The organism is Protofrankia sp. Cas4 (genome assembly GCF_963555915.1).
Lineage (GTDB): Bacteria > Actinomycetota > Actinomycetes > Frankiales > Frankiaceae > Protofrankia.
The window spans coordinates 1-41,829 of sequence record NZ_CAUVXL010000138.1; the positions used below are offsets into that span (position 1 = coordinate 1).

Annotated in this window: 43 protein-coding genes and 1 pseudogene; 17 read left to right on the forward strand and 27 right to left on the reverse strand. The window is 69.2% G+C overall.

Annotation, left to right across the window (positions count from 1 at the left end; translation table 11 throughout):
• The 3 genes from U9979_RS12930 to U9979_RS12940 all read right to left on the reverse strand — a co-directional run.
• A partial coding sequence (locus tag U9979_RS12930; RefSeq protein ID WP_322779576.1) for an E3 binding domain-containing protein occupies nucleotides 1–609 on the reverse strand: 609 nt, incomplete at its 3' end.
• Nucleotides 610–798: 189 nt separating this feature from the next.
• The gene (locus tag U9979_RS12935; protein WP_322747069.1) at nucleotides 799–1,782 is read right to left on the reverse strand and encodes an alpha-ketoacid dehydrogenase subunit beta; all 984 of its coding nucleotides are present in this window, start codon (nucleotides 1,780–1,782) and stop codon (nucleotides 799–801) included.
• Between the two features lie 40 nt (nucleotides 1,783–1,822).
• A complete protein-coding gene (locus tag U9979_RS12940; RefSeq protein ID WP_322779577.1) occupies nucleotides 1,823–2,854 on the reverse strand; it encodes a thiamine pyrophosphate-dependent dehydrogenase E1 component subunit alpha in 1,032 nt (343 codons plus the stop codon).
• Nucleotides 2,855–3,023: 169 nt separating this feature from the next.
• Here U9979_RS12940 and U9979_RS12945 point away from each other — a divergent pair, with 169 nt between their 5' ends.
• From U9979_RS12945 to efeB, 6 genes are all read left to right on the forward strand, one after another.
• Complete coding sequence (locus U9979_RS12945; RefSeq protein ID WP_322747067.1) at nucleotides 3,024–3,860, forward strand: ThuA domain-containing protein; 837 nt, start codon at nucleotides 3,024–3,026, stop codon at nucleotides 3,858–3,860.
• 10 nt (nucleotides 3,861–3,870) lie between these two features.
• Nucleotides 3,871–4,092, forward strand: coding sequence for an SDR family NAD(P)-dependent oxidoreductase (locus U9979_RS12950; RefSeq protein WP_322779578.1), 222 nt, complete (start codon nucleotides 3,871–3,873; stop codon nucleotides 4,090–4,092).
• Nucleotides 4,093–4,201: 109 nt separating this feature from the next.
• The gene (locus tag U9979_RS12955; protein WP_322779579.1) at nucleotides 4,202–5,734 is read left to right on the forward strand and encodes an AMP-binding protein; all 1,533 of its coding nucleotides are present in this window, start codon (nucleotides 4,202–4,204) and stop codon (nucleotides 5,732–5,734) included.
• A gap of 89 nt (nucleotides 5,735–5,823) precedes the next feature.
• Entirely contained in the window at nucleotides 5,824–6,417 is a 594-nt protein-coding gene (locus tag U9979_RS12960; protein WP_322747064.1) for a histidine phosphatase family protein, read from the forward strand.
• A gap of 178 nt (nucleotides 6,418–6,595) precedes the next feature.
• On the forward strand, nucleotides 6,596–8,662 hold the full coding sequence (gene efeU, locus U9979_RS12965; protein WP_322779580.1) for an iron uptake transporter permease EfeU: 2,067 nt from the start codon (nucleotides 6,596–6,598) through the stop codon (nucleotides 8,660–8,662).
• 62 nt (nucleotides 8,663–8,724) lie between these two features.
• Nucleotides 8,725–10,071 carry an iron uptake transporter deferrochelatase/peroxidase subunit gene (efeB, locus tag U9979_RS12970; protein WP_416220108.1) on the forward strand — a complete coding sequence of 449 codons (1,347 nt, stop codon included), beginning with the start codon at nucleotides 8,725–8,727 and terminating at the stop codon, nucleotides 10,069–10,071.
• A gap of 70 nt (nucleotides 10,072–10,141) precedes the next feature.
• On the opposite strand, the gene U9979_RS12975 is transcribed toward efeB, so the two are convergent.
• Entirely contained in the window at nucleotides 10,142–10,918 is a 777-nt protein-coding gene (locus U9979_RS12975; RefSeq protein WP_322779582.1) for an SDR family NAD(P)-dependent oxidoreductase, read from the reverse strand.
• 193 nt (nucleotides 10,919–11,111) lie between these two features.
• Between U9979_RS12975 and U9979_RS12980 the strand changes: the two genes are divergently transcribed.
• The 5 genes from U9979_RS12980 (at nucleotide 11,112) to U9979_RS13000 (ending at nucleotide 16,012) form a co-directional block, all read left to right on the forward strand.
• Nucleotides 11,112–12,833 carry a PEP-utilizing enzyme gene (locus tag U9979_RS12980; protein WP_322779583.1) on the forward strand — a complete coding sequence of 574 codons (1,722 nt, stop codon included), beginning with the start codon at nucleotides 11,112–11,114 and terminating at the stop codon, nucleotides 12,831–12,833.
• A 149-nt stretch (nucleotides 12,834–12,982) separates the two neighbouring features.
• A complete protein-coding gene (locus tag U9979_RS12985; protein ID WP_322779584.1) occupies nucleotides 12,983–14,386 on the forward strand; it encodes an aromatic ring-hydroxylating dioxygenase subunit alpha in 1,404 nt (467 codons plus the stop codon).
• Nucleotides 14,371–14,706 carry a 2Fe-2S iron-sulfur cluster-binding protein gene (locus U9979_RS12990; RefSeq protein WP_322779585.1) on the forward strand — a complete coding sequence of 112 codons (336 nt, stop codon included), beginning with the start codon at nucleotides 14,371–14,373 and terminating at the stop codon, nucleotides 14,704–14,706. The genes U9979_RS12985 and U9979_RS12990 overlap by 16 nt, the downstream gene beginning before the upstream one ends.
• A gap of 35 nt (nucleotides 14,707–14,741) precedes the next feature.
• Nucleotides 14,742–14,963 (forward strand): hypothetical protein, encoded by a 222-nt coding sequence (locus U9979_RS12995; RefSeq protein WP_322779586.1) that lies wholly within the window; start codon nucleotides 14,742–14,744, stop codon nucleotides 14,961–14,963.
• Nucleotides 14,960–16,012 (forward strand): NADP-dependent oxidoreductase, encoded by a 1,053-nt coding sequence (locus tag U9979_RS13000; protein WP_322779587.1) that lies wholly within the window; start codon nucleotides 14,960–14,962, stop codon nucleotides 16,010–16,012. Before U9979_RS12995 ends, U9979_RS13000 begins: the two co-directional genes overlap by 4 nt.
• 50 nt (nucleotides 16,013–16,062) lie before the next feature.
• On the opposite strand, the gene U9979_RS13005 is transcribed toward U9979_RS13000, so the two are convergent.
• The 7 genes from U9979_RS13005 to U9979_RS13035 form a co-directional block, all read right to left on the reverse strand.
• Nucleotides 16,063–16,836 (reverse strand): ThuA domain-containing protein, encoded by a 774-nt coding sequence (locus U9979_RS13005; protein ID WP_322779588.1) that lies wholly within the window; start codon nucleotides 16,834–16,836, stop codon nucleotides 16,063–16,065.
• An 18-nt stretch (nucleotides 16,837–16,854) separates the two neighbouring features.
• Entirely contained in the window at nucleotides 16,855–17,616 is a 762-nt protein-coding gene (locus U9979_RS13010; RefSeq protein WP_322779589.1) for an SDR family NAD(P)-dependent oxidoreductase, read from the reverse strand.
• 124 nt (nucleotides 17,617–17,740) lie between these two features.
• Nucleotides 17,741–18,565, reverse strand: coding sequence for an SDR family oxidoreductase (locus U9979_RS13015; RefSeq protein ID WP_322747052.1), 825 nt, complete (start codon nucleotides 18,563–18,565; stop codon nucleotides 17,741–17,743).
• Between the two features lie 55 nt (nucleotides 18,566–18,620).
• Nucleotides 18,621–19,787, reverse strand: coding sequence for a sugar ABC transporter substrate-binding protein (locus tag U9979_RS13020; protein WP_322779590.1), 1,167 nt, complete (start codon nucleotides 19,785–19,787; stop codon nucleotides 18,621–18,623).
• Nucleotides 19,788–20,058: 271 nt separating this feature from the next.
• Nucleotides 20,059–21,126, reverse strand: a complete 1,068-nt coding sequence (locus U9979_RS13025; protein ID WP_322779591.1) for an ABC transporter permease — start codon at nucleotides 21,124–21,126, stop codon at nucleotides 20,059–20,061.
• Nucleotides 21,123–22,646, reverse strand: a complete 1,524-nt coding sequence (locus U9979_RS13030) for a sugar ABC transporter ATP-binding protein (protein ID WP_322779592.1) — start codon at nucleotides 22,644–22,646, stop codon at nucleotides 21,123–21,125. The genes U9979_RS13025 and U9979_RS13030 overlap by 4 nt, the downstream gene beginning before the upstream one ends.
• Before the next feature lie 163 nt (nucleotides 22,647–22,809).
• Nucleotides 22,810–23,454, reverse strand: coding sequence for a TetR/AcrR family transcriptional regulator (locus U9979_RS13035; RefSeq protein ID WP_322747047.1), 645 nt, complete (start codon nucleotides 23,452–23,454; stop codon nucleotides 22,810–22,812).
• Nucleotides 23,455–23,554: 100 nt separating this feature from the next.
• Here U9979_RS13035 and U9979_RS13040 point away from each other — a divergent pair, with 100 nt between their 5' ends.
• A complete protein-coding gene (locus tag U9979_RS13040) occupies nucleotides 23,555–24,199 on the forward strand; it encodes a helix-turn-helix domain-containing protein (RefSeq protein ID WP_322754711.1) in 645 nt (214 codons plus the stop codon).
• Nucleotides 24,200–24,364: 165 nt separating this feature from the next.
• Nucleotides 24,365–25,150 carry an SDR family oxidoreductase gene (locus tag U9979_RS13045; protein ID WP_322779593.1) on the forward strand — a complete coding sequence of 262 codons (786 nt, stop codon included), beginning with the start codon at nucleotides 24,365–24,367 and terminating at the stop codon, nucleotides 25,148–25,150.
• Between the two features lie 87 nt (nucleotides 25,151–25,237).
• Here U9979_RS13045 and U9979_RS13050 read toward each other — a convergent pair whose 3' ends face one another.
• Complete coding sequence (locus U9979_RS13050) at nucleotides 25,238–25,384, reverse strand: hypothetical protein (protein ID WP_322779594.1); 147 nt, start codon at nucleotides 25,382–25,384, stop codon at nucleotides 25,238–25,240.
• Between the two features lie 40 nt (nucleotides 25,385–25,424).
• Nucleotides 25,425–26,246: a mycofactocin-coupled SDR family oxidoreductase gene (locus U9979_RS13055; protein ID WP_322747044.1), complete on the reverse strand. Its 822-nt coding sequence runs from the start codon at nucleotides 26,244–26,246 to the stop codon at nucleotides 25,425–25,427.
• Nucleotides 26,247–26,492: 246 nt separating this feature from the next.
• Between U9979_RS13055 and U9979_RS13060 the strand changes: the two genes are divergently transcribed.
• Entirely contained in the window at nucleotides 26,493–27,323 is an 831-nt protein-coding gene (locus U9979_RS13060; protein WP_322779595.1) for a hypothetical protein, read from the forward strand.
• A 30-nt stretch (nucleotides 27,324–27,353) separates the two neighbouring features.
• Here U9979_RS13060 and U9979_RS25205 read toward each other — a convergent pair.
• The 9 genes and pseudogenes from U9979_RS25205 to U9979_RS13100 form a co-directional block, all read right to left on the reverse strand.
• Nucleotides 27,354–27,593 (reverse strand): annotated as a pseudogene (locus U9979_RS25205) (transposase family protein); the annotation flags it as partial.
• 180 nt (nucleotides 27,594–27,773) lie between these two features.
• The gene (locus U9979_RS13065; RefSeq protein WP_322779596.1) at nucleotides 27,774–29,255 is read right to left on the reverse strand and encodes an SPFH domain-containing protein; all 1,482 of its coding nucleotides are present in this window, start codon (nucleotides 29,253–29,255) and stop codon (nucleotides 27,774–27,776) included.
• Between the two features lie 96 nt (nucleotides 29,256–29,351).
• Entirely contained in the window at nucleotides 29,352–29,561 is a 210-nt protein-coding gene (locus U9979_RS13070) for a hypothetical protein (RefSeq protein ID WP_322747041.1), read from the reverse strand.
• 230 nt (nucleotides 29,562–29,791) lie between these two features.
• Nucleotides 29,792–30,100, reverse strand: coding sequence for a hypothetical protein (locus U9979_RS13075; protein WP_322779597.1), 309 nt, complete (start codon nucleotides 30,098–30,100; stop codon nucleotides 29,792–29,794).
• A 270-nt stretch (nucleotides 30,101–30,370) separates the two neighbouring features.
• Nucleotides 30,371–32,128, reverse strand: a complete 1,758-nt coding sequence (locus U9979_RS13080; RefSeq protein WP_322779598.1) for a PEP-utilizing enzyme — start codon at nucleotides 32,126–32,128, stop codon at nucleotides 30,371–30,373.
• A 202-nt stretch (nucleotides 32,129–32,330) separates the two neighbouring features.
• Nucleotides 32,331–32,792 carry a VOC family protein gene (locus U9979_RS13085; RefSeq protein ID WP_322779606.1) on the reverse strand — a complete coding sequence of 154 codons (462 nt, stop codon included), beginning with the start codon at nucleotides 32,790–32,792 and terminating at the stop codon, nucleotides 32,331–32,333.
• 5 nt (nucleotides 32,793–32,797) lie between these two features.
• Nucleotides 32,798–32,941 (reverse strand): hypothetical protein, encoded by a 144-nt coding sequence (locus U9979_RS13090; protein ID WP_322779599.1) that lies wholly within the window; start codon nucleotides 32,939–32,941, stop codon nucleotides 32,798–32,800.
• Between the two features lie 152 nt (nucleotides 32,942–33,093).
• On the reverse strand, nucleotides 33,094–33,951 hold the full coding sequence (locus tag U9979_RS13095) for a sugar phosphate isomerase/epimerase family protein (RefSeq protein ID WP_322779600.1): 858 nt from the start codon (nucleotides 33,949–33,951) through the stop codon (nucleotides 33,094–33,096).
• Entirely contained in the window at nucleotides 33,948–34,469 is a 522-nt protein-coding gene (locus U9979_RS13100) for a pyridoxamine 5'-phosphate oxidase family protein (protein WP_322779601.1), read from the reverse strand. Before U9979_RS13100 ends, U9979_RS13095 begins: the two co-directional genes overlap by 4 nt.
• Nucleotides 34,470–34,596: 127 nt before the next feature.
• Between U9979_RS13100 and U9979_RS13105 the strand changes: the two genes are divergently transcribed.
• Nucleotides 34,597–35,076: a nuclear transport factor 2 family protein gene (locus tag U9979_RS13105; protein ID WP_322751751.1), complete on the forward strand. Its 480-nt coding sequence runs from the start codon at nucleotides 34,597–34,599 to the stop codon at nucleotides 35,074–35,076.
• 25 nt (nucleotides 35,077–35,101) lie between these two features.
• Here U9979_RS13105 and U9979_RS13110 read toward each other — a convergent pair whose 3' ends face one another.
• The 5 genes from U9979_RS13110 to U9979_RS13130 form a co-directional block, all read right to left on the reverse strand.
• The gene (locus tag U9979_RS13110) at nucleotides 35,102–36,073 is read right to left on the reverse strand and encodes a TIGR03621 family F420-dependent LLM class oxidoreductase (protein ID WP_322751752.1); all 972 of its coding nucleotides are present in this window, start codon (nucleotides 36,071–36,073) and stop codon (nucleotides 35,102–35,104) included.
• Nucleotides 36,074–36,191: 118 nt separating this feature from the next.
• Nucleotides 36,192–37,475 (reverse strand): cytochrome P450, encoded by a 1,284-nt coding sequence (locus tag U9979_RS13115; protein ID WP_322751753.1) that lies wholly within the window; start codon nucleotides 37,473–37,475, stop codon nucleotides 36,192–36,194.
• On the reverse strand, nucleotides 37,472–38,263 hold the full coding sequence (locus U9979_RS13120) for an SDR family oxidoreductase (protein ID WP_322779602.1): 792 nt from the start codon (nucleotides 38,261–38,263) through the stop codon (nucleotides 37,472–37,474). Before U9979_RS13120 ends, U9979_RS13115 begins: the two co-directional genes overlap by 4 nt.
• Complete coding sequence (locus tag U9979_RS13125) at nucleotides 38,263–38,427, reverse strand: hypothetical protein (protein ID WP_322753549.1); 165 nt, start codon at nucleotides 38,425–38,427, stop codon at nucleotides 38,263–38,265. The genes U9979_RS13120 and U9979_RS13125 overlap by 1 nt, the downstream gene beginning before the upstream one ends.
• A complete protein-coding gene (locus U9979_RS13130) occupies nucleotides 38,424–39,878 on the reverse strand; it encodes an aldehyde dehydrogenase family protein (RefSeq protein WP_322779603.1) in 1,455 nt (484 codons plus the stop codon). The genes U9979_RS13125 and U9979_RS13130 overlap by 4 nt, the downstream gene beginning before the upstream one ends.
• Nucleotides 39,879–40,139: 261 nt before the next feature.
• On the opposite strand from U9979_RS13130, the gene U9979_RS13135 reads away from it, so the two are divergent.
• Entirely contained in the window at nucleotides 40,140–40,997 is an 858-nt protein-coding gene (locus U9979_RS13135) for a polysaccharide deacetylase family protein (protein WP_322779604.1), read from the forward strand.
• 165 nt (nucleotides 40,998–41,162) lie between these two features.
• Nucleotides 41,163–41,829 (forward strand): ABC transporter ATP-binding protein (locus U9979_RS13140; RefSeq protein WP_322779605.1); only part of this gene is annotated, 667 nt, incomplete at its 3' end.

Sequence of the window (41,829 nt, forward strand, 5' to 3'; positions counted from 1 at the left end):
CTCCACATCGGCCCGGCGGATGCGGCCTGCGGGTCCGCGCCCGGCAACCGTGGCGAGGTCCACACCGAGGGTCTCCGCGTACCGGCGCACCAGCGGCGCGGCGGGCGGCGGCGCGACGGGCAGCGGCGCGACGGGCAGCGGCGCGGCGACGTCCACCGCCTCTATGTCCTCGGAGACGATCCGGCCGCCCGGCCCGGTGCCACGGATGGTTACGAGATCGATGCCTCGCGCACGGGCGACGCGACGGGCGTTCGGGGACGCCAGCAGCCGACCGGCCGGCCCGGGTTGGGCCGCCAGATCACCAGACGCCACCGCGCCGGACACCACCGCGCCGGAGGGCCCAGCACCGGACACCGCACCCGGCAGAATCTCGCCGGCGGCGAGCAGCCAGCCCACCAGTGCGCCGGGAGGCAGGGTGGTTCCGGCCGGTACCACCGGATGGAAATGCCCCTCGCCCTCGGCCTCGACGTCCGTGTCGACCTTGTCGGTCGCGAGCCTCATGATCACATCGCCGGGTCGCACCGGGCCACCGGGCGGCACGAGCCATTCGGTGATCGTGCCTTCCTGCATCGTCAGCCCGAGCTTGGGCAGCAGCACCTCGACAGCCATCGCCGCAGTTCCTCTCTCCCCGGCCCTGGGGCCTGCCTGATGGATCTTCGATCGCGCGGACCGATGCCCAGAAGGCGCCCCGCCGCGTTGTCGTCGTCACCGATAGAACACCACTATCGGCTCCTCCTCCGCCTTGCGAGCCACCCCCTGGATCATCGCCCGCATCGACCAATATCCCTCAGACAGGCCCTAGCCCCGTGCGAGCAGGCGGCGGCAGCCGTCGGCTATCCGGGTGCGGTCAGGGATGTAGGCCCGCTCAAGCGCCGGGCTGAACGGCACCGGGGTGAAGGGTGCGCCCAGGCGCAGCACCGGGGCGTCCAGATAGTCGAAGGCGACTTCCTGGACCTGCGCGGCGATCTCGGCGCCGATGCCACCGAACCGAACAGCCTCGTGGACCACAAGCACCCGGTTGGTGCGCACAACCGACTCGACGATCGCCTGGCTGTCCAGCGGCTGCACGGTCCGGGGGTCGATGACCTCGACCGAGACGCCCTCAGCTGCGAGTTCATCGGCCGCGGCCATCGCCTCGACGGTCATCCGCCCCAGGGCCACAATCGTGACATCGTCGCCGGTGCGCAGCGTGGCGGCCTTCCCGATCGGGACCTCGTAGATCTCCTCGGGCACGTCTCCCTTGGCTCCGAGCAGGACCTTGTTGAGCATCACGATGACCGGATTGTCGTCACGCACCGCAGAGACGATCATCCCTTTGGCGTCCGCCGGGGTGGCGGGCATGACCACCTTGAGTCCCGGGGTGTGGGCGAGCCACGCCTCCAGGCTCTGGGAGTGCTGCGCGGCCGCGCCGAGCCCGGCACCCGCCGCGGTCGTGATGGTGAGCGGAACGTTGACCGACCCGCCGTACATGAACTTCATCTTGGCGGCCTGGTTGACCACCTGGTCCATGCAGACGCCGAGGAAGTCCATGAACATCAGATCACACACCGGCCGCAGGCCGCGGGCGGCGGCACCCACGCCGAGGCCGACGATCGCCGCCTCGGAGATGGGCGTGTCCACGACGCGGCGCGGCCCGAACTCCGAGAGCAACCCGTCGAACATGTGGAAGACCCCACCGTAGCCGGCGACATCCTCACCGACTACGAACACGTCGTCGTCGTCGCGCATGACCTGCGCGAGGCCCTCATTGAACGCCTTGACATAGGTCAGGGTGCGGGTCATCGACTGGGAGCTCCTTCGGCCGCTCGTCGCTGTACCGGGCTCATTCGCTGTAGACGTCACGGGCGATGTCCGCCGGATCCGGCTCGGGACTCGCCTCCGCGAAGGCGATCGCCGCGGCCACCTCGGTCCTGGTCTGCGCCCAGATCTCCTCGAACCGCTCCGGAGCGACGGTGCCGGCAGCGGTCGCCCCGCGCTCCAGCAGCTTGATCGCGTCGCGTTCCTTCCAGGCGTCGATCTCCTCCTGGGTGCGGTACTGGATGCGCAGACCCTTGACGCCCTGGTGATCGTAATAACGGTAGGTCTTGGCCTCGACCATGGTCGGGCCACCACCGGCCCGGGCCCGTTCCACCGCGCGCAGGGTGGCCGCACGGACGGCGACCGCGTCCATCCCGTCGCAGATCTCGCTCGGCATGCCGTAGGCGGCGGCGCGATCAGCGACATCGGTGAGCAGCATGTGCCGGGCCTGTGGCGTGAACTCGGCGTAGCCGTTGTTCTCGCAGACGAGCACGACCGGCAGGTGCAGCACGGCGGCGAGGTTGGCCGCCTCGTGGAAGGTGCCGATGTTCGACGCGCCGTCACCGAAGAACGCCATGGCAACCGTCCCGTCGGACCGGTAGGCGCCGGCGAAGGCCGCGCCCACCGCGATCGGGATGCCAGCGCCGACGATGCCGTTCGCGCCGAGCATGCCGATCGACAGGTCGTTGATGTGCATGCTCCCGCCCCGGCCGTGGCAGTAGCCGTCAACCCGGCCGAACAGTTCCGCGAACATCCGGGCGAAGTCCGCACCCTTGGCGACCGCGTGACCGTGCCCGCGGTGGGTGGAGGTGATCTGGTCCTCATCGCGCAGCGTGCTGATCGCGCCGGCGGCGACCGCCTCCTGCCCGACGTAGAGGTGCAGAAAACCAGGCAGCGTTCCGGCCTCCATCAGCCGACCCGCCTCGGTCTCGAACACCCGAATGCGCACCATCCGGCGGTGCAGGTCCAGGAGCACGGCCGCGTCGGCGGTGCCGGCGGTCTCGGCGGCCGGCGGCGCGGGCTGGGCGTCCTGGTCGGCCGTGGCGGCTCGCGTCATGATGCCTGCCCCTCTCTGCCGTGGCCCGGCTGCCATGCACAGCGAATCGCCGTGCCATCCGACATCCGGGAGTTTGTCGAAATGGACTCTAGTAAGGGATGACTCGACACGCCAGACTCGTATCCGATGTTTGTGGTGAGCAGCTGCAGTAAGTCAGGGAGATGAACCCATGCGGGTCCTGGTTCTCACCGGCGGTCACCGTGTCGACCTTGACGCCTTCCTCGGGATGGTGGCCGACATCTGTGCCGAGCGGGACTGGCTGTGGACGCATGCAATCCAGCCCTGCGCGCAGGCGTGGTTGCGGCCCGAGCATGCCGGGAGCTTCGAGGCACTGCTCTGCCACGACATCCCCGGCCTGAGCCTGCACCGGGGCTCGCCGCCCGTGCCCGAAGGCCCCGATCCGCAGGTGGCCCGTGCCCTCGTCGAGCTGCTTGAGATGGGCCAGGGGCTCGTCGTCACCCACCACTCGCTGGCCGGCTGGCCTGGTTGGGAGGGCTGGGCCGAGGCGCTGGGCGGTCGCTTCCACTACGCGTCAGCCCGGTTACGCGGCCGGATGTGGCCGTCGTCGGGCAGCTGGGTGGGCGAATATTCCGTGCGCGTGGCGGCGCCCACCCACCCGGTCTGCGCCGGCGTCGCCGAGTTCACCGTCACCGATGAGCTGTACTGCTGCCCGGTCTTCGAAGCCGACGTCGTCCCGTTGCTGCGGACCGACGCCGACCTGAACGGCAGCCGCTTCCGCTCGGCCTATGAACACGTCCTGCTCGGCGAGCGCCACGCGCCGGACTGCTCGGGGCACCCGCCCGCGAGCGACCTTCTGGCCTGGGCGAAGGTCGCCGGCCGCAGTCCACTGGTCTACCTGCTGCCCGGCGACTGCGCCCGCACGTTCGCGCTGGCGAACTACCGACAGCTGATCGCGAACGCACTGGCCTGGGTGGCCTCGTCCGAGGCACACGCATGGGCGCGTAGGAATCCGGTCCGGCTCGATCCCCGGGTCGGGCAGGTATGACGGCCACCGGGTGCTGCTGGGCCTGCGGGCCGCGATCGGGGCAATGCGCCGCGCCGGCGGCGGAGCGGTCGTGGTGACCTCGTCCGTCACCGGCCTGGGTGGTGAACCCCGGCGCTGGCCGTACGCGGCGGCCAAGGCCGGAGCGATCAACCTGGTCCGATCGGCCGCCATCGACCTCGCGCTGCCCCCACCCAGCCCGGTTTCGCCGACTGCGATCGACCCGGTTTCTTGACGCTGTCTACAGCTATGTGGCTACAGTCATCCGGGGTGGACGGGCAACAGGGGTCAGACCTTGAAAAGGGCGGTGAGGTCCGTTGCGGCTCGCTGGGATCGATGATCGGATGCGGCAGGACCCGACCGGCGTCGCCTTGGTGGACGACACCGGGCACCTGACGTGGGCGGAACTCGCCGCCCAGGTGCGTGGAGTCGCCGCGGAGATGCTGGCGGTGGCGGGTGGCGACGGGGAGCGGGTCGCGGTGACCGGGGAGAACTCCATCCCCACCCTGGTCGCACACGCCGCAGGCATCCTCGCCGGCGTCGGAACCGTGGCCGTCTCCCGCCAGCTCGCCGTCGGGGAGCTGACCGACCTACTCCTCGACGCCGGCGCGGTGGCAGCGGTCGCCGGGCCGGCCAGCCGCGACGGTGTGACCGCGGCCGCCGGACCCGCACGGTTACGCGTCGTCGTCGTCCACGGCACCGGCACCGGCACCGGCACCGGCACCGACGTTGGCAGCCAGACGGACTGGACGGACTGGACCGGTAGCGACCGGGCGATGCCCGATGTTGCCGGCCGGCCCGCCCGACCACCGCTGGTCTACACCTCTGGCACCACCGGCCGACCACGGGGCACCGAGGTCCGCTGGACCGCGCCGACACCGCCAAGGGCGGTGGCCTACGCCGAGGCGCTGGCCGCCCGCTCGGGCTTCCCCGCCGGACCACACCTGGTGGTCGGGCCGCTCCAGCACAACGCTCCCCTGACAAGCCTGCGCCACCTGCTGTCCGGACAGCCCGTGGTCGTCCTCGGACGGTTCGACGCCGAGCGCGTGTTGCGCCTCATCGAGGGCCACCGGGTGACCTCGACGGTGATGGTCCCGACGCACTTCTCCCGGCTGTTCGCCCTGCCCGCCGGCGTGCGCGCCCGCTATGACGTGACGAGCCTGCGCAGTCTCCCCCACACCGGGTCGGCCTGCCCGCCCGACGTCAAACGGGCGATGATCAACTGGTTCGGGCCGGTGCTGGTGGAGTCCTACGGCGGCAGCGAGGTGGGCACGCTCTGCCGGATCAGCAGCGAGGAGTGGCTGGTCCGACCCGGTTCGGTCGGCCGCTGCATGCCGCCGTTCGAGGCGGTGGTCCTCGACGCCGACAACGCCCCGATGCCCGCCGGCGAGGTCGGGGTACTGGGCTTCCGCGCCCCGGCCGACCGGGGCGTGCGGTACCACGACGATCCGGCCAAGACCGCCGCCGCATACCTCCTTCCGAACGTGTTCACTCTCGGCGACGTCGGCTATGTCGACGCGGACGGCTACGTCCATATCACCGATCGGATAGCTGACATGGTGGTCTCCGGCGGGGTGAACCTCTACCCGGCCGAGAGCGAGCGTGTCCTCGCGCACCACCCCCAGGTAGCGGATGTCGCCGTGATCGGCGTACCCGACACGGACATGGGTGAGGCGTTGCGGGCACTGATCGTGCCTGCGGGCCAGGCACCGGACAGCGGCGACCTCGACCAGTTCTGCCGGGCCTCACTCGCCGCATACAAATGCCCGAAATCATATGAAATCATCACGGAGCTACCTCGCAACGCCATGGGCAAGGTCGACAAGAAGGCGCTGCGGCGTCCCTACTGGGACACCGAACGCACCATCGCCGGATAAACAACCCTCACCCCCGCCCTCACCCTCACCGCCTTCGGCCGACACCCGCCCTTGACCGGCCTCCGGGCCGGGAGCTGGAAAGTGAACCCATGACTGAGGTGCTGTTCGTCCGCCACGGCCTGCCCGTCAACGGCGTCGCCGATCCCGGCCTGGCCGGGGACGGCATGATCCAGGCCAAACGGCTGGCTGCGTGGCTGGCCGCCGAGCAGGTGGACGCCCTGGCCACCAGCCCGCTGCGGCGGGCCCGCGAGACCGCGGCCGTACTCGCCGCGGAACTGGGATTCGTCCCGGTCGAGATCCCCGACCTGCGCGAGTGGGAACCCCACGAACCGAACGAGGTCTACACCCCGGTGGAACAGATGGCCGCGGACGACCCACGCGCCCGAGCAGCCGTCGAAGGCCGTTACAACGACTTCGTCCCGGAGCTCGACCAACCCGCCTTCATCGCCCGTGCCCACGACTGCCTGGAGCAGCTCTTCGAGCGCTGGCCGTCCGGCCGGGTGGTGGCCGTCGGCCACGGCGGGATCATCAACGCCATTCTGGCCGGGGTCATCGGTACCCGCGACCTTTTCTGGTTCAACGCCGGGTACACCTCGGTGTCCCGGGTCGAGAAGCTCTCCTCGGGCCGGATCGTCGTCCACTCCGCGAACGAAACCGGCCACCTGCTCGGCAGTCGTTCCTGACCTCAAGCCAGAAACGCAGCCTGCCCGAACCCGGTCCGTGGCTTCGGGGCCGAACGGTCCGCTTCCTCGCCGCCCCGGCATGACCGGCATCTCAGGTCGTCATTCGATTAGGTGAGCTTTACTTATATTTCTGGTACCTTCCCTTAAACCAACACCGGCGATCACGGAGGTACCGGACGTGTGGAGCGACGTTCTCCCGAACCTGCTCATCGGGCTGCGGGAGGGTCTCGAGGCAGGTCTGATCGTCTCGATCCTGGTCGCCACGCTCGTCCGTGCCGACGAGCGGGCCCGTCTGCCCCAGGTCTGGATAGGGGCGCTTGGGGCCGTCGCGCTCTCGGTGAGCTTCGGGGCGGTCCTGACCTTCGCCGCCGCCTCGATGTCGACCAAAGCGCAGGAGGCGTTCAGCGGCGTCCTGAGCCTGGTCGCGGTCGGGTTCGTCACCGCGATGATCTTCTGGATGCGGCGGTCGGCACGGGCGCTGTCCGGCGAGATCGCGGGCCGGGTGACGGCCGCGCTCACGCTCGGGCCCGGCGTGCTGGTCCTCACCGCGTTCCTCGCGGTGGCCCGGGAAGGCCTGGAGACCTCCCTGTTCGTCTGGACGACCACCCGCGGCGCGGGCGAATCGGCCGGCCCGCTGGTCGGGGCCGCCGCCGGTCTCACGCTCGCCGCTGCGTTGTGCGTCGGCATGTACCGCCGGGCCGTGAAGATCAATCTGGCCCGATTCTTCACGTTCACCGGCATCGGGCTGATTGTGATCGCGTCCGGCGTGGCCGGGTACGGCCTGCGTGATCTGCAGGAGAGCGCCATCCTGCCCGGCATCGGCACGGCCGCGTTCGACCTCGGCGCCACCATCGACCCGAGCTCCTGGTACGCCCGGCTCGTCGAGGGCATCTTCAACATCACACCCCGGCTGACCGTCCTCCAGCTCGTCGGCTACCTCGCCTATCTGATCCCGGTGATGGCCCTGTTCGTCCGGGGTATCCGCCCCGCCCGCGCGCCATCGCCCGCGGTACCGGCGACTGTCGCCGCCGCCGAGGTCGCGCCGGTCGAAGTCCAGCCGGCACCGGGCGGTTCGCGGCGGGTGCCCCGGTGGGTCCTTCCGGTGGCCATGGTCGCCGTACCCGCCATCGCCGCCGGCGCCGCCATCCTCGCGCTCGGCCCGGCCACCGGGACGGGTGACACGACGATCGAGGCGACCTCGGGTTCCTGTGTCACCGCCTGGGACGCGCCGCAGCCCGGCCGGGTGACCTTCACCGTCCGCAACACCGGCGGGCACACCATGGAGGTCCGCCTCATCGACCCGGCGAGCGGTGCGATCCACGCTGAGATCGAACTGCTCGCCCCGGGCACCAGCCGGCCGCTGGCCGCGACCATCGGAGGCGGCACCTACGCCTGGCAGTGCCTCCCCGACGGTGGAGATCCCGTCGTCTCGGCGAGCCGGCGGGTGGCCGGCCCGGGCAACGGCGGCCTGGCGATCATCCCGGTGACGGAAGAGACCATGCGCGCACCCGTGGACGCCTACCGCGCGTTCGTCACCGCGGGCCTGGCCACGCTGGCACGCGACACCGACACGCTGCGGGCGGACGTCGAGGCCGGCGACCTCGACGTGGCCCGTCGCGACTGGCTCACCGCGCATCTTGACTACGAACGACTCGGCGCCGCCTACGGCACGTTCGGCGACTTCGACGCGTCGATCAACGGACGGCCCGCGGGTCTGCCGGACGGCGTCGCCGACCCGGACTTCGCCGGATTCCACCGGGTCGAGCACGGGCTGTGGCACGGCGAGTCGGTGGACTCGTTGAAGGCGCCGGCGGCGACGCTCGCCGATTCCGTCGCCGGGCTCGTCAAGGCCTTCCCCACCCAGGAATTCGATTCCCACGACCTGGCGCTGCGCACCCACGAAATTCTTGAGAACACCATCGAGTTCCAGCTCACCGGTACCGCCGACCAGGGCAGCGGCACGGCGCTGGCGACCGCGGCGGCGAACGTGGACGGAACCCGCGAACTGTTGACCATCATCGCGCCGCTGCTGACGACACGGGCGCCGGCCACACTCGCGGCCTCCCAACGCCAGCTCGACGCGTTCGGGACGCTCCTACGGCAGGTCGCCGACCCGGCCGGAACCTGGATCGCCCCGGACACCCTCCCCCGTGCCGACCGGGCGCGGTTGAACGGCAGCCTCGGCGCGCTGCTGGAGACCCTCGCACCCATCCCCGACGTCCTGGAAATCAGGACCACCGGATGAGCGAGCCCGCCATTCCCGCCCGCGACACCACCTCACCTTCGCACCCTTCCGGAGCGCCGTCGATGACCGAATCCGCCGACCCGTCACTGCCACGGCAGCCGGCAGACACCCCCACCGCGGCCACCCCCACCGCCGCCGCCAGCTGCCCGGCGCCGCGACGGCGCGCCGGGTTCCCAGGCGTTGCGCTCGGGCGCCGGTCCTTTCTCGCCGGGGCGCTGGCCGCGGGTGCGGCCGTGGGCGCGGGCGTCGGTGCCGGCGGCGTGGCGCTGGCCGCAAGCGACCCGGGCGGCACCCACGACACGAGCTCGGACGAGGTGGTCGCCTTCTACGGGACCCATCAGGCCGGGATCGTCACACCGCCACCCACGGCGGCGATGTTCGCGTCCTTCGACGTGATCGCGCCGGACCGCGCCGGGCTGGTCGAACTGTTCAAGACGATCACTGACCGGGCACGTTTCCTGACCGCCGGCGGCACCCCGGTCGACCTCGGCAGCACCGCCCCACCGTCGGACAGCGGCATCGTCGGGCCCACCGTGCCCTCCGATTCGCTGACCGTCACCGTCGGGGTGGGCGCGTCGCTGTTCGACGGCCGGTTCGGCCTGGCCGACCGGCGGCCGCGCCATCTCACACCGATGCGCACGTTCCCCAACGACAACCTCGACGCGACCCAGTGTCACGGCGACCTCAGCCTGCAGCTGTGCGCACACAGCCGCGACACCGTGCTGCACGCGCTGCGTGACATCGCTCGCCACACCCGCGGCGGTATGCAGCTGCGCTGGCGCGTCGACGGCTTTCAGAACCCACCACGACCGGCCGGCGCCCAGCGCAACCTGCTCGGTTTCAAGGACGGCATCGCCAATCCGGACGTGACCAGCGCCGCCGAGATGGACCGGCTGGTCTGGGTACACGGCGGCGACGAGCCCGCCTGGACCGCGGGCGGCTCCTACCAGGTCATCCGCGTCATCCGGATGCTGGTGGAGTTCTGGGACCGGGTCTCTCTCAACGAACAGGAGATGATGATCGGCCGGCGACGGGATACCGGCGCCCCGCTGGACGGTACGGCCGAACGTGACATCCCGGACTACGCCGGTGACGCCGACGGTAAGATCATCCCGCTCGACGCGCACATCCGGCTGTCCAACCCCCGCAGCGCCGCCACCGCGGACTCCCGCATCCTGCGCCGGGGCTACAACTACGACCGGGGCATCGACGCCAACGGCAACCTCGACATGGGTCTGGCCTTCTGCTGCTACCAGCAGGACATCGCCCGCCAGTTCGAGGCGACCCAGACCAGGCTCATCGACGAGCCCCTGGTCGACTACATCAGCCCCACCGGCGGCGGCTACTTCTTCGTCCTGCCCGGCGCCCGGGACGCCGCCGACCACCTCGGCCGCACCCTGCTCGCCTGACCGTGGTCGGTGCACGGTTGGACGGCGGCGCACTCGCCGTCCAACCAGGACACTCGGCACGACGGGTACGTCAGTAGGACGCGGTGCCGCCGTCGACGCTGAGCAGCGCGCCGGTGATACCCGCGCCCGCGGGCGAGGCGAGCAGCACCGCCATGGCCGCGACCTCCTCGACCGTGTTGGGCCGCTTGATCGAGGACTCCTTGGCGAACAGCTCGACCATCTCGTCGAAGGTGATCCCCATGGCCGCGGCCGTGGCCGGCCCGTTGTCCCTGACGACGTCGGTGATGATCAGACCCGGGCAGATCGAGTTGACGGTGACCCCCTCGGCTCCGACCTCGCGAGCGATCGACTTGGTCATGCCGTTGATGGCGTGCTTGGCGGCCACATAGGGGGTCAGGACGGGCTTGCCGTGCTTGCCCTCCACCGAGGAGATGTTGATGATCCGCCCCCACTTGCGTTCGATCATGGGCGGCAGGGCGCGCCGGGTGGCCCAGAAGGTCGAGTACAGGTTCCACTTCATCGTCAGGTCCCACGTCTCATCGCTGAGCAGGACGGTCGGCTGAAGGTCGACGGCTCCACCGGCGTTGTTGACCAGGATGTCGACCCGTCCGAAGTGCTCGACGGTCGCGTCGACGAAGCCCTCGACGTCGGCCTGCTGGGTGACGTCACCGGCGCGGAAGATCGCCCGGTCGCCGGCACCCAGGGCCGCGAGGGTCTTCTCCCCCTTGTCCACGGACCGACCGTTGATCGCGACGGACGCCCCCTGGGCGAGAAACGCCTCGGCGATGGCGCGGCCGATCCCCGCCGTCCCTCCCGTGATGGCCGCGACCTTGCCTTCAAGCTGCATACGTCCTCCTGGGAGCGCGTGAGGTCGACAGGTGCGCGAGCAGAACCATGATCACGAACCTGGAGACCTACGAACCGAAACATCAGCCACTTAGTTTGCTTGCACTACAGTTTCTACCGTAGGAGTGTTGCACGTCACAGATACACCAGCCAACGTCGGTCCATGTCCGGACGGACCAGGAGGAGCGGGACGCATGACCAGCCAGCAGTGGATCATCGACACACAGCCGAGCCAACGATTTGCGATCTACACTCGGCTCAACGCCAACGACGTGTTGGCGGATCCGATCACCCCGCTGGGCGCAAGCCTTGGCTGGATCCCGTTCATCCTTCCCGGCTGGGACACGGGTGTGGCCGCCTTCGGGGCGTTCACCCTGGCCGAGCAATCGGTCGACGTCTCCCCGAACGCGGCCTTCTTCTACGGCCACCTGTACGTCAACATGACGTTGCCCCGGCTGACCGGTATCCGTTCCGGGATCAGCACCGACGCGGTGGACACCATGTGGTTCGCGGGCGGCGGTGAGCCGCCGGCGCACGTCATCCGACCGGACGACGTCAATGAGGAACGGTCCGCGGCCATCGCGGCGCGGGCGGGGTGGGTGCTGTCGACGACGACGTTCCCGGAACTCGACGAGGATCGCGCGATCGCCGACACGCTGCGGGAGCAGCGTCCGGACCTGGCGACGATGAGCGCGCTGGCCCTGGTTGCCAGGGCCCGGTCGGTGCTGTCGCTGGAACGGCTGGCGTGGCGCGGCGAGGTGATCGCCTCAAACAGCAGCGCGGTCGGTCCGGGCGTGCTCGGCCAGCTCCTCGGCGGCGACACCGCCCTCGTGGTCCGGCTCATCGGCAAGGCCGGGGACGTCGATTCAGCCGCCCCCTCCTTCGCGCTCTGGGATCTCTCCCGGGTCATCCGCGGCGACGCGGGGCTCGCAGCCGCGTTCGACGGTGGGGTGAACGGCCTGGTCACGCGCCTGGCCGACGTCCATCCCGCGTTCCACGTAGGGTTCGCGGCCTTCCTGCGGGACTTCGGCTACCGCGGCCCCAACGAGTGGGACCTGGGCTCGGAAACCTGGGAGACCAGGCCCGAGCTGCCGCTGGCGCTGCTCGACCGGCTGCGCCACCTCGACGACGACGCATCCCCGGTCCTGCGCGCGCGCAGCCAGGCAGTGGACACCGAGGCCGCGCTCACGCAGGCGCTCGCCCGCCTCGGTGGGGACGCCACCGCGCAGGCCACCTGCCACGGCGCGCTCGCCTCGGCGCGCCGCTTCGGTGCCTGGCGGGAACGCGCGAAGACCACCTGCATCAAGATCCTGCACGAGGCGCGGATGCCACTGGTGGAGCTCGGTAGACGCCTGCACGAGCACGGTCATCTGGACCACCCCGGACAGATCTTCATGGCGACCGACGCCGAACTGGAAACGCTCGCTCTGGACCCGGACTCGCTGAGCGCGACCCTCGCCGACCGGGAGCGGGAGTGGCGGGGGCTGTTCGGCCTCGACCTGCCGGTGTTCATCGACGGCACCAGGCCCCTGCCGCCCATCGCATCGCTGGGACGACGCGTCGACGCCGAGATCACTCCCGTCAAACCGGGTGAGGTACTGCGCGGTGTCGGTGCGGCCGCGGGCGTGGCCCGGGGCCGGGCGCGGGTGGTGACCGCCGTCGACGCGGCCGGCGACCTCGCACCCGGCGAGATTCTGGTAGCCCCGCAGACCGACCCGTCGTGGACACCGCTGTTCATGGTCGCGGCGGGCGCCGTCGTCGACGTCGGCGCGATGGGGAGCCACGCGATGATCGTCAGTCGCGAGCTCGGCATCCCGTGCGCGGCGGGCGTACCGGCCGCGAGCCGGCGCATCCCCACCGGGACGCTGCTGGAGGTCGACGGTTCAACCGGCACCGTGACGGTCCTGGCGCTGTAGCCACGGTCGACGTTGGCAGCCAAGCCGAGGTTGGCAGCCAAGCCGAGGTTGGCAGCCAAGCCGAGGTTGCACCGCGGACACCGCGACTTCACCCGTCACACCTGACGGCCGGTTACTATAGCCAGACACCAGAAACTTCGGGAGGCGCCATGGTCACGCAGGAGCCCGACACCCGTGCCCGTTGCCCCGGTCCCTCCGCGCAGGACTACCTCGCCGCGGACACCCGGCCCGTACCCGACGTCCTGCGGGTGAATGTCAACGAGTACCTCGGCAACGACGACATCGACGTCGAGCGCTACATCTCACCCGCCTGGCACCGCATGGAGGTCGAGAAGCTCTGGCGGCGGGTCTGGCAGTTCGCCTGCCGCGAGGAGAACATCCCCGAGGTCGGCGATCACGAGATCTACGACATAGCCGACGACTCGCTGCTGATCGTGCGGACCACCCCGACCGAGATCCGGGCCTTCGTGAACGCCTGCCTGCACCGCGGGCGCAAGCTGCGCACCGCAGGCGGGCACGTGCCGGAGTTCCGCTGCCCGTTCCACGGCTTCACCTGGAACATCAACGGCACTCTCAAGAGCATCCCGTGCGCCTGGGACTTCCCCCATGTCGACCCGGCGACGTTCAACCTTCCCGAGGCGAAGGTCGCCACCTGGGGTGGCTTCGTCTTCATCAACATGGATCCCGACTGCGAGCCGTTCGGGACCTTCGCCGGCGACCTGCCGGACCACTTCACCCGCTGGCCGCTTGACGACCGGTACACCTCATTGCACATCGCGAAAATCCTGCCCTGCAACTGGAAGATCGGGCAGGAGGCCTTCATGGAGGCCTTCCATGTGATCAGCACCCATCCGCAGCTGTTGGCCTGGATGGGCGATGCCAACTCGCAGTATGACGTCGTCGCCGGCGCCAACTGGGACCGCACGGTTACGCCGCAGGGCGTACCCAGCCCGCATCTGGCAGGCGGCGTCACCGAGGAGGAGGTCCTGGAGAGCTTCTACTTCTCGCGCGGTTTCTACGCCTCGACCCAGGGGCGGGACCTCGCGCTTTCCGGCGACAAGCTACCGGAGATCCCAGCGGGCAGCACGGCCCGAGCGGTACTCGCCGATCAGATGCGCAACCAACTGAGCGCACTGTCCGGCGAGAGCTACGCGGAAATCACCGACAGCGAACTGTTGGACGCGATCAACTACATTCTCTTTCCGAACTTCCACCCCTGGGCCGGGAAGAAGTCGAACATCATCTACCGGTTCCGGCCCTACGGTAACGACCCCGATCGCTGCATCTCCGAAATCTTCTTCCTGTCCGGATGGCCCAAGGGCACCCCGCGCCCGGCCCCGGCGAAGATCCGATGGGTAGCGGAGGGGGTGGACATGGCCGACGTTTCCGAACTCGGCCTGCTGGGCCCGGTTTTCGACCAGGACATCGCCAACCTGCCGTTCGTGCAGCAGGGCCTGAAGACGACCCGCAAGCCCGGCATCACCCTCGCGACCTACCAGGAAAGCCGCATCCGGCATTTCCACTATCTGCTCGACACGTGGCTGTCGCGCTGAGCGCACAGGTGACGGTCACGCCGTCGGGCATCGTGCTGGCGGTGGCCGAGGCCGAGACGGTCTTCGCCGCCGCTCGCCGGTGCGGCTACTGGTGGCCGACCGTCTGCGATGGCGTCGGTACCTGCCGCACCTGTGTCCTGCAGGTCAGCGCGGGCGCGGAGAACTGCGGTCCGATCGACGACCTTGAGGATGAGGGACTGAGAGCGATCGGTCCGGGAACGAACGGGCGCATCCGGCTGGCCTGTCAGCTGCGCGTGACCGGCCCAGTCGTGGTCGTCAAACGTGGTGTGCGCCGCGCGGAGGAGCTGCGCGGACTGTAGGGCCTCCGTGTCACTGAAGGAGCCGTGAGCGTGTAGTGAGCACAAAACCCTTGAGCGTGACTCATCCGATCAGCAAGCAGGTGTACACGCTGATGGACAACGGCCTGGTCGAGGTCTACGACCCGACGACCGGCCAGCGCGGCCTGTTCGACTCCGACGGCCGCTGGCAGTCGGGCGAAATCCGCCATGCCGACCTGCAGGTCGCCGGGTGGGTCGGCCGCCGGGCCCGGCTCTCAGACCGGAACACCCCGGCATGAGCGCGGCCGGCCGCCGCACCCGGGTGGTGACACTGGCCCGCCGTCCCGGTCCCGGCGGGCCGACCCTGGACGACTTCGCACTCTGCGAACGGCCCGTGCCCGCGCTGGGCGCGGGCCAGTTGCTCGTGCGCAACGCCTTCATGAGCGTCGACCCGTCGATGCGGGGTCGCCTCGAGGAGACCGAGAAGCACTACACGACCAACTTCGCCGTCGGCGAGCCGTTGGACGGGTCCGCTGTCGGACGGGTCCTGGAAAGCCGCGCTCCGGGTATCGAGGAAGGTGCGTGGGTACGCCACCGGTTGGGCTGGCGCGACGTCGCGGTGCTCGACGCGACCCCGGGTGACCCGGCCGCGTTCGCCGTCGTCGACGCCGACCGCGCCGCGCCCTCGACCTGGCTCGGCGTGCTCGGCCAGACCGGCTTCACCGCCTATACCGGACTACTGCGCGCGGGTGAGCTGGCCAAGGGGGACACCGTTTTCGTCTCCGCGGCCGGCGGTGCGGTCGGCAGCGCCGTCGGTCAGATCGCCCGGTTGCTCGGTGCCGCCCGGGTCATCGGTAGCGCGGGCGGTGCGGCCAAGTGCGGGCTGCTCACCACGGAACTCGGGTTCGACGCGGCCGTCGACTACCGCGCCGAACCGGTCGCGACAGGGCTGCGGCGGGCCGCGCCGGACGGCATCGACCTGTACTTCGACAACGTCGGCGGCGACCACCTGGTCGCCGCGCTCGACACGCTGCGGGTCGGCGGTCGGGTGGCCCTGTGCGGCATGATCTCCCAGTTCACCTCGCAGACTCCCCGGCCGAGCATCGACCATCTCATCCAGGCCGTGCTGCGACGAGTGACCCTGCGAGGGTTCATCGTCCGCGACCACGAGGATCTGCGGGCGGAATTCACCGAACGGGTCTCGGGCTGGCTGCGAACCGGTGACCTGGTATCGCGCCAGACGGTCGTGGACGGCCTGGACAACGCGGTCACCGCATTCCTCGGGATGCTGCGGGGTGACAACGTCGGCAAGATGCTCGTCCGCCTCGACCCCGACGTCCACGCCTGATCTGAGCTACCGGCGCCCACGCCTGATCTGGACGCTGAGATACCAGGAGGCTACCTGGCGCCGTAGATCGCTCTGGACAGGCAGCGGTCCAGGACCGTGGCGAACTCCGGGGCGGTCCAGCTCCCCCGGTCGGTCCGGCCGAGGTCGTCGACGCCGAGGTCCTGGACGTCGAATCGGCCGCGGCAGTGCCCCAGGGTGAAATAGCAGACCTCGCCGTCGCCGTGGCGGCGCAGGTAGAGCACCGGCTGGACGTCGTCCGCGGAATCGGCGACATGCCCTTCGGTGAAGCCCCGGCACGGCCCGCGGTACCGGGTGTGCAGCAGCACGTCGAGCGGGGGATGCAGCTCACTGACGTACAGTTCGTCACTGACCTCGAAGGGGTCGATCCCCACCACGAGCGGATGATCCGCCTGGGTGATCTCGACCTGGTAGGGCGCGATCGGCGGGTGGCCGAGGAACTGGCTGCCCAGCACCGTGGCCACCTCCCCGAGCACCCGCGGCGTGGTGAACAGGCGCGGCGTACCCGGCGCGGGCGCATCGATCGCCGAGTTGGTTCCGTGTAACGCCAACCACCGCCCACCACGCGCGACGAAGTCCACCAACACCTGCTGCTGCTCAGCGTTGGGACGCCGCTCACAGGTGTAGGTGACAAGCACGTCAGCCGACCCGATCGCATCGGTGCAGGCGTAGTCCTCGAAGACCCGGGTGCGTACCCGCTCGTGTCGCCCGAGGCGTTCAAGAAGCTGCAGCCGCGCGAAATCGAAGTCGTGCCAACGCCCGCCGCATACGAGCACGGCGTCAATCCGGCCGGCTGGTCCCGCCATGGGTCGCAACCGCCGGTTCTAGAACTGCACGCGGGTGACGAGCCCGCCGTCCACCACGAGGTTGACGCCGTTGCAGAATCCGGCCCGGGGGCTCGCCAGAAAGGCGACGGCGGCCGCGACATCCTCGGGCTGGCCGTACCGGCCGACCGCTATCTTGGCCAGAACCTCCGCGTAGACCTCCGGCCGGTGCTCGCGGACCTTCTCCCAGTCCCCGCCGGGGAACTCGATCGGCCCGGGGGAAACCGTGTTGACCCGGATCCCCTGCGGCGCGAGGGTCCGCGCGAGCGCCGCGGAATGGTGCAGCACAGCTGCCTTGATGGCCGAATAGGCATTGGGGGAGGCCGGTCGCACCGTGTCGAACGCGTTCGTCGTGCCGATCGCGATGATCGATCCACCGCCGTCGGCGAGGTGCGGCACGGCCGTCTCGGCCAGCCGGACGAACGGCAGCAGGTCCCCGTCCAGGCTGCGTTGCCACTGACCGGCGTCCTTGGCCGGGCCGGCGGACACATTGGACACGACGATGTCCAGCCCGCCCAGTTCCGCCGCGGCGCGGTCGACAAAGGCTGTGAGCGCGTCGACGTCGCTGACGTCAAAGGGCTCGGCGAACACCGTGACGCCGTCGGCGCGCAACTCGGCCGCAGCCTTCTCCAGACCCTCGGCACCGCGTGCGCACAGGGCGAGCGAGCAGCCCTCCTGTGCCAGCGTCGCCGCGATCGCGCGGCCGAGACCTCGGCTGGCCCCTGTCACCAGTGCCCGCCGTCCCGTCAGTCCAAGATCCACGATCTGTCACCTTTCGTCAGCTGTCCATCAACTATCGCCATGTGGCAATGAGCGGTACGGCACGATTATCCGTCGCGGGCCGCCAGGAGTGCTCTGTCAGCACAGCGCCGTCAGTAGGGAACCGTCAGTAGGGGGCGATGCCGCCGCCGACGGTGATGCACTCGTTGTGCAGGTACGGCACCTCGTCGCTGAGGATCCACGCCGCGGTTGCCGCGATCTCCTCGGGAGTGGCGTACCGGCCGAGCGGCACAGCACCCTCCATACGACCCTTGTAAGTGGTCCCGTCCGCCCCGGCCAATGCCCCGAGCCCGGCACCGAGCGCATCCATCATGCGGGATTCGACCAGGCCCGGGGCGAGGGTGTTGACACGGATGCCAGCTCCGGCGACCTCAAGAGCCAGGCAACGCGCGATGCCCTGGACGGCGTGTTTGGAGGCGTTGTAGACCGATGTTCCGACGCTACCCATCAATGCCGCGATGGATGCGGTGAACAGAATCGAACCGCCGTCGCCCTGGGCCGACAGTTGCCGCAGCGCGGCCTGCGCCGACAGGAACGCGCCGAGCACGTTGACGCCGAAGACCCGGTGGTAGTCCGCCGGGTCGAAGTCCGCCACCGCCTGCACCGTGCATTCCACGCCCGCGTTGGCATGGTAGAGGTCCAGCTTTCCGAAAGCCTGGACAGCCGCGTCGACGCTGGCCTGCGCGCCGAGCGGCGTGGTGATGTCGACGCCGACACCCACGGCGGCACCACCGATGAGTTCCGCGACGGTCTTGGCAGCGTCCGCGTCGAGGTCGGCGACCACGACCAGCGCTCCCTCCGCCGCGAGCCGGCGGCTGACCGCCGACCCGATCACACCGGCGCCGCCCGTGACGACCACCGACTTACCGCGCAGCCCTGCAAGCATTGCGTATCCCGATCCCTCCTCGGGGCGGAGATGGCCGTCCGCCATCCCCGCTCCGAGACTGCGCTACCTGACCGACCGTGCCTGTGTCCGAGCGCTGCGGCTACTGTGCCTGCCAGAGTTTCTTGAAGGCGTCCTGGTAGCCGGGGAAACCGATGTAGTACCCGGTGGAGTCGAGAGAGACCGAGGAGATGTTGTCCTTGGTGATGAGCTGGGTCGGCAGCAGGACCTTGTCCGCCGCGGCCAGATCGTCGCCGTTGAAGTGGCGGGCAAGCATGTCCGCGAGGCGCCAGCCGAGGATCGGCGCGGAGAAGCCGGTCCACACGCTTTCGGTGCCGTCCTTGAGCGCCGCCAGGTTGGCCGGACTGGGCGTCTCACCACCGACGTTGACCTTGCCGTTCAGGCCAGCACCCTTGAGCGCCGCGTCCACGCCCAGGGTCAGGTCACCGAAGGAGAAGATAGCCCAGTTGATCTTTGGGTCCTGCTGGATGGTGCTGACCACGCTGGACGGGGTCTTGGTACCCAGATCGGCGAGCTGCTGGTTGACCTCTTTGACCGAGCAGGCCGGGCAGGTGCTGGACAGGGTGCTCTTGAAGCTGTCCACGAACACACCCAGGATGGGGAAAGCCTTGATCGTGAACAGCGCGACGTTGGCCTTGCCGCCGCTGTTGACCACCACATAACTCGCGACCATCTTGCCCCAGGCCGCGACTTGGGCGTCACCGTCGAGGCTGTTGGAGATCACCGGCGAGTCGAAGGCACCACCGACGCTTTCGGAGAGCACCGGGATGTTCTGCGCCTTGGCCTGATCCAACTGGGTCTTGAGCAGTGACAGCGGCGTGCCGGAGATGTGAATGGCGTCGGGATGCTTGGAAATCGCCTGGGTGACCGCGTTCCCGTAGTCCTCGGGACCGCTGCCGGGGACGATCCGCTCATAGCGCCAGCCGAACACCTTCGCCGCCTCGGCCAGGGCGTCGTCGCGCACCTTGGTGACCGGGACCGGGGTTTCCACTGTGATCACATACTTGCCCGTGGGCGGCTTCTTCGACAACGCGGTGTCAAGAAGGATGCCGCTCGGGTTCACCAGGCTCGCGTCCACCGTGGCCTTCGCCTGGCTCAAACCCGTCGATCCGGTTTCCTGCTGCTGCTGCGACGGCGTCGCACTCGGCGAGGTCGACGTGGAGTCGCTGCTGCCGCACGCCGCGGCGAACAGCGCTGTGGCCGCAGCCACCGCCACCGCCCCGACCCTCGTGCGGGAAGTCGTTCTCATGAACCCTTTTCCTCCTGTTGCCGTCGTCGGCGTCGGGGGCTCGCGTGCCGATCTCCTGGATGGACGCGTCTACCCGGGCGATCGGCGTGATCTATCAGGCGTGACCTACCGGCCGTAATCCATCAAAATGTGATGTGACGGCGGACACTCTCACTTACTTAGGAGCGTGTCAAGTTACTTGCATCGAGCGACCACCGCGGAGCCTGCCAGCCTCGCCCGTCGGCCTCGCCGATCAACGCCGCCGGTCAACGCCGCCGATCAACGCCGCCGATCAACGCCGCCGGTAGGTACGAGCCGCCAGCGCCACCGCGATGATCAAGGCAAGCCCGTTGAAAAGGTTGTTGACGTAGGACGGCGATCCGGCGAGCTGCAGGCCCTTGACGCCGGTCGCGAGGAGGTAGATCGCAACCAACGTACCGAGGACGTTCATCCGCCCGGCCTTGATCTGGGTGGAGCCGAGGAACACCGCCGAGAAGGCCGGCAGCAGGTAGGGGGGTCCCACATCCTGGGAGGCCGAGCCCAGCTTGGCCGCGAGGATGACGCCGGTCAGCGCCGCGATCGTCCCCGAGGTGATAAGCGAACCCCAGGTGATCCGGGCAACCCGTAGGCCGGCCAGGCGGGCCGCCTGCGGGTTGCCACCTGCCGCGTAGAGGTAGCGGCCCACCGGTGTGTGGTCGATGACGACGTAGAGGATCACCGCGAGCAGCACCATGTAGTAGAAGGGCAGCGAGATCCCCCACAACCGGGTGCTACCGGCGTCAAGAAAGGTCTTCGAGGCGGTGTTGACGATCTGTTCACCATCAGTGACCCAGTAGGCCGCGGCGGCAAGAATACTGCTCATGCCGAGCGTGGCGATGAAGGAGTCCACGTTCAGCCGCACCACGACCAGACCGTTGACCAACCCGATGAACGCGCCGGAGCCGATCGCGAGCAGCACCGCGAGAACGGGGTTGAAGCCCTGTTGGAGCAGCCAGGTGACCACCGCCACCGCGAACCCCAACGTCGCCGCGCAGGACAGGTCGAACACGCCCGCGGCCAACGGTACGATCAATCCCAGGGCGAGCATCGCAGTTATTGCCTGGTCGCCGGCAATGATCTGGAAGTTGTCGCTCCGCAGGAAGGTGTCCGGCAGCCAACTGCCGAACACTATGATGATCAGAAGCCAGACATACAGGCCGCTGAACCGATCGAGCCCGAGCCCGAGCTTCGGCCTTGGCAGCCGGCGGCTGACGACCGCGCTCTGTCGCGGGTCCGGGCCGGCAGCGGCGGCCCCGGCGGTGACACCGTCAGTGACAGCGATCCCGGCGGCATTTTTTGGTTGCGCTGCTTCTGTCGTCATGACGCGCTCCTGAGGGTGTGACCGACCGCTGCGGCCGTGATGCGGTCCGCGTGCAGGTCGGCGCGGTGTAACTCATCCACGACACGGCCGCCCGCGAGGACGAGCACGCGTCCGCACAGCCGCGCCAGTTCGTCATGGTCGGTGGAGACGACCACGACAGCCGCACCGTCCGCCGCGGCCCGGTCGACCAGCGCATGAATCTCGGCCTTCGCCCCGATGTCGACGCCCTGCGTCGGTTCGTCGAGAACCAGGACCCGAGGCTCGCGACGCAGCCAACGGGCCAGAACGACCTTCTGCTGGTTGCCGCCGGACAGCGTCGACATGGCCCGTTCGGCACCGGCCGGCGCCACGTTCAACCGGTCCAGCCAGCGGGCGACGTCCGACCGCTCGCTGCCCCGGCGCAGCAGGCCCCGGCGGCTGAACGCGGTCGGACTCGCCACCACGACGTTCTCCTGCAGATCCGCATCGAGGAACGCCGCGTTGGCGTGCCGCTCGGCAGGCACGAGCCCCATGCCGGACCGCATGGCAAGGTCTGGACGCAGCTGCGGAACGGCCTTGCCCGCGACGGCCACGACCCCTGCGCGCGGACAGCCGCCGAACAGCGCGAGTGCCAACTCCTCACGGCCGGAGCCGGTGAGGCCGGCGACCCCGACGACCTCCCCGGAGTGCACGGTCAGGTCGACCCCTCGCAGGGCGGTGGTCTCCAGGGTGCGGACGTCGAGGGCCACCTCACCCTGGTGGGCCGCTTCGGCCGGCGGCACGTCGTACTGCGCCAGCTTGCGGCCGATCATCAGCTCGACCAGGTCGGCCTCGTCGAGCCCGGCGGTGGGCCGGGTGGTGACCAGAGCGCCGTCGCGCAGCACGCTCACGGTGTCGCAGAGCCCGAAGACCTCGTCCAGATGGTGCGAGACGAAGATGACCGCGACACCGGCATCGCGCACGCTGCGGACCAGCGCGAACAGGCGCTGCGCCTCGGCGGCCGGCAGGTTGGCCGTAGGCTCGTCGAGGACGAGCACCCGCGGCGGTGTGGCATGCCGCGACAGCGCGCGCGCCACCGCGACCGCGGTCCGCTCGCTCGCCGCCAGAGCACCCACGGGCCGGCTGATGTCGAAGTCGTAGCCGAGGTCGCGCACTGCGCTGCGGGCCCCGGCCCGTTCCTGGCGCCAGCGAATCAGGCCGAGCCGGCCGGTTTCGTAGCCGTGACCCAGCGCGAGGTTGTCGACTGTGTCAAGCGTCGCGACGAGACCGAGGTCCTGATGGACGAAACGCAGCCCGGCGGCATCCGACGAGGTGGGGTCACCGAATGCCAACGGCCGATCGACGACGGTGACCTGACTACCGGCATCCGGCTCGTGGAAACCGGCCAATATTTTGATCAACGTCGACTTGCCGCAGCCGTTCTGACCGACCAGGGCACGTACCTCACCGGGCTCGACGTCGATGTCGACGTCCACCAGGGCGCGCTGCCCCGGGAACGTCTTCGACAGCCGTAGCACGCGGAGCACGGGAGTAGCCACCATCGGACTCCTCGTCTGAGAGCGACCGAGGGCACGGCGCTCTTTCTGGAGTTGCTTTTGTGATGGCGGCTACAGTAACTGGCGTAGCCCGTCGCGCCAACATCTGTCCGCGGCCGGAGCGTGGCCGGGCGCGCTGAAACTCGGCACTCAGTCGACGACTCGACTCTCAGTCGACGGTGAGTATCCGCTCAGACATGGCGTCCAGGGCCCGGCGCAGGGCCTTCGGTGGCTGACTGCTGAGCGGACCGTCATCCATGCGCATCGGATGGATGGCTATCAGCAGATGGGTGAGGGTACGCACGGCGAGCGTCTGGGTTGCGTGCTTGGCTGCGGCGGAACGCCGCGTCGTGGGCATCCGGGACGAGACGATGTAGTCGAACGACCGCTGGATGTGCAGCTCCTCGAAGTCCCGCCGCAACACCCGGGCCTGCTGGGTGGCGCCGGGCATGTGCAGGTAGAGCAGGCGCGCCTCGTCGGGATGCGCCTCGATCCAGTCCCAGACCGCGCCGGTGACCCGACGCAACGCGGTGATGTCGCCTGGTTCGTCGTCGGACCGTGCCTGCGCGACGACGGCGTTGGTCGCGCCCACGACCCGCCGCAGGGCGACGTCGAAGAGCTCCTCCTTGCCGGAGAAGTGGTAATACACCGCTGTGGGAACGACCTGCGCCGCCTCGGCGATATCCTGGATGCCGGCCGCGTCGAAGCCCTTACGGGCGAAAACCCCGATGGCGGCGGTGACGATCAACTGGCGCTTGGAGGGACGGTGCGCGGGTTGTCTGCCCCGCTCCGGCAGCTCCGCAAGCTCCGTCACAGGGAACCTCCTGACCTGATGCCACACCGGCCCGACCATGATGACCCAACAGACCCCGGAGCCCCCGGGGCCGCCAGCCGGTTGGGAGAATCGGCGTCACATGACTGAAAGCTCTGACGGAAACGGTAGTCCCAAACGGCCCGCCCACCGACCGTCGCGGCGCAGCGACGTGATCGACGCCGCCACGCGGCTGTTCGCCATGCGCGGTCTGGAAACGGTGACCGTCGCCGACATCGCGGACGAGGCCGGGATGACCTCGGCTGCGGTCTACTACCATTTTCCATCCAAGATCGATATTCTACTCGAGGCCATGCGGACCTTCAGCAGGGCACTTGTCACCGAGCTGGACGACCGGGTCACCGCCAGGTCAGCTGAGAACGGGACCATCGGTAACGGGGCCATCGGTGACCTGCTGACAGGCCTGCTCGGCTGGCTGGAGGAACACCGACCTGCGGCGACGGTCTACTTCGTGACCTCGTCCGGGGCGAACCTCGCCGCTGAGGCCCTACGCCGGGAGACCCGGGTCGAGCTCATGGAGCTGTTCACCCGGGCGGTGGACGCGAGGAAGTCCCCCGAACGACGGATCCGGCCCGCGGAAGCCGGGGTGATGGCGACCGGCCTGCTCTCGCTGGTCGAGACGGCGGCGGCATCCTGGCTGGCCGAGGACGCCGTCCTCGAAGGGCTCGGGCAGCGCCGATTCCTGCGGGAGACCGCCGCGCTGGCCGAGCGCATCGTCGGGGCCTGAGGCCCTGTTGCGGCGCCACCGGGCCCCGTCGGGGTTGAACCACAACCGCCGAATGCCGACGACTTAGCGGTATGTATCTTCAGTAACTATCGTTCAGACCTGTGGAGGGCCGAGTCGTGCAGCGGGATCGACACACAGGACAGGTGCCACTCGCCGGCAACCACGATGGGTAACCGGTTAGCCGTGGTGAGCGGCGGTGGTACGGGAATCGGCCGGGCGATCGCCGCGGCCCTGGGTGACGACGGCCTCGACGTGCTCATTCTCGGGCGCCGCGCGGACGTGCTGGAACGCACGGCGGCGGAACTCACTGTGGCCTCGGCGACGGGGGCCTCGGCGACGGGGGCCTCGGTGACGGGGGCCTCGGTGACCTGGCAGGCCGCCGACCTCACCAACCCGGCGGACGTGCAGCGGGTCGCCGACGTGGTCCAGGAGCGGTCCGGCCGGGTCGACGTCGTCGTCAACAACGCGGGTTCCCCGTCGCCGCGGGTTGACGGCGACCTCGCCGCGGTGGCCGAGGCATGGATGACGGCCCTGCGGGCGAACCTGCTCTCGGCCGTGCTGCTTACCCACGCCCTGGAACCGCTGCTGCGCCGGCCCGGCGGGCGGGTCGTCCTGGTGGGCTCGCAATCCGCCGCGACCGGTGGCGCGAGCGCGCCCTATGTCGCGGCCAAGGCAGCCCTGCACGGCTGGGTGCTCTCACTCGCCGCACGTCTGGGCCCCGACGGCGTCACAGCCAACGTGGTCTCCCCCGGCTACACGGCCGGCACCGAACTGGTGGCCGGCCGGATCTCCCCGCAGCGCCACGCGAGCCTGGTTGCCAGCATCGCCGCCGGCCGTCCCGCGCAACCGGACGAGGTCGCCGCTGTGGTCGCCTTCCTCGCCGCACCGGCCGCGTCCTCCGTCAACGGCCAGGTGATCGGCGTCGACGGCGGGACGGTCCCGCCCAGCTGACCCCACGCCCAGCCGAACTGCCCCGGCTATGTTGACCCCCCGGTATTCACCTGCCTTCTGCCTTCCGTCCCCGGTTGTCAGTAGCTGTCACCCGATCGTCGAACACACCTGGTCGACATCCTGGATGGGTGAGAATCCACCCCTGCTCCCGTCTGCGAGCAGAGCGTCGTCGACGTCGAGGTTGGATGCCGGGGTGCGGTTGTACAGCTCCCTCTGAAGATCTCCTGGCAGCATCGCTGTAGGCGGCCTCGGCCTCCGCTGTTCTACTTCGCGTCTACTTCGCGGTGAAGCCGGCGTCGACCGGCAACGCGACGCCGGTGACGTACTTCGCCGCGTCGGAGACCAGCCACAGCACGGCGTCAGCGATGTCCTCGGGTTCGAGCGCGGGGACCGGCAGCGGGTTGGCCATACTCGCGCCGCGCTCAGGCCCCTGCTGGAGGTGCCGCTCGATGTGCTCATTACGGATCATCGGGGTGTTGACGCCGGTCGGATGCACGGTGTTGACCCGGATCGAGTGTGGCGCGAGCTCCAGAGCCAACGCCCGCATGATGCCGACCACCCCGTGCTTGCTTGCGGTGTAGGCGGTGGCGCCCACCGAGCCGTTGACAATGCCCTTGAGCCCAGCAGTGGAGCTGGTGAGCACGATGGCCCCGCCACGTGCCCCGGCCACCAGATGCGGGATTGCCGGTGCGAGCGTGTTCCAGACGCCGGTGAGGTTGGTGTCGAGCGTCGCCGCCCACAGCTCGTCCGGGTCGTGCCGGGGGTCCGCTCCGATGGGGGCGATCGCGGCGTTGGCGACCACGATGTCCAGTCGCCCAAGCGTGGCCACCCCGCTGTCCACCGCGGCCCGCATGGCCGGTGCGTCCCGGACGTCGACCTGGTGGGCCACCACCCGGCGACCGAGCTTCTCGACCAAGCGCCCGGTCTCGGCAAGATCCTCGAGGGTGGCGAGCGGGTAGTCGCACACCGGGATGTCCGCGCAGAGATCGGTCGCGATGATGTCCGCACCTTCGCCGGCCAGTGCCACCGCGTGCGCTCGGCCCTGCCCACGTGCGGCTCCGGTGATCAACGCGACCCGGCCATCCAGCTTACCCATCTGATATCTCCCGCCCTCGACTCCCGGGGTGGGCGCGCATTGCGCACCGCGTTAACCATCCCGAGTTACTTACTTGATGACAAATCCAGTAACCATGTAGATTACCAGGGATGTTGAAAGTCGCCAAGGACCGCCGCGTCCGGGTTCCACCCGCACGCTACGACTGGGGCGATGGGCTGTGGCACCCTGGCCGGCGATGGTAATTTTATTCTATGATCAGTAACTTGGTTTCGGCCGACATCGGCCTTGCGGATCATTCGATATGGCGGCTTCCCGGCCAGCTGTGCGCTCTCCGTCCGGACGCCACCCAAGTTGCTGGACCGCGTCAACGAACACGCCTGGCGTACTGCCGAACCGGCGCTGCTCGAACTCATGCGGCTACGGGTGGCTTGCCTAATCGGTAACCGGGCCGGCGAAGCGGCCCGGTCCCCGGCTGCTCGCACTGGAGATCTTTCCGAGGCGAAGATCGATGATCTGCCTGCGTATTCGACGTCGACGCACTTCTCGCCCGTGGAACGCGAATGCCTGGCCTTCGCCGAACAGTTCGTCATGGATGTCAGCGGGATGACGACGGCGGCGCTCGACGTCTTGGCTCACCAGCTGGGGCGCACAGAATTGTCCGATTTCGTCGGCGCGCTGTATGCCATCGAATTCACCCAGCGTTTGCAGATGGTCGCGCAGGTCCTGCTGGCGCCAGTCGTTGAAGCGGCAGCGGCGCCTGCTCCGACGTCAGCCGTGGCCGACACCGCGAAGAGCGAGCCGCACCTCGACCTTTCCATGCGGAAGGTGCTCGCGACGTATCAGGACGCCGTGGTACGCGGCCAGGCCCTGGATTCGGTGACGACGGAACTCGTCCGACTGCGTTGCGCCCGGACGCACCGATGCCGTATCTGTCAGACGCTGCGGCTGGCGGATGCCCAAGCGGAACTCTGTCTGGATATTACAAAGTGGAGTACACAGAAGATCAACGTAGCGCTGAGGACTTACGGCGCGGACAGATTGCCGACTAACAAGGCAGGGGTCTCCTTCTTCGGCTTCGACGATGCCGGCCGCGTGGCGGGATTCTGGGCGAATTGAACGATCCAGCCGCTACGGCAATCCAGCGGGTTATTCAAAACCCCATGAAATTGAAAAGAAAAATAATCCACGAGTCGCATCGTATGCATCGTGGTAGGTGCGGTATGGGCATCGATAGTCGGTATGGAGTATGCGCCACGACTTGAATTGCGCGACGACTCGCTCGACGGATGCCCGAAGAGCGGAGAGCTCGGCGTTGCACTTCTTGTCCGTCTCGCCGAGTTCGCCCTCGGGCGGCCTTTTCCGTGGCGTGACCATTCCGCTACATCCTTGGTAGCCCCGTCACCGCGGGCTGAGGGCGACCTCGCCACGGTGGCCGAGGCATGGACGACGGGCCTGAAGACAACCGAAGGCGTCCCGACGACGGCTGACACGGCTCGGTCGCGCTGCCCGATCTGTCCCGATCCAGCGGCTCGGCCGGATCACCCAGAAGGTCGGGACGCGGGTGGGCTACACGTCGTCGGATTCCTCGGCCGGTAAGGCGGTGTCCAGGGTGGCGGATTTCGGTACGGAAATGTCGACCTTCGGTGCCGGAATGCTCACGGATCCGTTGTCGGCCGGTGAACGACCGGCCGGTGCCTGGCCGGACTGTGACTGGCCGGACTGTGACTGGCCCGAGAGCAGCGACCGTGCGAGCTGAAGGCCTGCGCTGCCCTGGGATAACGCCTGGGTCAGCAGTTCGGCGATACCGGTCGCGCCGTTGAGGAGAATCATCTGGTCGACGTCGCCGAAGGGCTTCGCCGCCGCCTCGACGATGGCCGGCCACTGCTCGGCGAGCTGCTGGCCGATCACCGCATCCTGGTTCACCGAAAGAGCGTCCGCCCGTGCCCTGATCGCCTCAGCCGCCGCCAGTCCCTTCGCCGCCAGGGTGGCGGCATCAGCCTCACCGATCGCGCGCCGGGCATGAGCGTCAGCATCCCCGATGATCCGGGTCGACTCGGCCTGCGCCGCAGCCACCAGCGTTGTCTCCTGGGCGCTCGCCTCCGCCGCGCTGATCTGTGCGTCGCGACTGGCACGCGCCAGGGTGGTCTGCTCGTAGGCGCGGGCGTCCGCCGGCTTGCGGACCGTCGCCTGTAGGCGCTGTTCCTCCCGATCACCCTCCAGCTGGGCGACCTTGGTCTGCTCGACCACCACCTGCTGGTGGGCGGTTGCCTCGGCCAGCGGGCCGGCCTGCTGCGCCCGCGCTGCGGCCTCGTCGACCTCGGCCTGGAAACCCGACTGCTTGATCGCGCTGTTCCGAGCGGCCTCGGCCTTGAGCGCGGCGGCGATCTGCTCCTGTTCGGTCGCCTCCCGATCGGCCTGGGCCTCGGCGATCCGCGCCAGGGAGGCCACGGCGGCGACATGAGGACGCCCGAGGTTCTTGATGTAGCCGGTGGGGTCGTCGATCTCCTGAATCTGCAGGGAGTCGACGATCAGGCCGAGTTTCTGCATCTCCGTGCCGGAACTCGCCCGGGTCAGGGCCGTCAACTTCTCCCGATCCCTGATCATATCCTCGATGGTGAGCTGGCCGACCATCGCCCGGAGATGACCGGCGAACACATTGTGCACCCGGGCTTCCATCTTGTTCTGCTGGTCGAGGAACCTTCGGGCGGCATTGGCGATCGAGGCGTAATCGTCCCCGACCTTGAAGATCACTACACCGCGCACACCCACGGGGATTCCCTGTTGGGTGACGCAGTCGACGCTCAACTGGGCGGCCTGCAGGTCCAGGGAGAGGCGACGGACATTCTGTCCGCCCGGCATGACCAGGACTCCCTTCCCGGTCACAATCTTGAAACCGAGGCTTTCGGCCACGGCATTGTCCGGGTTCCGGTATGCTCGTAAACCTGAAATGATCAAGGCTTCATTAGGTTCCGCCACGCGCCACATCAACTTGACGACGCCCACGACGAAGATGATGCCCACACCCGCTGCGATGAGGATCGGGATCACTGGATCTCCTCTGCTGAGATCATGGACCGCCGAGATTACGGGAATACACCGGCCGGCCCGGCAGGAACAGCACCGGCGGGAACAGCACCGGCGTATTCACAATCTGGTGACGAACACGGTACGGGGTGGGTGATACTCCACGACGAGAACCCGCGCTCCGACCGCGATCGTCACACCGTCCTCAGCGGCATAGGCGTGGAACGCCTCCGCACCCCCGCGCACGGAGACCATCACCTCGCCCACTACACCCGGCATGATCGTCCCAGTGACCCGGGCCGTCTTGCCCAGCATGATCTGATCGGCCATGCACTCTCCCACTCGGCGTCGGGATTGAGCATAGACACTCACGGTTCCCGACGGTAAGCCCTCATTGGGAGATCCAAACGCCACTGTCGCGAGCACGACGGGTCATCCCACCCGCACGGCTCAACGATGTGAATCTGATGCTCTTCCCACAGCACCAGATTCACATCGTTCCCAAAGAGCGGCCGGGCCGCCGTCCGAACGGCGAACCCCAAAGAGCGGCCGGGCCGCCGTCAGGACGGAGAGGACGGCGAGGACGGCGAGGACGGCGAGCCGCTCGGAGTTCCACCGCGCCAGGCGTCGGCGCCAGCTGATGTGGCCGCTGAGGTGGCCGCCCTGGCCTGCGCCACCTTGAGTTTCGCGATCTCGCTGGGCGGCACCTCCAGCTGCTCCGCCCAGCGCCGGGTCGCCGACACCACCGCGACGCTGAGCACAACCATGCCCGTCGCCCCCAACAGGCCACCGATCCCGACGAGCAGGCCCCCGCCTATCAGGAGTCCTCGACTGGGCTGAAATCCCCGGTCATATTCCTGATCAGCCATCATCCGCCACCTTGTCGTCTGCGACCGTGTCCGTCACCCTGTCGCCCATCGGTGATGGTGTGCGCGAGCGACACCATCACGAGCCGTGCGACATCAGCCCGGAGCTTCTCCGTCACCGATTCTGTCCACCCAGGGCTGCGGTACATCACCCACTGCGAGTGGTTCAGGAGTACAGACCCGATATGCGGGCGGGTGGACGATGACACGCGGACGGGCTCAGACGCCGGGCGGGCGACGAAACCCGGGTGGACGATGACACGCGGACGGGGCTCAGACTCCGGTGGTGCCTGCGGCGGCCAGGGGCGCGGCCGAGAGCACCGTGACAGTGCCGGCGTTGCCGTCCACAGTCACTTCAACACCGTCGCGCAGCCGCGACGTGCCGTCCCCCACCGAGATGACACACGGGATGCCGAGCTCCCGGCAGACCACGACCGCGTGGCTGTTGAGCCCACCCACGTCCACCACGGCCGCGCCGGCCACGAGGAACAGCGGCGTCCACGCCGCGTCCGTGATCGGGGAGACGAGGACCTCGCCGGGTTCGAGAGCGTCACACTCGGCCAGATCGGTGACCACCCGAACGCGGCCGGTATAGGTCCCGTGGCTGCCTCCGACGCCGGTGAACACATCCCCCACGATCGCCGGCTCCGGACGCTCCCGGTCCCGGCGCGGCCAGCGCTCGATGTCGGGGTCCTGCGCGACGAAGAACGGCGGCTCCAGCTCGGCGAGCTCGCCGTATTCGACCAGCCGCTGTGCGATGACCTCGGTGAAGCGGGCCGGGTCGGCGAGGTAGGCGTCGAGCTCATCCGCGAGCAGCATCATGACGTCCTCGGGCCGACCGAAACGGCCGGCCACGACACCGCGGCGACCGAGCTCACGGATTGTCATCCGGATCTCGTGCAGGGCGGCGACACAGTTGGCCTTGGTGCGTTCCCGCGCGGGCATCCAGACGTCGACGGCCTGCATGCCCACGTCGAACGTGGCCAGCGCCTGCGCGTTGTCGGCGAGCACCGTGCGGATCTCCGCCGCGGTCTGTGTCCGGCGGGCGGCGAGTGCCTCGTGGCGCACCGCCGGCGAGTGCGACTCCGGGCTGTTGCGGAGCCGGTCGACCAGGGTGAGCGCCGCGGTCAGGTCCACCTCCCACGGCAGGGAGTGGATGTCCCACTCGTTGGGACCGCGATCACCGTAGTCGCCGAGGAACGCGGCGAAGGCATCGCGGAACGCACCGACGTCGCCGGTGGCATCGGTGTCCAGCGCGGCGGCCACCGTGGCCGAGCCCTTGTCGAACAACGCGGCCAGCTCGCCGGACCCCACCACGATGCGCGACAGGTTCCACAACCCCACCGCCGGCGAGGCGGAGTCGATGTCGCCGATGCCGCTGATCAGATCGAGCAGATCGCCACCGCGGCCCACGCTTTCGCACAGCGGTCCGAGGATGCCGGGCCCGAAGCTCGCCGGGAGGGTGGAGACCAGGTGCCGGTAGAAGATGCTCTTCTCGCTCTCGTCGAGCAGCGCCCGGACCCGGGCGACCAGCTCGGCGTCGGACAGGGCCGTGAGGTCGGGCCGGTCACGGCGCATCGCCCGCACACGCTCGCGGTCCGCCACGGCATCGGTGAACTCCGTGACCGCGAGCAACCGTTGCACCGAGGCGCCGGCAGCCGCCGAGCGCTCGGCGTCCACATGGTCGGGATGGAAAACGTAGGCGGGGATGTCGGGGCGCTGGCCGACGAAGGCCAGGTCGGTCTGCTCCACCGGCATGCCCAGACGCAGGGAGAACAGCCTCATGTGGGACAGGTTCAGGTAGAAGTAGCTCCCGAAGAGCCCCGCGATCTCGGGCCGGTCGATCGACAGCTCATCCTCGCGGTAGACGCCGATGTCGATGAAGCCCTGCCGCCAGGCCCGCAGCACGTGCACATAGGCGAGCGTCCAGCCCAACGGGCTCGCGGGCTCGGGCAGCGTCTCGCCCGCGTTTGCCCTGGTGTAATGCGGCAGCCGCGGGCTGCGCTCCCAGTCTGCGACCCAGCTCTGCACGACGCGTCCCTTCTCCCCTGACGCCAGGCGCCAGTACGGACATCCATGTGGTGGCCGTCATTGATGTGACGGCCATTACATGGCACTAACTATGTGTTGTCAACAGAAAGTCCGGGAAGTGTGCCCGACCCGCGCAGCCGGGCTCACCCGGCCGGGCTCATCAGGCCGGGCTCATCAGGCCGGGCTCATCAGGCCGGGCTCATCAGGCCTGCCGAAGATCCTCGACCAGCTCGATGACGTTACCCTCGGGATCGGCCCAGAAGGCGATCCGCCGCCCGCTCGCCTCGACCAGCGCCGGGTCCGAGCGCGGGCTCGCTCCCCCGTGGCGCATCCGCTCGGCGACCGCTGCGGCGTCGGTGACGTACAAGGTCAGGTAGGCAAGGCCGCGGCGGGTGGCGATCGGCACGGCGGGGGTGACCGCAGCCGTGTCGGCGGTGGGACGCACCAGCTTGATCCGTTCTCCCCACGGCGTGCGTAGCCAGACCACCGTGGTCGCCCCGCCCAGGCCCAGCTGCGCGTTGAGCTCGGCCGGGACATCGGAACGGTGGACCTCACTACATCCCAGCGCCTCGGTGTAGAAGCGGACCATACCGGCCAGGTCGGCGACGACGATCCCGACCTCCAACGCTTGGGTCATGACCGCCGAGGGAGCCGATGGCGACATCGCGGTCACAGTCCTCGCCTTCCAGCTTCTCGAATCAGGGGAACGCGCTGGGCGAACCGGTGGGAGCCCGCCTGCGCCGCCGGCGGGCTGCCGGTGGTCAGGCCGCCGTCCGCGGTGGCGAAGGGTGCGCTTTCATGATCGTCGACCAACCGTCACACCTCCATGATCGCAAGATGTCGTGACGCCCATCACAACCAAGAAACTATAGAATGTCGACAGTAAGAGCGCCCGGCAATAGGGGACGCGGCGTCGCGGGGCTATTGCCGGGCGCTCTAAGTACCGAATGATCAAAAATGGACGATCAGGTCGGGACGGGCTGATCGCGGCCCCGCAACAGTGATCGCAGCCTGCCGGCGAGTAACGGTAGGATCTCCGCCGGCGGCTGCGCACGCAGGCGGTTGGACAGAACCTCGATCGACATACCCGCCTGCGGGCAGTACCGGGTCGCGGCGGTCAGCACACCGGCCAGGTCGAACTCGCCGTCACCGGGTGGCCGCCGGTTGGCCAGGCAGTCGGCCAACAGGTCGTCGTCCTCGGCCACCAGCGGTCCGTCGGACAGCTGCACCCGCACCACGGACGGCCAGATACCGGCGGTGAGATCGTCCAGGGTCTGGCCGCCGCGGTAGACATGCCAGACATCCACGCAGATCCCGCCGTTGGCGCGACCGGCCGCGCGCACGACCGACGCCGCCGTGGCCGCGTCGGGCAGATTGGTGAACGGCAGGAACTCGATGCCGACCACGACACCGCCACCCCCACCCACGCCCGCCGCCCGGTCGCAGAGGGCGGCGAACCGAGCCGCAGCCTCATCCAGACCGCCTTCGTAGGAACCGAGAGCGCCGACGTAGGGAACCCGTAGCCGGTCCGCGGCGCTCCAACAGAGGTCCTCGGCCGCGTCGGGCGCTGCGCCAAACGGCCGCAACGCCTCCAGCTCCCCCACGACGACACCGGCCTCGGCACACAGGTCCTCCAGTTCGGCCAGGCTGTGCCCGGCAGCCAGCCAGTCGCGCAACCAGCTCAGGCTCAGGCCGATGGAGGTGAAGCCGGCGGCGCGGGCCACCTGAGCCCGCCGCAGTGGCTCCAGCGGCGCCAGGGTGTGAAACGCCAGCGTCACACCGCCGAGATCGTCCGGCGCGGCTGCGTCCAGACCCGCGCTCACTGGGCGCCCAGGTCCTCGGGTGCCACCTGCGGTGCGGTGGCCCACATCTTCGCCCCGTCGAAGCCGGTACGCCGCTGCGGAACGACCTCGATGATCACCCGGGCCGTCGAATCGAGCAAGCGGGCGAACTCCGCCTGCTTGGCCGGATCACCGGGTCGCATCGCCGCGGCGAACTCCGGCAGAAACCAGTCCTTGGTCGCACGGTCGTCGTGGACGACGGCCAGCCCCCGGTAGGTCAGCGAGCGCCGCGCCGGGATGCCGGAGCCCTTGCTACTCACCACGACGGACACCCGGTTGTCACGGCGCATCGCTGCGACCCGTGGCCGCCAGTCCGTGGCCGTCACCCAGAAACGACCCCGACGGAACATGTAGTTGACCACCGCGCCGAGAGGATGCCCCGTCGCGTTCACCCAGACCACGGTGCACTCCGTCTGTTGCGCGAGCAGCTCCGCCTCGCCGTCGTCGTCGAGCGTGAAAGCGGAGAGGTCCTCCCAGCCCCGTACCGGCGGTGTCACCATCGGCGTCCTCGCTTTCATCGCTTTCATCGCTTTCATCGGAAAAGATCTTATCTGGATGAACGTTCTGGATGGACTTTCTGTAGTCACCCATGACAAACCATGCCGACCGGCGGTACGGTCCAGCACCATGACGACAGCCCCCGTACCAGCAGCGCTCGCCCGACAGCTCGCCGAACTCGCCGAACTCGCCGACCGGGGCGCCATCCTCGACGTGGTGGCGGCCTATGCCACCGCTCTGGACACCAGGACCTGGGCAGCCCTGGATGGCCTGTTCACCGACGACGCGGTGTGCACCTATGGCGGGTCCATCGGCGACCTGACCGGCCAGAACGCGATCATCAAGTCGCTGCGGTCCGTACTCGAATCGCTGGACGCCACCCAGCATCAGATCACCAACTCGGTGGTGCGAGTACACGGCGACACCGCCGAGCACACCGCCTACGTCCACGCCCAGCACGTGCGGCACGGCGTGCCGGGCGGCGAGCTCTACACCATCGGCGCGCGCTATGACGACCAGCTGCGCCGCACGCCCGAGGGCTGGCGCTTCACCCGCCGGGAACTCACCCGCATATGGACCGACGGTAACCGCGGTGTCCTGCACCCCTGAATCCGTTTCTCCGCGCATCCGTTTCTCAGCGACCGGTCAACCGGGCGACCACGGGTGCAAAGGAGTCGAGCACCCGGTCGCCGACGGTGATATAGGAGAAGCCGTACTCCTCGCGCCGCCGCTCAAGCTGGTCGCAGATCTCGTCCACCGAACCCACCAACGCGTGCGGGAACGCGCGTAGACCCGCCGCGTCCAGGCCGGTCTGGGCCGACAGCTCGGCCTCGGTCGTTCCCGCCGCACCCTCGATCGCGACGAAGTAGGCCGCGGTCTCCAGCTCGATGTCGTCGAACCGCTCTCCCGCGCCCTGGCGGACCCAGGCCAGCTTGCGGTGGGTCTGCTCCGGCCCGGAACCCGCGATGCTGGCCGGTCCGATGACCCCGGACCGGTTGTCGAAGTTGATGCTGACGATGTCGGCGCGCTCGCCGGCCAGGCGCAGCACCCGCGGCGAGCCGCCGCCGACCATGAGCGGCGGCCGCAGCTTCGGGACGGGTAGCGGGGCGAAGCCCGCTGCCCGCACCTGGCCACCGTCCACGGCGACATCCTTGCCGGCGAACCAGATGTCGAGCAGCTCCAGCACCTCGGCCAGGAGATCGACCCGGTGCGCCCCGCTGTCGAACGGCACCCCCATCGCGGTGTACTCGGCCTCCAGCCAGCCGGCGCCCAGGCCGGCCTCGATCCGGCCCTCGGCCAGGACCGCGAGCGTCGCGATCTCCTTGGCCAGCACCACCGGCTGGTGGTAACCCACGCAGAACATGCGACAGCCGATCCGCAGCACCGAGCTGACCTCGGCGGCCACGGCCATGGCCGGCACCGGCGCGAGCGTCACCGGCCGATGACCGGTGGGATCCATCGCCGGCCCGGCCCCGATGTAGTGGTCGCAGACGTGCAGGGCCGAATAGCCCAGCTCCTCGACCCGGCGGACCGTGTCCTTCCATTCCCGGGCGTCAGCCGCCCGGTAGCTCTGGACAGCGAAACGGAACGGACGTCGGGTCGACATGCGGACCCCCTCCTCGGGAACATGGTCAAGCCATGATCAATCCACTGAGTTTCTTTACTTCACATACAGATAGAAGGCACGATAACCGGACGAGGACACCGGTGCCAGGAGGCGGTCACTACGCGTTCTCCCGCACAGCGGGACGGCGGCGCACGATCACGGGCAACGAGTCCAGGCCCCGCACCATGAAACTCGGGGTGTAGCGCAGCTGCCCGGGGTTGACCACGGCAAGAGAGTCGACGTGTTCCGCGAGTACCTGCAGGGCCGTCACGCCCTCGATGCGGGCAAGCCCGGCGCCCACGCACATGTGCGGCCCCTGGCCGAAAGCCACATGGGTCCGTGCGCCCGGCCGGTCGGGATCGAAACCGTCGGGACCCGCGAAAGCCAGCGAGTCCCGATTGGCGGAGGCGAAGGACACCACCAGGCGGGATCCGGCGGGAATGTCGACACCACCGAGCCGGACGTCCCGGGTGACGCGACGGTAGGCGACCTGGGCCGGGGTCGACCACCGCAGCGCCTCCTCCACGATCGCGCCCGCCCGCTGCGGGTCGGCACGCAGCCGCTCCCACTCCCCCGGGTGCCGGTCCAGCAGGTAGACCGCTGCCGCGATCAGCCGACCGGTCGTCTCGTTCCCGGCGACCAGCAGCTCACGTACCAACGTGAGCAGGTGCGCCAGCTCGATCGGCTCCTCGCCGGGTCCGAGGTCGCCGGCGGCGGCCACCAGCTGCGACAGCAGTCCCTCCCCCGGCTCCTCGCGGCACCGGTCGACCTCGGCGGCGATCGCCTGCTGGTAGTCGAGGAGGTCCTCCTCAGTACTGATCCAGCCCGCCGCGTCCGGCCGGGCACCGATGGTGGCCGTGGCCGCGAGCGTCCACCGTCGGACATCGCCACGGCGTGAGTCAGCCAGCCCCAGCACCCGACAGATCGCCCAGGCCGGCAACGGCTCCGCGAATGCGGTGTAGAAGTCGACCTGCTCACCGTCGGGTAAGGCAGCGGCAAGATTATCGGCGGTCTGGCGGACCAGCGGCTCCATCCAGGCCAGCGCCCGCGGGGTGAACGCCTTGTTGACGAGCTTGCGCAACTGGGTGTGCCGGGGCGGATCATTGGTCCCGAGCGCCGGAACGTAGGGCCAGCCGCGGGCGCGGATCGCGGCCACTTCCTCGGCGACCTCCGGCGGCGGCGGTGCATGCTTGCTCAGGCCCGCGGAGGAGAAGGTCGCCGTGTCACGCAGGACCTCGCGGACGAGTTCGGCGCTGGCAACGACGTACCAGCCGTTGCCCGGCGCGAAGCAGACCGGTGCCTGCTCCCGCATCCGGGCGTACCAGTCCTCCGGCGCCGCGAGGAATTGCGGGCTGGACAGGTCAAGCCCTGGAAACGGACACGACTGGGCGTCAATGGTCATCTGCTGTCTCCATCTCGGGTGGACCGAGCAAGCCGGAAGAAGTGACCGCCCGCGACCGTGTAGCCACCGTCGACAGCGAGAACCTCACCGGTCACATAGCTTGCGCGCGACGAGAGCAGGAACACCACGGCCTCGGCGATGTCGTCCACCGTGCCGAGCCGGCGCAGCGGCAGCACCGCCGCCCGCCGCATCCGCGCGTTCTCGTCGCCGTAATGGGCGTCGGAGCCCGGGGTCGGAATCGTGCCGGGCGCCACCGCGTTACAGCGGATACCCAGCGGCCCGAACTCCACCGCGAGCGCCCGAGTCAGCCCTTCCAGCGCGGCTTTGGACGCGCTGTACAGCCCGGTCCCGGGCGGGTGGTAACGGGCAGTGACCGAGGAGAGGTTCACAATGCTGCCGCCGCCCTGGGCCGCCATGATCGGCGCCAGCGTCTGGGACACCAGCAACGGCGCGACGACGTTGACGTCGAGGACTCTGCGCGCGTCCGCGGCCTTGGTGTCCGCCAGCGCGCCTTCGATGACGAGGGCGGCGTTGTTCACCAGCATCGTGCAGTCCGGCGCGGCCTGCACCAGGCCTGCGACCGCGTCCGCATCGGTGACGTCGAGCACGACCGCGCGGGCGCCGAGATCGTCGGCGACACGGCGCAGCGACTCGGCCACGAGGTCGACGAGCACCAACGTGTGGCCGTCGTGGGCGAGGCGGTGGGCCAACGCGCGTCCGATGCCCTGGGCCGCTCCAGTCACGACGACCGTGCCCGGCGGCTGGTTGTCGCTGCTGTCTGCCGACATCAGCTCACCGTCTGTTCCGCGGCGGCCAGGGACGCCACGACCGCGGCTGCGATGCCGGCGGCGTCCAGCCCCGCCCAGGCGGTGACCGCGTCAGCCGGACCGGCGGCGAGAACCCCGACCCCATGCTGTAACTCGCCGTCATGCTCCAGCCCGCCGTCAGTCATGCCACGGCCGGCCCCGACGCACGGCCGGCATCCGCCGGCAGCTGTAGCGACATCAGCTCGAAGTACTCCGCCAGCCCGTGTTCGCCCAGCTCACGGCCCACACCGGAACGCCGGAAACCGCCGAACGGCGCTCGCACGTTGAACCGGCCGCCGTTGATCGAGACCTGGCCGGTGCGCAACCGGCGCGCCACCGCGACCGCGGCGGCGTCGTCCGCGGCGAACACCGCACCGGACAGGCCGTAGTCGGAGTCGTTGGCGACGGTGACAGCCTCGTCGACGTCCGCGACCGGGATGACCGCGAGCACCGGGCCGAAGATCTCTTCGCGGGCGAGAACGGCGTCGTTGCGCAGCCGGCTCACCACGGTGGGACGCACGAAGTACCCGCGGTCGAGCCCGGGCACGGGACCTGGACCGCCGACGAGCACGGTGCCCTCGTACGCGGCCTTGTCCAGGTAGGACGCGATCGAACGCGCCTGCGCAGCCGAGGCCACCGGCCCGATCGTGGTGGCCGGGTCCAGCGGGTCGCCCACGACGTGCGCCCCGACCAGAGCGACCAGGCGCTCCTCCACCTCGTCGAGCAGGTCGCGGGGGACCAGCAGCCGGGTCGTCGCCGAACAGGTCTGGCCGTTGTTGACGAAGCAGCCGCGCACGGCGCTGTCCACCGCACGGTCGAGGTCGGCATCCGGGCAGAGGATGAAGGCGGACTTGCCGCCGAGCTCCAGGGTCAGCCGCTTGATGCCGGGCGCGGCGAGCTGGGCGACCCGGGCGCCCGCGGCGCTCGACCCGGTCAGGCTGACCAGGTCGACCTCGGGATGACTGACCAGGGTCTCCCCGGCCACGGCCCCGCGGCCCGTCACGATGTTCAGGACGCCGGCGGGCAGACCGATCTCGTGGGCGACGTCCGCGAGCACGAACGCGGCCAGCGGCGCGACGCTGCTCGGCTTGACCACCACGGTGCATCCGGCCGCGAGCGCTGGCGCGACCTTGGCGGTCAGCTGGTACAGCGGGTAGTTCCACGGCGTGATCGCGCCGACCACTCCGGCGGCGAGGCGCAGCACGATCGACGAGCCGATCCGCTCCTGGGCGGGCAGCCGTTCGGCGACGTCCGCGATCGAGCGGATGACCGACACGCCAAGGCCGACCTGGACCCGCTCGGAGGTGACCAGCGGCGTGCCGACCTCACGGCTCATCATCGTCGCCAGCTGCCCACCGCGTGCGTCCAGCCCGTCGGCGAGCTCCCGCAACAACGCGACCCGGGCCTCGATCGGGCTCGTCGACCAGGCAGGGAAGGCCGCCCGAGCGGCGGTGACGGCGGCGGCGACATCGTCAGCCTCGCCCGCCGGCACCACGCCGATGGTCTCCTCGGTCGCAGCCTCGACGACCTCGATCGTCCCGTCACCGCTCGGTGCCCGCCAGCGGCCGTCGATGTAGAGCCCGGTCCTTCGGTCCATGCGCCGGTCCATGCGCTCCTCCGGGAACGTGGCCTGACTTTATCGAGTCGAACTCAATAAAGTATGGGACGCACGTCACAATAGCAGCAGCCTCCCGCCAGCCGCAGTACTTACTTGAGACGACCTTCAGGGACGGCACGAGACCGAACGTCGGACCACGGCCGACCTGCGTTAATGCGATCATGAACCTTTCGTCTCGCCGCGGCACCGGGAATGTCTGCGGGGCCCCACCCCGTTCGAACGGCTTGTACCGTTCCGACCATGGATCGCCGGACGCTGCTCACCCTGCTGGCAGTCGGCGCGGCGCAGGCCCTGACCAGTTGCTCGGGCGAACCTGCGACACCACGACCCAGCGCCGCCGGCGGGCCGCGTCCCATCGCGGCACCGGTGCCCGCTCCCGGGCGGACCATCGGGAATCCGGCCAGCGTGCCGCATGTCGGCCCGACAACCCAGCCGGCAATCCCACCGATCCCGCCGGCCCAGCCCGGCAGCCCGTCGGTGGTGTTCGGAGCGCCCGCACCGACCCGGCGGATCGCGATCACGATTGATGACGGATATTCGCCCGAGACCGTGGCCGGCTACGTGGAGTTCGCCCGCCGCTCCGCAATCCCGATCACCTTTGCGCCCAACGGTGCCTACCGGGCAATCTGGGACCGCCACGCCGACACCCTCCGTCCGCTGATCGAGGCCGGCCAGGTCCAGATCGCGAACCACACCTGGACCCACCTGAATCTGCTCGGTCGCCCCGACGACGCGATCCGCGCGGACATCGACAGGAACGAGGAGTGGATCGAGCAGACCTTCGGCATCACCTCCCGTCCCTGGTTCCGACCGCCCTACGGGGCACACAACGCACACGTCGACGCCCTGGTGGGCGAACTCGGCTTCACCAGGATCCTGTTGTGGAACGGAAGTTTCGGGGACTCGACGTTGATCAGCCCCGAGCAGCTCATGGAACTGGCCCGCCGCTACCTGCAGCCAGGAACAATCATGATCGGTCACGCCAACCACCAGACGATCCTCGGGTTGTTCGACCAGATCCAGCAGCTCATCGCCGACCGCAAACTGGAACCGGTGACCCTGGACACCATGTTCCAGACGTCCCGCGCCGTCGGCTGAACCTGTGCTGGGACCTGCTCTGGGACCTGCTCTGCGGCGGTTTCGGCTCGACGACCCACGACAGCTCCCGGCCAGGTGCAGACAACGGGCCGGGAGCCGTCGACGATGAGGCTGCCACCGAGGCTGTCACGAAGGCTGTCACCGGACGAGGAGAGTGGGAGGGCGATGACAACGCCGATGATCGAAGTAAGAGCGGTGACCAAGCGATTCGGGTCGATCGACGCCCTGGCCGGGGTCGACCTGAGTGCTGACGCCGGCACGGTCCTCGGCCTGCTCGGCCCTAACGGCGCAGGCAAGACCACCCTGGTGCGGATCCTGGCAACGTTGCTTCGACCGGACAGCGGCCTGGCGACGATCGCCGGGTACGACGTCGTCCGGCACGCGCAGCGGCTGCGGTCCATGATCGGGCTGGCCGGCCAGTACGCCGCCGTGGACGAGATGCTCACCGGGCGGGAGAACCTCGAACTGGTCGGGCTGCTCTACCACGTCGGAAAGGCCGAACGGCGCCGGCGGGCGCAGGAGGTACTGGAGCGTTTCTCGCTCACCGAGGCCGCCGACCGCCAGGTGAAGACCTACTCGGGCGGCATGCGACGACGCCTCGACCTCGGCGCGAGCCTCGTCGGACACCCGTCCGTGCTGATCTTGGATGAGCCCACCACCGGCCTCGACCCGCGGACCCGCAACGAGCTGTGGACGCTCATCGAAGACCTGGTCACCGACGGCACCACCGTCGTGCTGACGACCCAGTACCTCGAGGAGGCCGAACGCCTCGCGCACCGGATCGTCGTCATCGACCGGGGCCGGGTGGTCGCCGCCGGTACCGCCGACGAGC

Bases quoted from the DNA above. Each gene is read 5' to 3' on its own strand.
- U9979_RS13105 (WP_322751751.1), top strand. From the start codon at position 34,597: ATGACGACAGCCCCCGTACCAGCAGCGCTCGCCCGACAGCTCGCCGAA.
- U9979_RS13115 (WP_322751753.1), bottom strand. From the start codon at position 37,475: ATGACCATTGACGCCCAGTCGTGTCCGTTTCCAGGGCTTGACCTGTCC.
- U9979_RS13135 (WP_322779604.1), top strand. From the start codon at position 40,140: ATGGATCGCCGGACGCTGCTCACCCTGCTGGCAGTCGGCGCGGCGCAG.
- U9979_RS13125 (WP_322753549.1), bottom strand. From the start codon at position 38,427: ATGACTGACGGCGGGCTGGAGCATGACGGCGAGTTACAGCATGGGGTC.
- U9979_RS13085 (WP_322779606.1), bottom strand. From the start codon at position 32,792: ATGTCGCCATCGGCTCCCTCGGCGGTCATGACCCAAGCGTTGGAGGTC.
- U9979_RS12960 (WP_322747064.1), top strand. From the start codon at position 5,824: ATGACTGAGGTGCTGTTCGTCCGCCACGGCCTGCCCGTCAACGGCGTC.
- U9979_RS13120 (WP_322779602.1), bottom strand. From the start codon at position 38,263: ATGTCGGCAGACAGCAGCGACAACCAGCCGCCGGGCACGGTCGTCGTG.
- U9979_RS13110 (WP_322751752.1), bottom strand. From the start codon at position 36,073: ATGTCGACCCGACGTCCGTTCCGTTTCGCTGTCCAGAGCTACCGGGCG.
- U9979_RS13075 (WP_322779597.1), bottom strand. From the start codon at position 30,100: ATGGCTGATCAGGAATATGACCGGGGATTTCAGCCCAGTCGAGGACTC.
- U9979_RS13055 (WP_322747044.1), bottom strand. From the start codon at position 26,246: ATGGGTAAGCTGGATGGCCGGGTCGCGTTGATCACCGGAGCCGCACGT.
- U9979_RS13100 (WP_322779601.1), bottom strand. From the start codon at position 34,469: ATGGTGACACCGCCGGTACGGGGCTGGGAGGACCTCTCCGCTTTCACG.
- U9979_RS13050 (WP_322779594.1), bottom strand. From the start codon at position 25,384: ATGCTGCCAGGAGATCTTCAGAGGGAGCTGTACAACCGCACCCCGGCA.
- U9979_RS13020 (WP_322779590.1), bottom strand. From the start codon at position 19,787: ATGAGAACGACTTCCCGCACGAGGGTCGGGGCGGTGGCGGTGGCTGCG.
- U9979_RS12940 (WP_322779577.1), bottom strand. From the start codon at position 2,854: ATGACGCGAGCCGCCACGGCCGACCAGGACGCCCAGCCCGCGCCGCCG.
- U9979_RS12945 (WP_322747067.1), top strand. From the start codon at position 3,024: ATGCGGGTCCTGGTTCTCACCGGCGGTCACCGTGTCGACCTTGACGCC.
- U9979_RS13005 (WP_322779588.1), bottom strand. From the start codon at position 16,836: ATGGCGGGACCAGCCGGCCGGATTGACGCCGTGCTCGTATGCGGCGGG.
- efeB (WP_416220108.1), top strand. From the start codon at position 8,725: ATGACCGAATCCGCCGACCCGTCACTGCCACGGCAGCCGGCAGACACC.
- U9979_RS12935 (WP_322747069.1), bottom strand. From the start codon at position 1,782: ATGACCCGCACCCTGACCTATGTCAAGGCGTTCAATGAGGGCCTCGCG.
- U9979_RS13030 (WP_322779592.1), bottom strand. From the start codon at position 22,646: ATGGTGGCTACTCCCGTGCTCCGCGTGCTACGGCTGTCGAAGACGTTC.
- U9979_RS13045 (WP_322779593.1), top strand. From the start codon at position 24,365: ATGGGTAACCGGTTAGCCGTGGTGAGCGGCGGTGGTACGGGAATCGGC.
- U9979_RS13025 (WP_322779591.1), bottom strand. From the start codon at position 21,126: ATGACGACAGAAGCAGCGCAACCAAAAAATGCCGCCGGGATCGCTGTC.
- U9979_RS12985 (WP_322779584.1), top strand. From the start codon at position 12,983: ATGGTCACGCAGGAGCCCGACACCCGTGCCCGTTGCCCCGGTCCCTCC.
- U9979_RS13130 (WP_322779603.1), bottom strand. From the start codon at position 39,878: ATGGACCGAAGGACCGGGCTCTACATCGACGGCCGCTGGCGGGCACCG.
- U9979_RS12975 (WP_322779582.1), bottom strand. From the start codon at position 10,918: ATGCAGCTTGAAGGCAAGGTCGCGGCCATCACGGGAGGGACGGCGGGG.
- U9979_RS13040 (WP_322754711.1), top strand. From the start codon at position 23,555: ATGACTGAAAGCTCTGACGGAAACGGTAGTCCCAAACGGCCCGCCCAC.
- U9979_RS13070 (WP_322747041.1), bottom strand. From the start codon at position 29,561: ATGGCCGATCAGATCATGCTGGGCAAGACGGCCCGGGTCACTGGGACG.
- U9979_RS13015 (WP_322747052.1), bottom strand. From the start codon at position 18,565: ATGGCGGACGGCCATCTCCGCCCCGAGGAGGGATCGGGATACGCAATG.
- U9979_RS12955 (WP_322779579.1), top strand. From the start codon at position 4,202: ATGCGGCAGGACCCGACCGGCGTCGCCTTGGTGGACGACACCGGGCAC.
- U9979_RS13000 (WP_322779587.1), top strand. From the start codon at position 14,960: ATGAGCGCGGCCGGCCGCCGCACCCGGGTGGTGACACTGGCCCGCCGT.
- U9979_RS12980 (WP_322779583.1), top strand. From the start codon at position 11,112: ATGACCAGCCAGCAGTGGATCATCGACACACAGCCGAGCCAACGATTT.